This is a genomic window from Corynebacterium sp. AOP12-C2-36, from assembly GCF_052379185.1.
Lineage (GTDB): Bacteria > Actinomycetota > Actinomycetes > Mycobacteriales > Mycobacteriaceae > Corynebacterium.
On record NZ_JBQSYJ010000010.1, the window covers coordinates 1 to 57,465 of the forward strand.

Consider the following 57,465-nt stretch of genomic DNA (forward strand, 5'->3'; position numbering starts at 1 on the left):
ACGTACGCACACAGCATAGGCTGCCAACCGGAATGTGGAGTCCGGGGCCGAGGAACGAACTGGTGGGGATGAAGACGTCATGCTCTGCAGAGTAGCGGCCAGAGCAACTCCTGAGTCGAAAGCCTCCAAGATGCTCGCGCCCGTAGGTCGCAGACAGCGCAAGTGCCGGCGGGAAAGTAAGACACCGAGTGCTAAAAATTGCACGCCATATAACGGACAAAGTCACACAATTATCGACATGGTGGACAGCTGTGTAGGGAGGTCTAGGGATGGATGGACAGGGTACGGGTGCGGTCGTCGGGTATGCGAGGGTCTCGACCGAGGACCAGAGCCTCGATCGGCAGATCGAGGCTCTGGGTCAGGTCGACAGGCTCTTTGCAGAGAAGGGCTCGGGCAAGGACACCAACCGCTCGCAGTTGCAGGCGATGCTGGATTACGTGCGATACGGCGACACCATCCGGGTGAAGTCGCCGGACAGATTGGCCCGGTCGACGACAGACCTGCTGGCCTTCATCGAACGGATGGTGGCCTGGGGCGTCGCTGTGGAGTTCGTCGACAACCCGGCACTGAACACGAGCAGCCCGCAGGGACGGTTCATGCTGACCATCCTCGGTGCCGTGGCCGAACTCGAACGGGCCACCATCCGGGAACGTCAGGCTGAGGGCATCGCCATCGCCAAGCGAAAGGGCGTGTACGCGAAGGGGGTCAAGATGACACCGGACCAGATCAGCGAGGGCCGGGAGCGCATCGCGGCCGGGGTACCGAAGGCACAGGTCGCACGGGACCTCGGTGTGAGCAGGCAGACGCTGTACACGGCACTGGCGGGGACCGGTCCCTATGCGGTGACGTAGGTCGGCCCCGCCGGAGCGTCCAGCCACACTGTTGGGGGGATGTGCAGCGGCGCTCGACGGCGGGACCTAGCCGTCCCTGGGGGGAGGGACGACGGCTGAGGTGAGTATGCCACAGATCAGTGGGGCGCGGACTGGATTGGCGAGCGGAGGCTGGAGAAATCAGCGATCATTGTCAGATTTATAAACTTCATCAATCATCATTGGAGGCCCGGGTATGACATCATGGGCATAGAGGTTCCATTTTGCCCCGGAAGGAAGTTCATATCCGCCAAGTTCAAAACTTGACTTTACTGTTTGATCCATTTTTATTTCATCTTCCGTGAATGCTTTTAGCAGCTTATACACAGCCGATTCCACGTACAAATCAAGGGGGACCTCCGTAGCAAAGACTCCGTCCGAGTGAACTGCATACACTCTTTCTTCATAGCCTTCGACTTCAACTAACAATAGTTTTCCAGACTCAGCATCCGCGGGTTCCCCAATTTTGACCAAGCCTCGGTGTATATTCGTAGCATGGTCAGACCACGTCCGAAAAGCATGATATCTAACATAGACATCTTCGAGGCTTTTTTCGAGATGAGAGAACTCATCCCACACGCCACCGTCTACAAGTCCCTTTTCTCCAAGAATACTCAGCGCAGTAAATTTGAACCTATCTCGCACTACAAAAACACACTCGCAGATGTAGTCCATTAGGCCACTATAGGCATCAACACATGCTGACATCTCTTCTACCGACGGATAGTGAGCGCCATGCACAATACTATTTCGTAGCTTCGCAATTTTTTCGCTCCATGCCACAACCGGACCAGGAAGATCTTGCCCTTTGGAATAGCTCGTCAGGAGGGGTAGAAGACGATTTATAACCACGTCGGTTATACCACGGTTTCTCCATTTTTGCTTTTTACCCTTACGACCGGTGTCCACGAAATACCGTAACGTATCCTCTGGCCGATTATTATCCTCCCAAAGCAGGTGTAACAGCAACTCGTTCAAGAATGACTCGCAGGACGCAGCATAAAGAATTACTGATACTTGGTAGTTCCCTTGAGATATTTTGAAATATTCAGCTTCAACCTTTAGTCCGTTTGCTACGCTGAAAGGGCCAGGTATAGCCACCGAGGCGAGTGCCGCATCCATCCAACCGTCTAGCCGCTCAGCAGGTTCAGGAGCCGAACCAATATCTGGAATATTGTGGTTCAACATGAAGACACTCTCTGGCGAAACTCTGGGGAGGGAATCACCATTCAGTTCCCAAGGCTCGAAGAGACCTGAACAAACTAGGGATACAGGCGGCAACGCCTCCCTGCGAACCGAGGGGATCGGTTTCCCTGCCACCATCGAGAGCGCTTGGAGCCAAATATTGAGGCTTTCCAACGCATGGTCAAAGGCACCACTAATGTTGTCGTCTTGACTGTCTGGACGTTCTGTCATACTGACGTATTTCTTGCTAATTGCAATCTCCACTACCGAGACTACCAATTGGTCAGGAAAGGGAGTTTCCTCTTCTATTTCGTTGGCCGACCGGACTTTTCTTTTGTTTACCGCTTTCCCGACAGCCTCAATCCCCGGAAAAGGCGAGGTCAATACGTTTTCATGGCTGAATTTGAAAAAACAGCGTCTGGGCGTGGCTCATACTGGGTCCCCCCACTAACGCTGACTAGGCCGGTTGAATGCTTTATGGAACAATAGCCGTCGGGTACGGGCAGTGCAGTTTCAAGCGGGATAAAAAAGTGCCATGATGCGTGTTCCATGTCGTCATCATAGCCCGCTCGAACCGTACCGCCGAAGACTTACCGTGCGGTACAGGATGGTTGGCCATCAAGAGTCGGCGTGAGTCACCTGTTGAAACATGGTTCGCCCCGCTCACGGCCGTGAGATGGGTGAGCCCGGTGGCCAGGAACTGCTCGCGCACCACCGGATCCTGCATGCTCACGTCGCCGACGACCATGCCCGGCACCAGGTCACCGGTGCCACCCGGCAGCCCCTGCGCCGCCTGCGCCAACCCGGCGCGCAGGTGCGCGGTCACCCCGGCCAGACCGTCCGGCGCGGCGACGACCTGCGGGACGCCGGACGCCGACAGCCGCAGCGGCACCATCGCCGCGTCCTGCGTCCCCGACGCCACCGCCTGCAGCGCCAGCGTCGTCCCCGGCTGCCACGACAACACCGCCGGCTCCACGTCGCGGGCGTCGAGGAACACCGGCACCGTGCCCAGCTCCTCCACGCGCACATTCAGCAGGACGCTGCCGCCCGGCAGCCGCTTCGGCGCCGTCGCCAGCTCCACGTCCTGCGCCAGGCGCGTCGAAGTGCCACGCAACTCATGGCGGTCCACCCGCGCCACCAGCCAGGACGCCCGGCCCGACCACGCCGCGGCCACCGCCGCCACCAACGCACACGTGCGCACGACCACCCGTGGCCGGTCCTCCGCCACCGACGCCCCGGGGCGAAACGGCCCCAGACACACCACACCCGCCCCCGCCACACCGGCGGCGACGAGCAGACCTGCGGCGATCCACGGGGTGCGCACCACGATCGTCAGCGTCACCGCCAACCACACCGCCACCGTGAACGGCACCAGACGCAGATCCGGGCCCCGACGTGCACGCACCACGTCCGGGCTGACCGGATCACGGTCCCTGGCCGACCACGGCGTGCCCGACCCCGGGTGCGGAGTGAGGTCGGGGTTGACCGACCAGTCAGACCGTGACGCCGTCACGCAACGCCTCGAACTTCGCCGGCCCGATGCCCTTGACCTCCATCAACTGCTCCACCGCACCGAAGGACCCGTTCGCCTCCCTCCAGGCGACGATCGCCTCCGCCGTCGCCGGGCCCACCCCGGACAACGTGGCCAGCCCGGTCGCGTCCGCGGTGTTGATGTTCACCAGGCCGGCGCTGTCCGTGCCGCCTGGTTGGCCCTCTTGCTGTCGGTTCTGTTCTTGCTGTGCCTGTTGCGGTGACTGCTGCTGCGCGGGTTCGCCGCGCTCCCCCGGGTACAGCACCCGCGAGCCCTCCGGGTCCACCACGATCTGCATGCCGTCGACCACGGGTTCGGCGAGGTTGATCCCCTCCACACGACCGTCCCCCCCGGACCCCTCCCGAGCGGTCGATCACCTCACCTGCCCTGGTCCCGGCGTCGACGGTGACCAGACCCGGCCGGTGCACCAACCCCTGCACCGACACCACCACAGGCCCCACACCTGCGGCGTCGTCCCTGTCACCGTCCCCGTCCGCGCCAGTTCCCCCGGTGTCCCCCGCCGGCTCTACCCCGGCGACCCCCGACACCCCTGGCACTCCCGCCTCCTTGTCCTCCCCTGGTGACAGTCCTGCCACGACGTCCCCCCGGGCATCGTCGCCGGCGCCGCCACCGTCCCTGTCGTTGACCAGCATCACCCCTCCCACCACGACCACCAGAGCCGCGACCGTCGCCATCATGATCCGGGCGGACCTAGGACCGATCACGGTCCGACGCTCGAACCGGACATCCGCCAGCTCATGGCCCGGCACCGGCTGGGTCAGGGCCTCCACCCTGTCAGCCACCGCCTGCCGTGTGCCGCCTCGCCGGCGTGATGCCGGTGTCCTGTGCTCTGCGTCTCCGCCCATGGGTCACCATGTAAGTGCATGCCCGGACACCAGCTGCCCCGGTTCCTCCCATCGCCCCAGGACGCTGTGGACAACCCGGGGGCTGTGGATGAAATCCCCGCGCTGCCCGCCGGTCCGCCCCCCCCCTGCAGAGCGATCACCCTCCCAGGCAGCGATTCTGGCTGTTTTCCTACCTGGGAGGGCGACTATTTCACGTACGGACGAGGGGCAGTGCGGGACAAGTCCTGAGCTAGTCCTGAGCTAGTCCTGGACCAGGGAGACCCCGAGTGCCCCGGGGCCGGTGTGCACCGCCATCGCGTGGGAGATGTCCACCACCGAGATCACCACGCAGTCCGGCAGCTTCTCACGCAGGTTCGCGCGCAACTGCTCGGCAGCCTCCTCCGCCTCACGGTGGTGCACGGCCAGGTGCATCGGCACGCGGGGCAGGTCGACCAGCGGAACGAGGTCCTCGCCACGACGCCGGGACCGCGAACGCTCGGACTCAGCCTTCTCCGGCTTCTCTGCCTTGTCTGTCTTCTCGGCCTTGTCAGGCTTGTCGGCCTTCTCCTTGTCCGCCTTGTCTCGGCCACCGAAGCTGAAGATTCGGGGACGCTCCGAGGCATCGTCGGATTCGGGCTTCTCCGTGGATTCCCCGGTGCCGGCGTCCTCCACGACCTCGTCATTCCCGGCGGAGTCATCGTCGGACGGAGACACGGCTTCATCGGAATCATCGGAATCGCCAGCAGCATCAACACCGTCAACATCATCCGCGCTGTCGGCACCGTCCGTGTCCACCGTGGCGGTGACCTCGTCGGCCTCCGATGCAGCGACCGTCGCGGCAGGATCCCGGGACGCCGCTCCCTCCGAGCCCTCCGAGCCCTCCGAGCCTTCCGGGCCGTCCGACTCCGAATCCTCCAGCTCCTCCGCCGGCAGCAACCCCTCGGCCACGCCACGGTAGGCGTTGGCGGCGAGGGTCACCATGCGCTCCATCGCCTTCGAGCGGGTACGGGTCTTCGCCGCGAGCTCCAGGCGTCCACCGGCCAGGTGCATGATCGGCTTGATCGCCAACGCCGTGGACAACAGTCGCTGACCTGCGGTGAGACGTCCACCGCGGGCCAGGGTGTCCAGCCGGTTCACGAACAGCCACAACTGGCCGGTGTCGATGGCGTGCTGTGCGACCCCGCGGCACTCGTCCAGCGAACCACCGTCGTCGGCGCAGCGTGCCGCGGCGATCGCCGCCTGCCCGATGACCATGCCACCGGACATGGTGTCGATGACCTCAACCCGCCCGTCGAGCACGGCGGCGGCCTGCGACGCAGACGACCAGGTGCCGGACAGTTCCTTGGAGATGTGCAGGGCGACGACCCCGTCGTCCCCACCGCGTTCCAGCAGCCGGGCGTAACAGGCCGTGAGCTCCAGTGCCCCGAGTCCGGCCGTCGTCTCGTCCTCCCCCTCGCCCTCGGCGTGGAAGTCCAGGACGGTGATGCCGTACTCCGTGGCCAACGCCGGAGGCAGGCACGCCGACGAGTCGGTGACCACCAGTACGCTCATCGCCCGGTCACCTCACCTTCGTCCGCGTTCACCACGGCCACCGGCCTCGGCGCCGCAACGCCCACGTTCCACCCCTCCAGGAACCAGCGGGGCTCGCGCCACAGGGCCGGGTCGCCAAGATCCACGGTGGGACGCGCGACCAGCTGCGACCAGCGTGCGTTCCCCAGGCCACCGAACATCGGGTAGTGCTCCGTGGGGATGCCGAGCAGGCGGGAGGTCAACGCGGCGATGGTACCGCCGTGCGCGACGAGCATCACCGTCCCGGCGTCCCACGCGTCGTCGGCCATGAGTTCGTCGACGAGTTCGGAGGCACGGTCGGAGACCTCCAGGCGGGTCTCCCCGTTCGGCGGTGCCCACGTGGGGTTCAGCCGCCAGTGGGAACGCTGGCCGGGGAACACCGCGTCCACGTCCTCGTGGGCCTTGCCGGACCAGTCACCGAGGTCGGTCTCGCGCAGCCGCGCGTCGGTGGTGTAGCCCATGCCGAGGGCCTCGGCGAGCAGGGCGGCGGTGTCGCGGGCACGCTGCAGGTCCGAGCTGACCACCGTGCCGATCGGCCAGGTGCCCAGCTCCGCCGCGGCGGCCTCGGCCTCGGCGCGTCCTGCGGTGGTCAGCGGCGTGTCCAACTGACCCTGCATACGTCCGGCCAGGTTGAACTCGGTCTGCCCGTGGCGGATCAGGATCAGCCTGCGTTCGGGCAGACGTGTCCCCTGGACCTGGGAGGACACCCCCGGGGACACGGTCACCGGTTCCTAGAGCTCGTCCTCGTCGGGTGCCGGGCCCGCCAGCGGCAGGTCGGCGACGCTCTGCGCGGCGAAGGGGTCGTCGGCGTCGATCTCCTCGGCGCTGACGTCGCTGGCCCAGAAGCCACGGTCGGCCTGCTCCACACCCTCGACCTCCACGGTCGGGCAGTCGCGGTACAGGCGGTCGAGGGCGTAGTACTCGCGCTCCTCGCGGCGCTGGACGTGCACCACGATGGTGCTGTAGTCCAGCAGGACCCACCGGTTGTCGCGGTGGCCCTCGCGCAGGCGGGCCTTCACGCCGACCTCGGCGAGCTTCTCCTCCACCTCGTCGACGATGGAGTTGACCATGCGCTCGTTGTCGCCGGTGGCCAGCACGAAGCAGTCCGCCAGCGGCATTCGGGAGGTCACGTCGAGTACGACGACGTCCTCGGCGAGGCGCTCGGCGGCGGCGCGGGCGGCGATGCCCGCATGGTTGATGGCGTCGGAGCTAGCGGTCACGTGGTGCCGGATCCTTCATGGGGGTAGAGGTCAGATGTTTTCCGCCAGTGATTCTACAAGCCGGACGTCGGATCGCAGCATCAGGCACCCGGCGACCTGCCGCAGGGGCTCAGAACCAGCCGTCGGGGAAGCGGTCGCCGTCCTCCTCGGGGTTCCAGTCCACGTCCGGCTCCACGTCCGCGTCGGGATCTGCCGGGTCCCCCAGTTCCCCCAGGTCCTCCGGGTCCTCCGGGTCCGACACCGCCCACGGCAGCCCGCCGTGGCTGTCCTTGTTGCCGCGCCGGTACAGCGCGGTCTTGCCGATGTACTGCACCACCCCGTCGGGCACGAGGTACCAGACCGAGCGTCCGTCCTGCGCGCGCTCGCGGATGTCCGTCGAGGAGATGGCCATCGCCGGGATGTTCACCAGGCTCAACCGGTCGGAGTCGACCTGGCTGCGCAGCGCCTCCCCGGCGTCCGCCAGGTCGTAGCCGGGACGTGTCACGCCCACGCAGTGCGCGAGGTTGAACACGTCCTCCCAGTGACGCCAGGTCACGATGCGTTCCAGCGCGTCCGCCCCGGTGATGAAGTACAGCTCGGCGTCCGGGTAGCGGCGCTGGATGTCCTTGAGCGTGTCCACGGTGTACGTCGCCCCGGGCCGGTCGATGTCCACGCGCGACACCAGGAACTGCGGGTTCGCCGCCGTGGCGATGACGGTCATCAGGTACCGGTCCTCCGCGGCGGTGACGACCTTGTCGCGCTTCTGCCACGGGTGTCCGGTGGGCACGTAGATCACCACGTCCAACCCGAACCGGTCGGCGACCTCGCTGCCGGCGACGAGGTGCCCGTTGTGGATCGGGTCGAACGTGCCACCCATCACCCCGATACGCTCCGGCGGCTTGTCCGGGAAACGGTCGGGACGGTGTTCCGGACTATGTTCCGGACGCTGTTCCGGTCGGCGGTTCTGGCTCACGTCCGCCCATGCTACGGGTAACCCAGGTACGAAAGAAAGCACGACGAACGTATCTCACCGCGATATCATTTCCCCATGGCGACGAGACTGAACCCGTGGATCCCCAACCAGCACGGCGCATGGCCGATGGTGGTGGTCCCACCGGTCATCGCACTGTTCTGGTGCCTGAAGATCTGGGACACGCTCACCCCGGCCAACCTCGGCGACGGGCTGCACGGCACCGCCGGCATGGCCCTGACCTTCCTGGCGGTGACGGTGGCCTGGACCGTCGGCTACCTGGCGTTCTTCGCCATCGGACTGTTCATGCGCTCGCGCAACCCCACGATGCGCCGCCGCGCGCGCACGCCCGCGCTGGTCTACGGGACCCTCGCCGCTCTCGCCGGCCTCGCCGCACTGCTGCTGCAGCCGCACCTGCTGTGGTGGGTGTTCGTCTTCGGCCCGCTCGTCGCGATCGCCGTGTACGAGACATGGCGGGGGACGCCCCGGTCGTTGGCGTCCGGCGTGGCGACCACGGCCGCCTCGGCGTTCATCGTGCCCGTCGGCGCGACGGTCGCCCTCGGGGCGTCCTCCCCCGTCGGTGGCGGGGTGACGTGGACGTCCAACCTGTTCACGCCGGACGTCGTCGACGCGCTGCCGGCGGCGGTGTGGGTGAGTTTCCTGTGGCTGCTGCTGTACACCGTGGGCACCGTGCCCTACGTCAAGACCATGATCCGCAAGAAGGGCGACCGTGCCTGGCTGCTCGGATCACAGATCTACCACCTCGCCGCCCTGCTCGCCGTGGCGGCGACGCTGTTCGTCAACCACGTGCACTGGGCCGCCTGGCTGCTCGCGGTGGTCGTCTTCGCCGCAGCGCTGTGGCGCTCACGGGCGGTGCCAGCGTCCGCCGCAGCGGGGACGCCCTGGCCGCCGAAGAAGGTCGGCATGCGCGAGATGCCACTGCACCTGGGCGTCACCGTGGCCTGCATCATGGCCGCACTGCTGTACTCCGGCCCGCTGGTGCTCTTCATCCACTGACTTCTACCGGGCTGTTCATCGGGTGGCCGTGACGAGGCCGGCGAGGACGTCCGCCGCCTCACGCTCACCGGGGCCTGCCGCATCCGGGTCCACTACGGCGTCGCGGAAGTAGGTGTCGTGCGCACCGGCGCCCTCGTCGTCCTGCAACGCGGCGACGACCGCGCGCGGGCCCGTGTCGCACGCGAAGTCGTCCGGCAGACAGAAACTGTGCACCGGGACATCCGCCATCGCCCCGCCGCCGATGAGCTCCGGGGCGCGGTGGAACGGATTGCCCAGGTACACCGCGCCACGTAGCCGACCCTGCGCGGCGAGCACGTGCTGCACCGGGGCGAGCGCCGCGACACCCTGCGAATATCCCAGGCCCACGTACTCCGGCCGGCAGCCTGACTCGCGCTCGTACTCCTCGACCATCTCGATGCCGCCGGGCAGCCCGCGGGCCATGGAGTCGACGAACAGGCCCACACCCGAGACGATCGTCGCCGGGCCGGGGTCCTCGCCGGCCTCCCCGACGGGGAACCGTGCAGGGTAACGCTCGGCGTCGACCGCCAGCACGGTGCTCTCACCTGCAGCGAAGAGGCCCGGGTGGGTGGCGCTGGCGTAGGTGAGGAAGCGGTGGAGCGTCTCGCCCTCGTACCCGTTGGAGAACCCGTTGGACGCCTCGGGCGCGTACGTCTCCTCCTCCTCACTGCCGCGGGCGGCGAGGGTGACCACCGACGGGCACTGGGGTGTTGCCTGGGCCGTCGCCGGAGTGACGATGGCGGCGACCAGGGTGGCGGTCAGTACCATCACGGTGAGAGTCTCCCGAGAATGTTTCGTCATGCAAGGCATCCTACAGAGAGCCGCCCCTCAGGCCCGTCACACCAACCTCGCGGGGTTGTCCCGTCGCCGTTGTCCACGAGCCGCGACCCTCTTCACCACTCTCCCCTGCCCCCGCTGCAGAGCGATCACCCCTCCAGGCAGCATTTCACCCCGATTCCCTACCTGGGCGGGCGACTATTCCGCACCCGGGACCGAGGCGGCGGGGGCTGTCGGCGGAGACGGCCGGCGCGCGCGGGAGCACTGCACCGCGGGCGGCGACTCGGGCGTTCCCCTCCCCGCGCAGACAGCAACCCCGGAGGTCAGTCACACCAACCTCCGGGGTTGCGAACTCGCCGCTCCCCACGGGCCGTGCCGCTCTCCCCCACTCGGCCCGGCCCCCGCTTCAGAGCGATCACCCCTCCAGGCAGCATTTGACCCCGATTCCCTACCTGGGCGGGCGACTATTCCGCATGGAGGGGGCGCCGCCCGCGGGAAGTACAGCTAGCTAGGGCCGGACCTGGCCCTCGCCGTTGACGATCCACTTCGTGCTCGTCAGCTCCGGCAGGCCCATCGGCCCGCGGGCGTGGAGCTTCTGGGTGGAGATGCCGATCTCGGCGCCGAAGCCGTACATCTCACCGTCGGTCCAGGCGGTGGAGGTGTTGATCATCACCGCGGCGGCGTCCACGTTCTGCTCGAAGTACTTCGTGGCCTTGTAGTCCGTAGCGCTGATCGCCTCGGTGTGGCCCGTGGAGTAGCGGGTGATGTGGGCGACCGCGGCCTCGACCCCGTCCACGATCGCCGCGGCGATGTCGAAGGAGCCGTACTCGTCGGTCCAGTCCTTCTCCTCGGCCTGGACCACGTCGCCCACGCCCAGGGCGGAGAGCTCGGAGACCTCGCCGTGCACGGTGACCCCGGCGTCCTGCAGGGAGGTCAGAACGCGCTTCTTGTCCTCGTCGGGCAGGGCGGCGTCGAGCAGCACGACCTCGGTGGCGTTGCACACCGAGCAGCGGCGCGTCTTACCGTTGATAACCAGCTCGATGGCCTCGTCGACGTCGGCGGAGCCGTCCACGTAGAAGTGGCAGTTGCCGGTGCCGGTCTCGATGGCGGGCACGGTCGCACCGGTGACCACGGCGTTGATCAGGCCCGCGCCGCCACGCGGGATCACGATGTCGACCAGGCCACGGGCGGTGATCAGGTCCTGGACGGAGTCGTGGGTCTCGCAGGGAAGCAGCTGCACGGTCTCGCGCGGCAGGCCGTGCTCCTCGCACACGTCCTGGAGGATCTCCACGAGGCGGGCGTTGGAGTTCTGTGCGGACTTGGAGCCACGCAGCAGCGGCACGTTGCCGGACTTCACGGCCAGGCCGAAGGCGTCGACGGTGACGTTGGGGCGGGCCTCGTAGACCATGCCCATCACGCCGAGCGGCACGCGGACCTGGCGCATCTCCAGGCCGTTGGGACGACGCGAACCGCGCACCACGTCCCCCACCGGGTCGGCGAGGTCGGCGACCTGGCGCAGGCCGCCGGCGATGCCCTCCACGCGGGCGGCGTCCAGGCTGAGGCGGTCGATGAGGGACTCGGACATGCCGCGCTCCCGTCCGGCGTCGATGTCGCGGCCGTTGGCCTCGAGCACGGAGTCGGTCTCGGCGACGAGGCGGTCGGCGGCGGCGAGGAGCAGGTCGTTCTTCTGCGTGGTGGTCAGCGCGGGACGCTGGGAGACCTCGCGGGCCTTCTGCGCCTTGGCGAGAACCTCCTCGCGCTCGGCGGCGCGCACGGGAGTCAGCCCGGCGGTGTCGCCGGAGGTGGCGGTGGCGGTGGACGGGTTCTGGGCGGTGTTCGCGTCGGTCATGACACCCAAGGTTACGTGACCGGCACACAAAAATCACCCAGATTGTTCAACAATCTGGGTGACCGGCTCAGGCGGTGGGTCAGCTCGTCGCGCCGTAGACCCGCGACTGACGGTTCGAGTACGTCGCCATGTAGTCGGCGTGGATCACCGGACGCTGCGCGAACTCCGGCAGGTCCGCGGTCGACTTGCCGACCATGCCCTCCAGCGTCGCGGAGTCGTAGTTGACCTCGCCGCGGCCGATGAGGTCGCCGTCCGGGCCCACGATGTCCAGCACCTCGCCGGAGGTGAAGGCACCGTCCACCCGCGCGACGCCCACGGCGAGCAGGGAGCTGTGGCGTTCCATCGCCGCGGCCGCACCGGCGTCCAGGTGCAGCGTGCCGGCGGAGTCGGCGGCGTAGAGCACCCAGAACTTCCAGGCGGACAGGCGGTCCTCCCGCGGCCAGAAACACGTGCCGACCATGGCCTCGTCCAGCGCCGCGCCGATGTTCTCGGTGGACGTCAGCAGCACCGGGATGCCCGCGCGCGACGCCAGCCGGGCGGCGGACACCTTCGCCGCCATACCGCCGGTGCCGAGCCGTCCCCCGTCGCCGGCGACGACGCCGCGCAGGTCCTTGCTGGTACGCACCTCGGCGATGAAGCGGGCGTCCGGCTCGGCGGGGTTGCGGTCATAGAGGCCCGCGACGTCGGAGAGCAGCACCAGCGCATCGGCGTAGGTCAGGTGGGACACCAGGGACGCCAGACGGTCGTTGTCGCCGAAGCGCATCTCCGAGGTCGCCACCGTGTCGTTCTCGTTGACGATCGGCACGGCGCGCAGCTGGCGCAGCCGGTCGATGGTGCGCTGCGCGTTGCGCGCGCGGTCACGCCGCGCCGCGTCGGAGGCGGTGAGCAGCACCTGACCGACGGAGCGTCCGTACCGCGCGAAGCTGCGGGCCCACTCCTGGGCGAGAAGAACCTGGCCGGACGCCGCGGCGGCCTGCTTCGTCGCCAGGTCGGTGGGCTTCTGCGCCAGGCCCAGCGGGCCCATGCCGCAGGCGACGGCGCCGGACGACACGACGATCACGTCGGTGTCGCGGTCCATGCGCGCCTCCAGCGCGTCGGCGATGACGTCGATCCGGTCCGGGCTGACCAGGCCGGTCTCGTCGGTCAGGCTGGACGAACCGATCTTGACGACCACACGCTTGGCGGTGCGGATCGTCTCACGGACGTCGGAGTGGTGGCCGTAGGCCGGGGAATCCTCACTGACCTCGGCGTCCGGGAATTCCTTGGAGGTCGCCGGGATGACGGGACCGGGCTGATGCACAGCATCCGTCCCGAACTCCAGGGGCGCAGGGTACTCAAATACCGTGGGCTCTGCGGACATGTCAGAGGCATCAGTGGTGTCAGACATGTCTTTCATTATGGACCAGTGGCACCGTTCCTCGCCACGAGACGGGCGAAGGGGCCCCGCAACGGGAGGGAACTCGGACACGTCCGACGAAACTCCCACATCGCGGGGCCCCGCACCCTCCCCCGGAATCGGGTGTCCGGGTGGCTGGGCGTGGCCCGAAGAGGCTCAGGCTGAAGTCGGTCTGGGGATCAGCCCTGCCAGCGCTCGCGGTCCGGCTCCTCGCCGTCGCCGAAGTCGTACTCGTCGATCAGGCCGCGGCGGGCCTGGGAGGCACGCTTGCGCTCGTCGGAGGTGGAACGCCCCGTGCGGTCCAGGCGGCGGTCCGTGCCGCGCCCGGAGGGCAGCAGGTCCACGCCGGCGGAGGTCTGCGGTTCCCACTCGAAGGTGATCGCACCGATGGTCACCTCGTCACCGGCGGAGGCACCGGCCTTGTACAGCGCCTCCTCGACACCGGCCTTGGCCAGGCGGTCGGCGAGGTAACCCACGGCCTCGTCGTTCTCGAAGTCGGTCTGGATGATCCAGCGCTCCAGCTTCGAACCGGAGACGATGTAGGCGTCCTCGAACTCCGGGTCCTTGCTGACCTCGAAGTCGGCGAACTTGCCGCGGCCCTTGCCGCGCAGGTTCTTCGGGGTGACGACCTGCGGGGCGACCTCCTCGACGGGGTGGGCGCGCCGGTGCTCGGAGACGATCCCCATCAGCGCGTAGCGCAGCGGGTCCAGGCCCTCGTGGGTGGCGGTGGAGATCTCCAGGACCGGCCAGCCGAAGGCCTCCTCGAGCTCGGGGCGCATCATCTCGGCCATCTCGCGGGCGTCCGGCACGTCGATCTTGTTCAGGACGATCACCCGGGGGCGGTCGCTGAGGTCGCCGAGGCCGGCGTCCGCCGACAGCTCAGACTCGTAGTCCTTGAGCTCGGTCTCCAGGGCACGGATGTCGTCGACCGGGTTACGGTCGGACTCCAGCGCCGCGCAGTCCACCACGTGCACGAGCACGGCGGTGCGCTCGATATGGCGCAGGAAGTCCAGGCCCAGTCCCTTGCCCTGGCTCGCACCGGGAATCAGACCGGGCACGTCGGCGATGGTGAAGACCTCGTGGCCCACGTTGACCACGCCCAGGTTGGGCTGCAGCGTGGTGAAAGGGTAGTCGGCGATCTTCGGCTTGGCCGCACTCAGCACGCTGACCAGCGAGGACTTACCGGCCGACGGGAAGCCGACGAGGCCCACGTCCGCCATGGACTTGAGCTCCAGGGTGATCTCGCCGATCTCACCGGGCTCACCCAGCAGGGCGAAACCGGGCGCCTTACGTGCCTTGGACACCAGCGAGGCATTGCCCAGACCACCGTGGCCACCGGCGGCGGCGACGTAGCGCTGCCCCTTGGTGGTGAGGTCGGCGAGGACCTCGCCCTTCTCGTCGAGCACGACGGTGCCGGCGGGCACCTGGACCACGAGGTCCTTGCCGCGGGCGCCGTGTCGGTGGTCGCCGGAACCGGCGGCACCGCGCTCGGCCTTGATGTGCGGGTGGAAGTGGAAGTCGAGCAGGGTGTGGACCTGCGGGTCGACCTCCAGGACCACGTCCCCGCCGTGCCCGCCGTTGCCGCCGTCCGGGCCGCCGAGGGGGACGAACTTCTCGCGGCGCACCGAGGCGCAGCCGTTTCCGCCGTCGCCGGCCTGCAGATGCAGGACGACTCGGTCCACGAAGCGTGACATGATTGGACGCCCTCCAGTTCAGGCGGTTAAAAGGGGTGGTTGGAGAATCCCGACGATCCTACCACCCGCTCCGGACACGGGCCTCAGCACCGCAGGTCAGGCATCCCCGATCAGCTCCATCATGTCGTCCAGGACCCGGTCGGCGGCGACGACCGAGGCGTTGAGGAACCACGGGTCGACCTCCACCTCGAAGGCACGCCCCTCCTGCACCACGGGCAGCGCGGTCCACGAGTCGCTGGAGGTCACGTCCGCCGCACCCTGCGGGAAGCCGTAGAACAACCAGTCCGCGTCGAGGTCCGCGGCGTTCTCCAGGGAGATGTCGTGGCCCGGGGCGTCGTCGAAGGTCTGGTTCTCCGGGCGGGTCAGCCCGGAGTCGACGGCCACGATGCTCGCCAGCGCCCGCGCGCCCATCATGAGGTACTCGTCGCCCTTGCCGCGCACCAGCGACACCGTGCCGTCGCTGCCCCGGCGCTCCGCCCAGTCACGGGCTCGGGTCTCGTAGCTCTCCAGGAGTTCCTCGGCCTGGTCCGGGACACCGAGCGCGTCGCCGATCACCCCGAGGTCGGCCTTCCACTCCTCCGACCCGCCGTTGGACAGCACCACCTCGGCGAGCTGGCCGAGCTGGTCGAGCAGGGTGGGGTCGGCGCGCTTGTTGGACAGGATCAGGTCGGGGTCCAGTGCGGCGACGGCCTCCAGGTCCGGCGCCTGGCGCTCACCCACCGACTCCACGGTGTCCAGGTCGAACTGCGATCCGAAGCGGTCCTTGACGAAGTCGGGGATGCCGTCGGAGACCGTGCCGACGGAGCTGGCCAGGGCGATGCCGACGGGCGGGGCGCCGAGGGCGAGGCAGGTCTCGAACTGCCCGGTGTTCAGCGCGACGACGCGCAGCCCCTGATCCTCCGAACCGCCGGCCGCGCCGGAGGGTTGGGTGTCGCCGCTTCCGCCGTCTCCCCCGCTGCCGCAGGCCGCGAGCAGACCGGTGGCGCCGAGCCCGAGGGCCCCGGCGAAGAAGGCACGGCGGGTGATCCCCGCCGCTGATGCTGTGAGGTTCGGTGAGTTCATCAGAACTAAAGATAGCCTCACCATTGGTCACGGCGCAATGCGCAGAACAAAACCCCGGGACATCAGGGATGTCCCGGGGCTCTACCGCCGCGGACGGCGGTGACCGGAGGTTTAGGCCTCGACGGTCTCGTTCTCGACGATGTTCACCAGACGACGGTTACGGCGGGTGCTGAACTGCACGGCGCCGCCCTTCAGGGCGAACAGGGTGTCGTCGCCGCCGCGTCCGACGTTCTCACCGGGGTGGAACGAGGTACCGCGCTGACGGATCAGGATCTCGCCGGCCTTGACCTGCTGACCACCGAAACGCTTGACACCGAGACGCTTGGACTCGGAATCGCGACCGTTGCTGGAGCTGGAAGCACCCTTCTTGTGTGCCATGGTCTTTTCCCTCCTCGGAAAAGCTCGTACCGCCGCGCGGGACGCAGCGGTCGCTGGGTTTACTTGATGCCGGTGACCTTGAGGACGGTCAGCTGCTGACGGTGGCCGTAACGACGCTTGTAACCGGTCTTGTTCCGGTAGTGCATGCCGTTGATCTTCTTACCCTTGGTCTGGTCGACGATCTCGGCAGCAACGGTCTTGTCGGCGAGGTTGTCACCGGAAGTGACGTCAGCGCCATCGACGAGGAGAACCGGGGTGAGGGCCACGGACGAACCGGGCTCTCCCTCGATCTTCTCGACCTTGACGAGGTCACCTTCGGCAACCTTGTACTGCTTTCCGCCGGTCTTGACGATCGCGTACATGGAAGGGCTACCCCTTTGTTTCTCTACTCGGCTCAGGCCGCCCCTCCACCGAGCATCCCCGCACGGGGCGGGACACGGCCTGAAAAGGCAATCTGACTGGACTTCATTGCTTATTTCACTGCGTCCGACCCGATCGATTCTGCGCCGGACGTGCGGCGCAACCGTAGCTCCCCGGTTGTAACCGGGGTGCCGACGGACACGATCGACCAATGGTCGAACAGCGACTATGCAAGGCTACCGCCCTACCCCGGGAAAACAAAATCTCCACCGCTTCCACAGGGTGCGGGCCGGACGGGGAACGACACGCCGGTGATTCACCGGGCGCTACGCACCACCCGGCGTCGGCCCCTGCGGTCCGAACGCACCTGCGGGGCCGCTGAGCGCGCGGGCTCGGGTGAGGACGACTCGGCGACGTCCTGTACTGCCTCAGCGGGCTCGGCGGGACGTCCGGCGTCGGACGCCTCGGCACCGTAGTCCTGCGGCCGCGGGGCGACGTCGGAGCGGGAGTTGCCGCGGACGCGTCGGCGACGACGCGGCGAGCGCTCGAACGCCTCCTTCGCCGACTCGTAGTCGCCGGCAGTCTCTGCGGCAGCCTCGGCGACCTGCTCGACAGCAGGCTCGGCAGGCTCAACAACCGGCTCGGCCGGGGCCACGCGGCGCACCACGCGGCGACCGCGACGGTCCTTGCGACGCGACGTTGCCACCGGCGCCGGAGCGTCCTGCGTCGGCTCGTCCTGCGCCGGAACGTCCTGCGCGGGTTCGTCCTGAACGATGCCGCGCAGGAGCTGCTCCGTGGCGTCGTCGGCGGACTCGCTGAACTCCTCGTCAGACACGTAGTCCGAGCCGCTGGGCTCGTCCGGGTCCTCCTCGCCGGCGCGGCTCAGCGCGTAGGCGACGATGTCCTGCACGGACTCGGGACCCGAATCCGGGGCCGACCCCTTGCGCCGTCGGCGACCGCCCTGCGCGTGGGTGCCGTGCACGGTCTTGGCGACCTCGGCGGTGGCGTCAGCGGTGGCGTCGGCGGTGGCGTGCTGGTCCTCCTGCGCGGGCGCAGGGGCGTCCTCGATGGCGCTGTCCTCGTAGCGCTTGCGGATCTCCTGCTCGTGACGGGCCTGCTTGAGCCCCTCGCGGCCACCATGGTCGCGGCGCTCCTGGCGGTCGTCGACCTCCTCGTGCTCCACCGGGTCGTCGTGCAGGATGATGCCGCGGCCGTGGCAGGTTTCGCACTGCGTGGAGTAGGTCTCCACCAGGCCGACGCCCAGGCGCTTACGCGTCATCTGCACCAGGCCCAGGCTGGTGACCTCGGAGACCTTGTGCTTCGTGCGGTCGGCGGCGAGGTACTCGTGCAGCCGGCGCAGCAGCAGGTCACGGTTCTCCTCGAGCACCATGTCCACGAAGTCGACCACGATCATCCCGCCGATGTCGCGCAGGCGCATCTGGCGCACGATCTCCTCGGCGGCCTCCAGGTTGTTCTTGGTGACCGTCTCCTCGAGGTTGCCGCCGGAGCCGACGAAGCTGCCCGTGTTGACGTCGATGACCGTCATCGCCTCGGTCTTGTCGATGATCAGGTAGCCACCCGACGGCAGCCAGATCTTCTGGCTCAGCGCGTTGGACAGCTGCGCGTCGAGCTCGTAGGCGGCGAAGACGTCGTCGCCGCCGTGCTCCTCGGGGTTCCAGCGCACCACGCGCGACTCCAGGTCCGGGGCCATGCGGTGCACGTAGTCGCGCACCCGCTGCCAGGACCGGTTGCCGTCGACGACGAGTTCGTTGAAGTCCTCGTTGAACATGTCGCGAACCACCTTGACCAGTAGGTTCGGCTCCTCGTACATGGTCACCGGGGAGGCGCCCTTCTTGGCGCGCTCCTTCTCCTCACGCTCGGTGATGTCCACCCAGCGGCGGTGCAGACGGTCGACGTCCTCGGCGATCTTCTCCTCGCTGACACCCTCGGCGGCGGTGCGGATGATCGTGCCGCCGTCCTCGGGCACCACGCGCTGCAGGATCGACTTGAGACGCTTGCGCTCGGCCTCCGGCAGCTTGCGGGAGATGCCCTGCGTGCGTCCGCCGGGGACGTACACGAGGTAGCGTCCGGCGAAGCTGACGCGGTTGGTCAGCCGGGCGCCCTTGTGCCCGAGCGGCTCCTTGATGACCTGCACGAGCACCTGGTCTCCCTGCTTCAGCGCCGATTCGATGCGCCGCGAACGGCCGCGGACGTGCCCGGAGCGCCAGTCGACCTCGCTGGCGTAGAGCACGGCGTTGCGGCCCGTTCCGATGTCGACGAAGGCGGCCTCCATGCTGGACAGCACGTTCTGCACGCGCCCCAGGTAGATGTTGCCGATGGTGGACTGCTGGTCGTCGCTGGTGACGAAGTGCTCCACGAGCAAGCCGTCCTCCGCGACGCCGACCTGGGTGGTCCAGCCGTTGCCGTCGTGACGGTGGGCGTCGCGCACGACCATGGAGCGGAAGATGTTCTCGCGGCGCGCGAGGAACTCCGCGCGGGTGACCGCCCGGTGCTTCTCGTTGCCCTGCTCCTGACGCCACCGGCGCTTCGACTCCAGCCGCGTGGAACCCTTGAGCTTCACCGGCTCGTCGACGACCGGGGTCTGCTCGGGGGCCTTCTCCTGGGACTTCTCCTGCTGCGAGTCCTGCTGCGTGTCCTGCGCGGACTGTTGCTTCTGCTGCTTCGGCTGGTCCTGCTTGGGCTGCTCGTTCTGGTCCTGCTGGTCGGCGCGGCCCCGGCCGCGACCACGGCTGCCGCGACGACGACGGGAGGACGCCGACCCCTCGCCCTGCTCGTCGGACGCCGGAGCGTTGCTGCCGGCGTTGTTGCCGCTGTTGTTGACGCTGTTTTCTTCCTCGCGTTCGCGACGCAGTGCCTCCGCACCGGCCGCCGCGCTGCGCGAACCGACACGTCGGACGATCCGACGACGCACCACCGGACGCGGCGCCTCTGCCTCCGGCTGTGCTTCCGCCGCGGCCTCCTGCACCGGTTCCTTCACCTGCTCCGGCTGGGGCTCGGGCTGGGGCTGCTGCTTCTTTTCGGCCTGCTTCTTCGGGGCCTGCTTCGGAGCCCGCTTCTTCGGCGCCTGCGCCTTCGGGGCGGCCGCCTGCTCCTGCTTCTGCTCGGTCGCGGCGGTGTCTGCCGTGTCCGTGCCATCCGTGGTGTCCCTGGTGTCCATGGCGGCGTCCTGTCCGGCCGGACGGCTCACGCGCCGACGCCGGCGACGGCGCGACGCCGACCCCGTGTTCTTCGTCTCGGGCGTCTCGGATGCCTCCGGCGCTGCCGCGGTCGACTGCTGTGCCGGCTTCGCCTCGGGCTCGACAGCCGCGAGGGGCTCAACTGCCTCGACGGGCTCAGCAGGTGCGACGGGGGCCGCGGCCTTGCGCGTCACCTTGCCGGAACGTGCCCGACGACGCGTCGGTGCCGCCTGCTCCTTCGGCGGCTGCGCCGATTCGACTGCGGGCTCTACTACGGGTTCTGCCGCGGGCTCTGCCGCGGCAGCGGCCTCAGCGGCAGGCTTCGTCTTCGTCGCCGTCGTCCGCGGCGCCCGCTTCTTCGCGGGAGCCTTCTTGGCCGGGGTCTTCTTCGCGGGGGCCTTCTTCGCGGGAGCCTTCTCCGCCTTCTCAGCCTTCCCGGCCTTGCCGATCTCGCCGAGCACCCGCTCCGCCTCGGCACTGGTCACCGTCGACGCGGCCCGCTTGTTCTCCACACCATGCTCCCCCAGCACGGTGATCATCTGCGCGCTCGGGATCCCCAGGGCCTTGGCCAGTGCGTGGACACGGACCTTCTCCCCCAGGTCGGCGACCTTCACGTCTGCCGCAGCTGCGGCAAGTTCCTGGCCTGTCTTCGCCATGCTTTCTCCTCTTGACCTGCCACGTACGGAACGTCGTTCGCGACCGCCCACCACGTCCCGACGCTCTCGTCGAGGTGGTGCGGTCGCGGCGTCCCCGTCAAGGACGTCCCGGTGGACGGCCCGGGAACTGGTCCCCGGGAAAAGAGCGGGCGCGTGTGATCGGTCCGATCAGGTCGCAGCCACACTGTCGCGTCGTCCACCCGAGTCGTACGGGGTCGTGCCGCCGTGGCATTCATATTCGATGTTGTCTGCACGGTTGTCGTGCCTAGAAATCTGTCCGACATTCGGAGCACACCGTCTTCCCGGGTGCTGCACGTGTCTCCGCACATTGTTGCACACTGCGGCCGCCGGACGGGGCCCCGCCACACCGCCCCCCGTGCTGCGAGCTGTGCAACACGTTACGGTGGCTTATATGAGCCCCGAATTTCGCACTCTCCAACAGATTCAGGACTCCGTCACCCCCGCCCTCCCCGGGCGCGTGGTGGCGGCCGTGCTGTTCGCCACCTTCGTCGGCGCCTCGTCCTCCCCCATCGCAGGACCGTGGACCCTCTCACTCGCCGCGGTGGTGCTGCTCATCGGCGCAATGTACCTGGGCATGTCGCTGCGGGCGAAGGGACTGCGAAGCAACGAGTACGCCCCGATGCGTGCCGACGACCGTTCCCCGGCGGAGGTCGGCGGCACCATGGAGGAGCCTCAGAGCCCGAACAAGACGCTGCGCACGTTCCTGTCCTTCGCCGTCCCCGGGATCTACGTGCTGATGTGGATCGGTCAGCTGATCGACTCCGCCACCGTCGGGTGGATCTACGCCGCGGTGGTGACGGTGGTGAGCCTGGTGGTCTTCTGGCGCGCATTCGTGATCGAAGGTGCCCGGCCGGAGGGCTACGTCGCACTGTCGACGGTCTTCGCCACCGAGCCGGACTGGTCCCCGTCGGACGACACCGACGCGGTCGCCTCCACCCTCTACGCCGCCCAGGCGGTCCCCGGGGGACGCCAGGTGCGTCGCGACGTCCTCGCCGACCTCTCCGCCCCGCTCCTGTCGGACGCCTCACCGGACGCCTCACGCGACGAGACGCTGGACGCCGCGCTGCGCTCGCTCACCGCACGCGGCCTGGCCGTCGTCCTGCGTGAGCGCAAGGACGCCACCACGGTCGTGCGGTGGGTGACGTTGACCGAGGACGGACGCGACGCCCTCGCGCGCGGACCGGTGGGCACTGCCCCTGTCAGCTGAGTCATGCCCCAGGTCGGGAAATCGGTGTTCTCCTACCTGGGGCATGACCCAGCTGACATGACACAGGCACGGGCACGAAAAACTCCCCGCCACGACCTCGTAGGAGTCGCGGCGGGGAGCCGTGGAGCGGCGGATCAGAGGTTCGGGAACCAGATGCCGATCTCGCGCTCGGCGGACTCCGGGGAGTCGGAGCCGTGGACGACGTTCTCGGCGACGGCCGTGGCGAAGTCGCCGCGGATGGAGCCGGGGGTGGCCTTGGCGACCGGGTCGGTGCCGCCGGCCAGCTGACGCCAGGCGTCGATGGCGCGCTCGCCCTCGACGATGCCCGCGATCATCGGGGCGGAGGTGACGAAGTCGACCAGCTCGCCGAAGAACGGCTTGTCGGCGTGCTCGGCGTAGTGCTTCTCTGCGGTCTCGCGGTCGGCGACACGCAGGTCCAGGGCGGAGAGGGTGAGGCCCTTGCGCTCGATACGGGCGATGATCTCGCCGACGAAGCCGCGGGCGACACCGTCCGGCTTGATGAGGATGAGAGTGCGTTCAGTCATGGGCATCAGCCTACCGAACACGGGTGAACACAAGTTAAAGCGGCAAGCCCAGGCGTCGCCGGCGATTGCGCAGCACCTGGTTGACCACGGTGACGACCACGAGGAAGCCGGTGAGCGGCACGACCGCACTCAGCCCGGCGTGGAAGAAACTCAGCGCACCGACGATCGCCCCGGCCGACAGGCACAGTGCCATGAGCAGCGGGTACACCCACGCCGAGATGCGTCCGCCGAAGAAGGAGTCCACGAACCGTTGTCCGGCCTTCACCAATGTCCCGGTCACGTAGGTCAACGCGATGCTGACCTCCCCGTCGCGTTCGAAGACGGAGTTCAGCGCACCGATGCCCACCGACAGCAGCATCACCGCCCACACCTCGGCGTCGAGGGCCAGCAGCGCGCAGGACGCCACGAAGATCGTCGAGACGGTGGCGAGCACCGCCTCGCGCGAGCGGTAGCGTCCCCACCGGCGGGTGACCAGGCGGTGGACCAGGGCACCGAGCATGACCCCGGCCATGAACAGCACGATGCAGCGTCCCGCCAGGCGCATGAGTTCGGCGTCGTCCTCCACGAAGGAGACGGCCAGGCGGGTGCTGTTGCCGGACATGAACGACAGGAACACCCCGCCGTAGAACATGAAGCCGATGGAGTCGGCGTAGCCGGCGACGGCCGACAGGCACATGGCGAGGACCCGTTCCCCGGGTCGATATGTATTCATCGAAAGGTCATGCTACCCGCGAGGTTGGCCATGTCGGCCCCGCCGTTTCCCTGATAGATTCGACACAGGAAGAACACGGGAACGAGATGACACTGGTGACAAGGAGAGACAATGACTGAACTCACGGACAAGAAAGGGAACCCCGTCACCGTCCGTCTGAGGTCGAAGGGCAACGCCTACGGGCTCTACCTCGCCGACGGCACCCGCGCCGGCGCAGCCTACTTCGTGGACCGCGACACCGAGCACGGTGCGCCGGACGGGCCGGAGCGGATCTTCCACCACACCATCGTCTCCGACGACTACGCCGGCCGTGGGCTGGGAAGCCTGCTGGTCCGCGAGGCCCTGGCCGACACCCGTGATCAGGGACTCACGGTGGTGCCGTCCTGCCAGTTCGTGGCCTCCTGGATCAAGCGCAACGGGTACGACGGCCCGCTCGACGCCCCCACCACCGAGATCGACGAGTACGTCCTGGAGCACGCCGGCGAGGTGTGACCCGCCGCCGCACGTGCGGAGGACCGAATCAGTCGCGGTCCTCGGCGACGTAGTAGTGCTGGGCAGGCAGCAGGCCCTTGTCCATGCGGCTCTTCACGTTCGCCCGCAGGTGGTAGGTGTACCACCAGGCGAGGATGAACAGGATCGCCACGAAGAGCATCGTGGGGTGCACGACCACCCCGATCAGGGCGAAGACCTGCAGGGTGATGTTCATCTTGTCCGCCCAGGGGCGGAACTGCAGGAAGGACGCCACGACCATCGCCAGGCCGAGCACGGCGACGTAGGTCATGTTGAACACGGTGGCGTGCGCCCCGTCGTCGACCACGCCGACCACGGCGAGGACGAGCAGCACGGTGATGGCCTCCATCAGCATGATGCCGGCCATCATCCCCTTCAGCCCCTTGAACGGGTCGACCTGCATCTCGTGTGCGGGCCCCAGGGGGGTGGTGTTCTCACTCACTGCATCCTCATCTCGCCTGTGCCGGTGTGGCTCTTCTGGGACCACTTTGCCGTAGCCGGGGTCCAGGAGTCCAACGCGTTCGCCAGTCCGCAAGGGTCGGTGAGGTGGATCAGGTTGTCGCGGTGTTCGGCGGAGAAGAACCCGCGCTCCACCATCTGGTCGACCATCGCCAGCAGCGGGGCCCAGTAGTCGTCCACGTCGACCAGGGCGACGGGCTTGTGGTGGATGCCCAGCACCTGGCCGGTCCACACCTCGAAGAATTCCTCGAGCGTGCCGATCCCACCGGGCAGGGTGACCATGGCGTCGGCGGTGGACGCCATGCGTTCCTTGCGCTCGTTCATGGTGTCCACGATCTCCAGGCTGGTCAGCCCGGTGTGGCCGGTCTCGCCGTCGTAGAGGTGGCGGGTGATGACACCGTGGACCGCCATGCCGGCGGCCAGGGCGGCGTCGGCGGCCACGCCCATCAGGCCGACCGATCCCCCGCCGTAGACCAGGGAGTGCCCGGCCTCGGCCAGCTGACGGACCACGGCGACCGTGGCCTCGCGGTAGGCCGGGCTGTCGCCGGTGGCCGAGCCGAGGTACAGCGCCACGCGTTTCGGCGCGACGAGGGTGCCGGTCACGGTGCCGCTCATGCCGGGTCCTTGCCGAACAGGGTGCGGGCCTCGCCGGCGGTGACGACCGACCCGGTGACCAGTACGCCGGCGCCGGAGACCTGACTGTCGCCGAAGCCACCGTCGTCCTCGGCGAGCTGGACGGCCAGTTCCACGGCGCCGGGCAGGTTCACCGCCACGTGCACGCGCTCCTCGCCGAAGGCGTCGCGGGCGTACTCGGCGAGGTCCTCGACGTCGACGGCGCGCGGGGAGGTGTTCTGGGTGACGACGATCTCGTCGAGCACCGGCTCCAGGGCGGCCAGGATGCCGCGGGCGTCCTTGTCTCCGAGCACGGAGACCACGCCGACGAGGCGTCGGAAGGAGAAGTCACGGTCCACGGCCTGCGCCAGCGCCTTGGCGCCGTGCGGGTTGTGGGTGGCGTCGATGAACACGTTGGGCGTCGAGCGCACGCGCTCCAGGCGACCCGGCGAGCTGACCTGGGCGAAACCACGCCGGACGGTGTCCTCGTCGAGCATGCGTCCGGCACCGGCGCCGAAGAACGCCTCCACCGCGGCCAGTGCGGTGGCGGCGTTGCGTGCCTGGTGGGCGCCGGAGAGCGGCAGGAAGATGTCGGTGTAGACCCCGCCGAGTCCCTTGAGCGACAGGTTCTGACCGCCGACGGCGACGGCGGACTCCACCACGGCGAACTCCTCGCCCGCGCGGGCGACCGAGGAGTCGGCCTCCACTGCCTGGCGCAGCAGCACCTCGAGGGCCTCGGGTTCCTGCTCGGCGATGACGGCGACGTTGTCCGGCGGGGTGAGCAGGTCGTCGGCGTCCCAGCGCTGCTTGATGATGCCGGCCTTCTCCCCGGCGATCTCGGCCAGCGTGTCGCCGAGGTAGTCGGTGTGGTCCAGCCCGATCGGGGTGACCACGGCGACGTCGGCGTCGATGACGTTGGTGGCGTCCCAGCGTCCGCCGAGGCCGACCTCGACGACGGCGACGTCCACCGGGGCGTCGGCGAAGGCGGCGTAGGCCATGGCCACGAGGATCTCGAACTTGCTCATCCGCGGACCGCCCTCGGCCTCGGACTCGCGGTCGACCATCTCCACGAAGGGCTGGATCTCACGCCAGGTGGCCACGTAGTCCGCCGGGTGCAGCGGCGTGCCGTCGATCGCGATGCGCTCGGTGGCCAGCTGCAGGTGCGGGCTGGTGGTCCGTCCGGTGCGGCGGTGGAAGGCGCGCAGCAGCGACTCGACCATGCGGGTGACCGAGGTCTTGCCGTTGGTCCCGGCGACGTGGATGGCCTGATAGTTACGCTGCGGGCTGCCGAGCAGGTCCATGAGCCGGCGGACGCGGTCGAGGGTGGGGTCGATCTTGGTCTCGGGCCACCGCTCGTTGAGCTCGGCCTCGACCTCGGCGAGGGCGGCGAGGTCGCCGGCGGTCACCGGGCGGGCCAGTTTCGCGGCGTCGTCGTCGGTGTTGGCGGGTTCGGACAGGTCGATCGGCAGGTCGAGGCCGGTGGCGTTGAGCTGGGCCTCGCCGAAGTCGTTGTTCTCGTCGTGCTTGTCAGTCACTGTTGCGGGGTCACTTCCCTGCCAGGTCGGTCAGCCGGGCGTTGATGCGCTCGACCTCGTCGGCGGCGATGCCGCGACGCTCACGGATCTCGGCGACGACCTTCTCCGGCGCCTTGGCCAGGAAGTTGTCGTTGCCGAGCTTCTTGTCTGCGCGCTCGAGCTCCTTGTTGGCCTCGGCCAGGTCCTTCTCCAGGCGCTTGCGCTCGGCGGCGACGTCCACGGTGCCGGACGTGTCCAGCTCCACGGTGATCGTCGCACCCGACAGGCGCAGCTCCACCGACGCCGTCGGCGTGAAGTCCTCGGCCGGGGCGGTGAGTCGGACGATGGAACGCACGGCGTCCTCGAGCCCGGCGAGGTCGGCGGCCGCGGCGTCGAAACGTCCCGGCACCTTCTGGGTGGGCTTGACACCCTGGTCGGCGCGGAAGCGGCGGACCTCGGTGACGAGCTTCTCCACGTCGTCCAGACGACGCACGGCGTCGACGTCCGTCTGCGCCCCACCGTTGGTGTTGGCGGCGGTGGGCCAGTCGGTGACCACGAGGCTGTCGGCGTAGCCGTCGACGCCGTCGGTGAGCACGGTCCACAGGGTCTCGGTGACGAAGGGCATCGAGGGGTGCAGGAGGCGGAAGACGGTGTCGAGCACCCGGCCGAGCACAAGCTGGGTGTTTTCGCCGCGGGTGCGCTCGGCCTCGGTGGCGGCGTCCCAGTCGCGCGGGATCTGCACCTTGGCGATCTCCAGGTACCAGTCGCAGAACTCGCCCCAGGTGAAGCGGTAGAGCGCCTCGTTGGCCACGGCGAACTCGTAGCGGTCCAGGTGGGTGTCGACGAGCACGCGCAGTTCCTCGAGCTTGTCGAGGATCCAGCGGTCCGGGTCGGTGAGCTGTTCGCGGGACGGGAAGGCGTCCTGCCCGTCCACCGGGAGCACGCGGGCACCGTTCATCAGGGCGAACTTCGTGGCGTTGAACAGCTTCGTGGCGAAGTTACGCGAGGACTGCGCGGAGTCCTCACCGATCGGCAGGTCGGTTCCCGGGTTGGCGCCGCGGGCCAGCGTGAAGCGCAGCGCGTCCGCACCGTAGTCGCGGACCCAGTCCATCGGGTCGATGCCGTTGCCCAGCGACTTGGACATCTTGCGGCCGTGCTCGTCGCGGACGAGTCCGTGCAGGAAGACGTCGGTGAAGGGCACCTGGGGGCGTCCGGCACGCTGGTCGGCGGTGGTGCCGGGCTCACCGTTGTCGAGGACGGAGCCCTCGACGGTATCGGCGAAGGTGGCGAACATCATCATGCGCGCGACCCAGAAGAACAGGATGTCGTAGCCGGTGACCAGCACGGACGTCGGGTAGAACTTCGCCAGCTCGTCGGTGGCGTCCGGCCAGCCCATCGTGGAGAACGGCCACAGCGCGGAGCTGAACCACGTGTCCAGCACGTCCTCCTCGCGGTACCAGCCCTCGCCGGTGGGGGCCTCGTCATCCGGGCCGCAGCACACGATCTCGCCGTCGGGTCCGTACCAGATCGGGATGCGGTGGCCCCACCACAGCTGCCGGGAGATGCACCAGTCGTGCATGTCGTCGACCCAGTCGAACCAGCGCGGTTCCTGGGAGGCCGGGTGGATGACCGTGTCGCCCTCGCGGACGGCGTCGCCGGACATCTTCGCCAGCTCCTCGACCTTCACCCACCACTGCTCCGACAGGCGTGGCTCGATGGCCTCGCCGGAACGCTCGGAGTGCCCCACGGAGTGCACGTAGGGGCTGATGCGCTTGACCACGCGCCCCTGCTCCTCCAGTGCCAGGCGGATCTGCTCGCGCGCCTCGAAGCGGTCCATCCCGTCGAAGCGGGTGCCGGTGTTGGCGATGTGGCCGGTCTGGTCGATGACCTCGGGCATGTCGAGGTCGTGGCGGCGGCCCATCTCGAAGTCGTTCGGGTCGTGCGCCGGGGTGATCTTCACCGCGCCGGTACCGAACTCGGGGTCGACGTAGTCGTCGGCGATGACGACCATGCCGTGGCCCTCGATGAACGGGTGCGGCAGGCGGGAACCGACGAGGTCGCGGTAGCGCTCGTCGTCCGGGTGGACGGCCACGGCGACGTCGCCGAGCATCGTCTCCACACGGGTGGTGGCGACGTCCACGTGCGCGCCCTCGCCGGAGGCGTCGCCGTAGCGCAGGGTGACCAGCTCACCCTCGTCGTCGGAGTAGACGACCTCGATGTCGGAGATGGCGGTGCGCAGCACCGGCGACCAGTTGACCATGCGCTTGGCGCGGTAGATCAGGCCGCGGTCGAAGAGCTCCTTGAAGATGGTCTGCACGGCACGCGACAGCCCGTCGTCCAGGGTGAAGCGCTCGCGCTCCCAGTCGACGGAGTCGCCGATCGCGCGCATCTGCGACTGGATCACGCCACCGTACTGTTCCTTCCACTCCCAGACCTTGTCCACGAACTCCTCGCGCCCGTAGTCGAACCGGTCCTTGCCCTCGGTCTCCTTGAGCATGCCCTCGACCTTGGTCTGCGTGGCGATGCCGGCGTGGTCGGAGCCCGGCAGCCAGAGGACCTCGTGGCCCTGCATGCGCTTACGCCGGGCCATGGAGTCCATGAGGGTGTGGTCGAGGGCGTGACCCATGTGCAGCTGACCGGTGACGTTCGGCGGCGGCAGCACGATGGAGAACGGCGGGCGGTCGCTGGTGGCGTCCGCGTGGAAGTAACCCGAGTCGACCCACCCCTGGTAGAGGTCGTTCTCGACGTCCGCGGGGGTCCACTGCTTCGGGAGCCGGTCGGCCCGGGAGGAGGTGTCGGGGTTGCTGCTGGCTGCGCTGGAGCTGGTCTGATCAGTCACGGTAGGACAGTCTAGTGCAGGGCCCGGACATGAACGTGACCGGCTGGTGGGCGTTCCGAGGACCCAGGACGGCTCAGGAAGAGACAGGACGTCGCGCAGCCACTGGTCGACCTCCTCCATCGTCGCCGTGTCCACAACCCCCGCATCGCCGGTGATGCGGTCCCTGGAGATTGTTCGTGTCCGTTCAGCGAGGGCATACGTTGTCCGGTCCAGATCCGGCGCGGTCCCACGAAGCTGCACGCGCAGAAGGACGTGGCCTCCGGGGATTGTCCTCCCGGGGGCCACGTCCTGTGGTTGCCTGCGCGTTTCGCCGGTGGCGGCTACCGCGGCGGGCTGTGCGTCGGCCGAGTGCGGCCTACGCTCCGTCCCAGCTGGTGGGGTTGTCGTCCAGCGGGATCTCGAGGGTCATCAGGAACCGGGCGGTCATCATGTAGTGACCGACCAGCAGCGTGATGATCGCGGCGGACTGCTCGTCCAGGGCCTCGACCACGGCCTCGAAGGTCGGGCCGGCCTTGGGGTTGGCGACCAGGTCGTCGGTGAGCTCCATCGCCTTCTGCTTGGCATCGCTCAGGGAGCTGAAGTCACCGGACTGGATCGCCTTGATCTCGTCCTCGGTGACACCCACGGAGCGGGCCTTGTCGGCGTGCTGCATCCACTCGTAGTCGCTGTGCGAGATCACACCGACGCGCAGGGTGACCATCTCACGGATCTGCGGGTCCAGCGGGGAGTTCGGGAACGAGTTGCCGTAGTCCAGGTAGGCGTCGGTGATCCCGGTGGTGGTGCGCATCAGACCGGCGACGAGGTTCGAGGGGAACCGGTTGTAGACCCGCTTCTCCTCCTCGGTGCCGGTGGACGGGTCGAACAGAGGAATTCGTGACATGACGTGACCTTTCCGATCTAGTGGTTGTCGAAGCCGGTGTCTGCTGCGAAGGTACGTGCGGCCTTCACTGCGTCGGCGAGCTTCATGTTCATCGGGTCGCCGTGACCCGGCAGGATGACGTCGGCGTCGACGCCCTCCAGGAGGTCCAGGGCCTCGAGGGCCTCGGAGCGGGAGTGGTTGAAGAACCACGGGCACGGCTGGGGGCCCTGCTTGGTCGAGCAGGCGTGGCCGGTGACCAGGGCGTCGCCCGTGGCGATCACGCCGACGGAAGGCACCAGGAAGGCACTGTGGCCGGAGGTGTGGCCGTGGGTGGCCACCGGGACCGGACGCCCGGGGATGTCCATGGGACCGTCGCCGACGGGCTGGACGTCGGTGATCTTGATGTCCTGCTCGGCGCCGACCTTCTGCACCCGCTCCCACCATTCCATGGTCTGGGGCATCGGGCCCTGCTCGACCTCGTCGGTGCCGGCCTGCTCGAGGTACTCGCGTGCGGCGTGGTGGACCTCGACCGGGTCGGAGTACACCGGGGTGCCGAAGCGGCGGTGGAACGCGTCCACCGCACCGAGGTGGTCGACGTGGGCGTGGGTCAGCAGGATCGCGCGGACGTCTTCGGGCTTGTGCCCGATCGACCGCAGCGCCTCCTCGATGGCCTCGACGTCGCCGGGCCACCCACCGTCGATCATGGTGAGGTCGCTGCCCTCACGCAGAATTCCGACGTTGACGTCCGTGCCTGACAGGCAGAAGACGTCCTTGGCGATTTCACTCATGGTCTGGAACCTTTCTCTCTTACTGTGCGAAGCCTTGTACGCCTCAGGAAGCGACGTAGAGCGTCCCACGGAGTTGAATGCGTTGCGAGTAACATTTATGTAATCCCGCACCGCCCGAAAAGCCACGGTACCGAGGCTCATCTCGGTACCTGTTCCAAGCCTAACAGCGAATGAAGGGCAGCGTCGCCTGCCTATTTCTACTGCTATAGCAATCGAAGTGCTGATTATGCCATTAGCGATCTATTTATATCCCGTCAATGTCATTTAGAGACAGCCTCAATGCTTCCATTTCACCGCGCGGGTCACCAGATCCAGCAGCTGGCCGGATGACACTGGTTTCAGGTCGGTGGCCTCGAGGCTGACGTTCACGTTCTTCGGCCTCACCGCCACCGTCGAATGCGTGTGCCCGTGCACCGTGCAGTCGAACCCGTCACGGCTGGTCGCCCCGCCACGCGCCGCCCACCGCGTCAACGCCGGGGTGAGATGGGCGTCCTCCACCTTCCCGGGAGCCGGGATGTGGGTCAGCAGCACCAGCCAGCGGCCCACCTTGACCTGCAGCTCCAGGGAGATGACGTCGAAGACCTGCCGGTACGCCGGCGTCCACTCGACCACCGAGTCGATCCCGAACACGGGATGCACCCTGCCGTGGTTGCCCGGCACCAGGACCATCGTGAAGTCCTTCTCCGCCTTGAGCTGTGCCAACGTCCTCAGCGCCCCGGCGTCGTCACGCACCGAGATGTCGCCGAGGCAGATAAGTGTCGCCCCGTCCGGCACCTCGCGCAGGTTGTCCAGGATCGCCCGGTCATGGGCGGCGACATCGGGGAACCCGCGCAGCGCCGAGACTTTGGCGTGGCCCAGATGCAGGTCCGACACCAACCAGAAACCGTCTGCGCGGGAATCCTCTGTAGCCCCCATGACACCCGAAGCTACCCGGGTACGGGGCCGGCGGCTCGCCTGGGTGACAGTCCCCCACCACCGCGCGTACAACGGGGACATGAGCAACTTCAGTGTGAACAACCCGTCCACCGGACAGACCGAAGACACGTTCACGAGGATCGAGGACGCCGACCGCGACGCCATCCTCGACCGCTCGACCGCCGCCTACAGGCAGTGGCGGACCACCACCGTCGACGAGCGTGCCGCCGTGCTGAACCGCGCCGCCGACCTCTACGAAGAGAAGAAGGACGAACTCGCGTCCTACATCGGGCGTGAGATGGGCAAGCTCGACGGCTGGGCGAAGGCCGAACTCGACATCGTCATCGACATCTACCGCTACTACGCCGAGCACGCCCACGAGCTTCTCGCCGACAAGCAGCTGCCCGCCCAGGGCGCGCGCCACACCTACGTACGCAAGGACCCGATCGGCCCGTTGCTCGGCATCATGCCGTGGAACTTCCCCTACTACCAGGTCGCCCGCTGGGCGGCACCGAACCTCCTGCTCGGCAACTCGCTGGTGCTAAAGCACGCGTCGATCTGCCCACTGTCCTCGCAGGCCTGCCAGGACATCCTGGAGGACGCCGGCCTGCCGCAGGACGTCTTCCAGAACGTCTACGCCTCCGGCTCGCAGATGGACGCCTTCGTCGCCGACCCGCGCATCGCCGCAGTCTCCCTCACCGGTTCCGAGGGCGCCGGCGCAGCGGTCGCCAGGACCGCCGGCGAGAACTACAAGAAGTCCCTGCTCGAGCTCGGCGGCAACGACCCGTTCATCGTCCTCGACGACGACAACCTCGACACCGTCCTCGACCAGTACGTGGGCATCCGCATGTACAACACCGGCCAGGCCTGCAACGCCCCCAAGCGCCTCATCGTGATGGACGGCTTCTACGACCGCGTGGTCGAGGGCCTGGAGAAGCGCATCGGTGCCCTGACCGTCGGCGCGTGGGACGACCCGGAGGCCGACGTCGGACCGCTGTCCTCCATCGACGCCCGCGACGAGATCGTCCAGCGCCTCGCCGACGCCAAGGCCAACGGGGACGCCACCGTCCGCGTCGGCGGCGACGCGATCGACCGGCCCGGCGCATTCATGGAGCCGACGCTGCTCACCGACGTCGACCCGTCGGCGGACGTGGGCTGCAACGAGGTCTTCGGCCCCGTCGCCATCGTCTACAAGGCCGCCGACGTGGACGAGGCCGTGGAGATCGCCAACAACTCCGACTACGGGCTCTCCGGCTCCGTGTGGGGTTCCGACCTGGCGCTCGCCGAGGACGCCGCCGCCCGCCTGGAGGTCGGCATGTCCTTCGTCAACGAGGCCTCCGTCACCGCGGCGGGCCTGCCCTTCGGTGGTGTGGGACGCTCCGGCTACGGCCGTGAGCTCGCCGAGTGGGGCGTCGGCGAGTTCGTCAACGAGCACCTCGTGCGCGTCTCGCCTCTGACATAGGCCTCTGACATAGGCCTCTGGGCCGGGGAAGAAGACCGTTGCCGGCCCCACCTCCGGGGTGTGAAGATGATTGCCTACCCTTCCCCCACCCTGGAGGCAGCAATGACGACCACGTTGTTCCGTAATGCGGCGGTGCTCAACGTCCACCTCGGCGAGATCCGGCCCGACCAGTCCGTGATCGTCGAGGACGGCCTCATCCGTGAGGTCGGCCCGAGCAACGAGGTCCGGGTCACCGACCCCGACCGCGTGATCGACGTGAAGGGCAGGACGCTGATGCCCGGGCTGGTCGACGGCCACGTGCACGTCTACTTCCAGTCCTTCGACACCCGGAGCTGCTGCGATGGCGGCCGTCCTACCTCGTCGCGAAGGCGGCCCGCAGTCTCAGCGACATGCTGCAGCGCGGGTTCACCACGGTGCGCGACACCGGTGGTGCGGACTTCGCCCTGGCACAGGCGGTCGACGAGGGGGTGCTCGACGGGCCCCGTCTGATCTTCGGGGGCCTGGCCCTCACCCAGACCGGCGGGCACGGCGACGGGCGCAGCCGCAACGAGGTCAACCCCACCGGCTGCTCCCGCTGCCCCACCATCGCCCTGGTCGCCGACGGGGTCGACGAGGTGCGTAAGGGAACCCGCGAGATCCTGCGCACCGGTGCACACCACGTGAAGCTGATGCTCTCCGGCGGGGTGACCTCACCGACCGACAGCATCTCGTCCACCCAGTACAGCGACGAGGAGATCGCCGTCGCCGTCGCCGAGGCGTCCTCCCAGGGCGCGTACGTCACCGGGCACACCTACCTCGCCGGCGCGATCAGCAATGCGCTGCGCATCGGGCTCAAGTGCATCGAGCACGGCAACCTCATCGACGAGACCACGGTGAAGGACTTCATCCGGTACGACGCCTTCCTCGTACCCACCCTGGTCACGTACAACACCATGGACCGGCTGGGGCCTTCCATGGGGCTCTCCGCGGAGAGCCACGCCAAGAACTCGCAGGTCCTGGAGTCCGGCCTCTCCGCCCTCGAGATGGCCCACGCCGAGGGGGTCAAGCTCGTCTACGGCTCCGACCTCATCGGCGGGCAGCAGGTCCACCAGCTGGAGGAGTTCGCGATCCGGCGGGAGGTGCAGCCCGCCATCGACGTGATCCGCGCGGCCACGACCACCGCGGCGGAGCTCGTCGGGTTGGAGGGCCGGATCGGCGTGGTCGGGCCGGAGGCCTACGCCGACCTGATCATCGTCGACGGTGACCCGCTCAAGGACATCTCGGTGCTCACCGACCCGGACAGGTACCTGTCGATGGTCATGAAGGGTGGCGTGGTCTACCGCGACCGGCTGTAGGAGCACCGAGGGCGCCGACAACCCCGGTCGTTGGGCGTCCACGCAGCACCGCATATGCTTTATCCGGTAATTACCGACGCGGGCCCCGCCGCCGGGCCCGCGACCGACGTTTCCCGGAAAGCCGCCACATGAGCTCCAGCACCCGTGCCGACGCGCCCCCAGCGTCCACCCGCCACCCTGTCGACCAGGTACCGCCCAAGGGCAAACTCGCGATCCTGTCCACCCAGCACGTCCTGGCGTTCTACGCCGGTGCCGTGGTCGTGCCGCTGCTCATCGCCAGCGGCCTGGGGCTCGACGCCGAGACCACCATCCACCTCATCAACGCCGACCTGTTCACCTGTGGCATCGCCACGTTGATCCAGTCGGTGGGGTTCTGGAAGGTCGGTGTGCGCCTGCCGATCATCCAGGGTGTGACCACCACCGCCATCTCCCCGATCATCGCCATCGGACTGGCCACCACCGGTGGTGAGGGCGGCACGGAGGCACTGCCGGCGATCTACGGGTCGATCATCGTCGCCGGCCTGTTCACCTTCCTCGCCGCACCGTACTTCGCGAAGTTCATCCGGTTCTTCCCGCCGGTGGTCATCGGCACGGTGCTGACCACGATGGGCATCACCCTGCTGGGTGTCGCCGCCAACGACATCACCAACTTCGCCGAGGGCACCCCGGACGCCAGCGACATGGCCTACGCCGGTCTGACCCTGGCGGTGATCCTGCTGGCCCAGCGCTTCTTCAAGGGCTTCCTGGGCACCCTGTCCATCCTCATGGGCCTGGTGGTGGGCACCGTCGTGGCCGTGGCCCTGGGCGACGCGGGCTTCAACGACGTCGGTTCGTCCGACTGGGTCGGTTTCACGACCCCGTTCTACTTCGGCGCCCCGGAGTTCGTGCTCACCGGCATAATCTCCATGTGCATCGTCATGCTGATCACCATGGTGGAGACCACCGGCGACGTCTTCGCCGCCGGTGAGATCGTGGGCAAGCGCATCAAGAAGGAGCACATCTCCGCCGCGCTGCGTGCCGACGGCCTGTCCACCACCCTCGGCGGTGTGCTGAACTCCTTCCCCTACACCTGCTTCGCGCAGAACGTGGGCCTGGTGCGTATGACGCGGGTGCGCTCGCGCTGGGTCGTCGCCGGCGCCGGTGTGATCATGATCGTCATCGGTCTGATCCCCAAGGCCGGCGCGGTGGTCAACGCGATCCCCGGCCCCGTGCTCGGCGCGGCGAGCCTCGCCCTGTTCGCCAACGTGGCCCTGGTCGGCATCCAGACCCTGGGCAAGGTGGACCTGGCGGACAACCGCAACGCCGCGGTGATGACCATCTCCATCGGTCTGGGCATGCTCGTGGCCTTCAAGCCGGACATCGCCCAACTGTTCCCCGACTGGGCGCAGGTGTTCTTCGCCTCGGGCGTGACCACCGGCTCCATCGCCGCGATCCTGTTGAACCTGCTGTTCTTCCACGTCGGACGTCGCACCTCGCCGGACGTCACCCGCGACGCCAGCGGGCGCGCGGTCACCCTGGAGGACGTCAACGCCATGGACCGCGACACCTTCGTGGAGACCTTCGCCCCACTGTTCAACAACACCCTGTGGCCGTTGGAGAACGCCCACGCCGCGGCCCCCTTCGACACCGTCCAGGACCTGCGCGACGCCGTGCAGGAGGCGGTGCTCACCGCCGACCGCGACGACCAGCGCGCCCTCATCCGCGACTACCCCTCCATGGCCGAGCTGCTGCTCGACCCCGAGGCGTCGAAGCGGATCTCCGGCTTCGCCGGTTCGGTGGCGATGGAGGACCTGGACAACATGGACGACGTCGACCGTGAACAGCTCGTGGAACTCTCCGAGAGCTACCGTGAGCGCTTCGGCATGCCCTTCGTCACCTGCCTGGGGCGCCTCGACTCGCGCACCCAGATCATCAGCGAGGGCATCCGCCGCCTGGAGAACTCCCCCGCCCAGGAGCACGTGCAGCTGCTCGGCGAGGTCGTGGAGATCGCCAACGACCGCTTCAACTACATGATCGCCGACGCCAACCCCGTCGCCGCGGCGTGGGAGAGCAAGTTCGACCACCTGGAGTAGGACGCGCGGCGATCAGCTGTCGCGCAGCGCCTCGATCAACTCGTCCTTCGTCATCGACGAGCGTCCGTGGACGTCGAGTTCCTGCGCCCGCTCGTAGAGCTCGTCCCGGGTCCACTCGTCGTAGCTGGGCGACCCCCGCCCCTGTGCCCGATCTCGGAGCGGGACGTGTTCGCCGCGGCGTTGGCGATACGGGCGGACTTCTCCTTCGACTCCCCCTCCCCGCGCAGCCGTTCGTAGAGTTCCGGGTCCTTGATCGACGGGTTCCTGTTCTCAGCCATGCGCGCCCGGGGTAGTCCCCAGCGCCGACCTCAGGTGCGTGGTGGCCTCCGCCATCGCCGCCCGCGCCCCGGACCACACCGCCACGGAGTTGACGAAGGGGTGCACCAGCCCGCGGTGGCGCCGCAGCGTGACCTCCACCCCGGCGTCCTCCAGCCTGCCCGCGTAGGCCTCTCCCTCGTCACGCAGGGGATCGAACCCGGCCACCGCCACGTACGCCGGGGCGAGTCCGGTGAGGTCGGGTTCCAGCATCGGTGACACCAGCGGGTCGCGCGGGTCGATCGCCTCAGTCAGGTCACCGTTACGCCCCAGGTAGTGGTGCTCGTACCACTCCATCTGCGCGGCGGTGAGGTACAGCCCCTCCTCCCCGAACTCCGCGTAGCTGGCCGAGCGCTGCGACAGGTCCGTCACCGGGACGAAGAGCTGCTGCAGTGCAGGCTGGGCGCGCCCCTGCGCGCGCAGCCACAGGCAGCAGGACGCCGCGAGGTTCCCGCCCGCGGAGTCGCCCGCGACGACGAGGCGTCCTGCGTCCACGGTGGTGTCCGCGACGCGGGCACCGTCCTGCAGGGCGGCGAAGACGGCCGTGGTGTCCTCCAGCGCCGCCGGGAAGGGGTGCTCGGGGGCCAGGCGGTAGTCCACCGCCACCACCGTGACACCGCCGTCGGCGCAGAGGCTGCGGCAGGCGGCGTCGTGGCTGTCGAGGGACCCGGTGACCCAGCCCCCGCCGTGCAGGTACACCAGCGTCGGACGCGGCGAGGCGTCCGCCGGCCGGTGCAGGTAGACGCGTACCGGCACGCCGGCCACCTGCTCCTCACGGACCTCGGCGACGCTCGGACTGCCGCCGGCGATGAAGGCCTCGCGCTCCACGATGCGCCGTGAGTGCACCGGCGGCACGTCCACGATGTCCAGCCCGCTGACCACGCGCAACGCCAGCAGCGTCGCGGTGACGTCCGGGTCCAGGACGTCGCCGTCGCCGTTACGGCGCAACCCCGCCCGCCGCCACGCCGCCCGTGGCACGAGGCCGGCCACCGTACCCAGCAGCCGGGCGCCCAGGCCGACCACCTTGTCGACCGCCCCCGGACGGTAGCGCCCGTTACCCGGATTCAGGTCCGGTGCGTTGTGATCCACATCATTTCCATGAAGCATCTACCTACTGTGTCACAGCATGCCCGCGTCGCGCACCGTGTCGCGCTCCTCCGCCAGCTCGGAGGCACTGTCGGCGATGCGCCGGCGCTGCCGGTCGTCGAGGTCCAGGCCCTGGACGATCTGCCAGACGCCGTCGACCGCGCGGCAGGGGAAGCTGGCGAACAGACCCTCGGCGACCCCGTAGGAACCGTCCGAGCGCAGCGCCACGGACGTCCAGTCACCCTCCGGGGTGCCGTTGAACCAGTCGTGCATGTGGTCCACCGCCGAGGACGCCGCGGACGCCGCCGAGGACGACCCGCGCACGTCGATGATCTCCGCGCCGCGCTGGGCCACCCGCGGGATGAACTCCGAGTCCACCCACTCCGGGTCCAGCGTGCCGGCGACCGGCTCCCCGTCGAGCAGCAGCTCGGCGACGTCCGGGAACTGCGTGTTCGAGTGGTTCCCCCACACGGTCATGCGCGACAGCCGGCCCGGGGTGACACCCAGCTTCCCTGCCACCTGCGCCAGCGCCCGGTTGTGGTCCAGACGCGTCATCGCCGTGACCTGCCCGGCCTCCAGGCCCGCGTGGGCGTCCAGGATCGTGGCATTCGTGTTCGCCGGGTTACCGACGACCAGCACACGCACCCCCGGTGCGGCGTTGGCCGCGATGGCCTTGCCCTGCGGGCCGAAGATCTTGCCGTTGCCGGTGAGCAGGTCCGAACGCTCCTCCCCCTTGCCGCGCGGCTTCGCGCCGACGAGGAACACCGCCTCCGCACCGGCGAAACCCTCGTCCGGGTCGTCGGTGACGGTGATGTCGGCGATGAGGGGGAAGGCCGAGTCGAGCAGCTCCATGGCAACCCCCTCCGCAGCGCGTTTCGCCGCCGGGATCTCCAGCAGACGCAGCTTCACCGGGCGGTCACCGAAGACGTCCCCGGAAGCGACGCGGAACAACAGGGAGTAGGCGATCTGCCCGGCGGCCCCGGTGACGGTGACGGTGATGGGTTGTGTCGGCATGGTGTGCGACCTCGTTCCTTTTCGCGATTGCAGTGGTGTTCGGTGCCCCACCAATGTAGACGTGAGCAACTGTCCCCCTGTTCCGGTGCCCCCTCATAGGTGGGGGCATAAACGTTATGTGCGTCCCTGGCGTGGGTTCCGCTTAGCATGGGAGTACACGGCGACACCCGGTTGCCGCGCCCACGGGAGGATCCCCGACCCCAGCACACGTCCCCGCCGCACCAGTCGCTGCACCAGACGCCGCACCAGACCAGGCCAGGAGCGCCCCATTGATCACTGACCCCGCCGACCTGCCAGGCAGCCACCGGCGATACGACTGCTCCCCGCAGGAGTACCAGCTGGTCCTGGACACCGCGATCCCCGAACTCGTGCGCTCCGGGCTCTCCGCCGACACCCGCGACATCGCCGTCGGTGCGGGTGTACCCGCCACACACCCCCTACTCAGGGACACCCGCGTGCTCTACGACGAGGCCGTGCGCTACGCCTTCCGCCGGCTCTGGCCCCGCCCCGAGGACCTGGACGTGGAACGCCTCGTGCCCGCCGAGGCCGTGCGCTCCCTGGTGCGCACCGCCTACCGGCGCCACCGCGCCGACCCGGACGCCGTGCGCCTGATCATCTCCGAGAACGTCCTGTCCCGCGGGCACCTCGAAGGACGCAACGACGTGCTCGAGACCTCCCCCGTGGTGCTGCAGATCGACCGGGTGCTGATGCGCGGGCAGGACTACGGCGCCTTCCGTCCCGGCATCTCCGCCGAGGACGTGTACGTGCTGATCACGTCCCTGTGCTGCTTCCCCGCCTCCCAGGGCGGGTTGTTCCAGCTGCTCTACGGCACGGACATGGACCACGCCGCCACCGTGGAGGGCCTGGAGAAGTTGGCCTGCGACACCGTGCTGGCCTTCCTGACCACCTCGATGCCCACCACCCAGGGCAGCTCGTACACCCACGCGGCCCCCACCACGCGGACCCCGTCGTCGGTGTCGGCGTCGTTGTACACCGCCGGCGACGGTGGCTCCGTGGAAGAGGTCGTGACCTACCGCGCCGAGGACCTGCCGGAGTACACCGCCCCGCGGGAGTCCCAGGTCTCCTCCTACCCGTCCTTCGACTCCTTCGGTGGGGAGCTGGGTGGTGAGCTCGGTGGTGAGCTCGGTGGGGACAGCTCAGAGGGGCACGGCATCGACACCGACATCCCCGAGGACCCCGACGAGGACCACATCGCCGACCTCTACGACGAGTAGCTCCGGCACCCGATGTCATCTGTGTCATGCCCCAGGCCAGGAAACACCGAAAATCTTGCCTGGGGCATGGCTCAGCTGACATCGCCGGGATCCCGGACCCCCGAACAACCCGGAACCCCGCGCTATTGGTGGTCGACACCCCGATGACCACCAACCGCGCGGGGTTATAGAACGCCGGTCCCGCACTGCAGACCGCGGCGCCCCGGTCAGGCGCTGCGGCGGTCGCGCTCGGCGACCTCCTCGTGGGTGAGCAGCTCGGGCTCGGCCTCGCCGGTCACGCACCCGCCGGAGATGATCACCTCACCGGTGTCCGGGTCGTCCGGGATGGCGTACATCATCGGCAGCAGCAGGTGCTCCACGATCGAGCGCAGGCCACGGGCACCGGTCTCGCGCTCCAGCGCCTTCTTCGCGATCTCGCGCAGGGCGTCGTCCTCGAAGGTGAGCTGCACCCCGTCCATCTCGAAGAGGCGCTGGTACTGGCGCACCAGGGAGTTCTTCGGCTCGGTGAGGATGCGCACCAGGGCGTCCTCGTCGAGGTGGCCGACGTGGGTGATCACCGGCAGGCGGCCGATCAGCTCGGGGATCAGGCCGAACTTGACCATGTCCTCCGGCTCCACGAAGCGGAACGGATCCGGGTCCTCGTCGGACTTGCCGCGGATCTCGGAACCGAAGCCCACGCCCTTGCGTCCACGACGCTCGGCGACGACCTTCTCCAGGCCGGCGAACGCGCCCGAGACGATGAACAGCACGTTCTTCGTGTCGAACTGGATGAGCTCCTGGTTGGGGTGCTTGCGCCCGCCCTGCGGCGGCACGTTGGCGACCGTGCCCTCCAGGATCTTCAGCAGCGCCTGCTGCACACCCTCGCCGGAGACGTCGCGGGTGATCGAGGGGCTCTCGGACTTACGCGAGATCTTGTCGACCTCGTCGACGTAGATGATGCCCTGCTGTGCCTTGGACACGTCGAAGTCCGCCGACTGCAGCAGCTTGAGCAGGATGTTCTCGACGTCCTCACCGACGTAGCCGGCCTCGGTGAGGCTGGTGGCGTCGGCGATGGCGAAGGGCACGTCCAGCATGCGGGCCAGCGACTGGGCCAGGTAGGTCTTGCCCGAGCCGGTGGGCCCGAGCATGAGGATGTTGGACTTGGTCAGTTCCACGGCGTCGTCGCTGCGGCGTGCACCGGCGTTGGCCGTCTCGGCGCGGATACGCTTGTAGTGGTTGTAGACCGCGACGGCGAGGGTGCGCTTGGCCTCGTCCTGCCCGATGACGTACTCGTCGAGGAACGTGGTGATCGCCGCGGGGTGCGGCAGGTCGGCGTCCTCCCCGGCGGGTGTCACGCCGGCGGCGAGCTCCTCCTCGATGATCTCGTTGCAGAGCTCAATGCACTCGTCGCAGATGTACACACCTGACCCTGCGATGAGTTTGCGGACCTGCTTCTGGCTCTTTCCGCAGAACGAACACTTGAGCAGTTCGGCGCTTTCCTGCATCGATGGCATGTGAGACGAACTCTCCTGTGAAACTTGGTGATCCGTTGGTAACGCGTCCGGCCCATCATACCCCCGCGCCCGCAGCGGTGGCGGACGTTCCGGCACAGTGTCGTCGACAGCGGGCGCGTCGGGGTGTAGAGGAGCCGTGGGACCGTGGGGGTAGACTGCCACCGAAGCGACTGCCGCCACCGGGCGGCCAGCCCAACCCAGTTATACCCAGCCCGCCCCCAGCGACCAGGAAGATCCCTTTGTCCCCGTCCATCACCTCCCTGACCGACCACGCCTGTCTGGTGGTCCACGGACCCGACCAGCCCGGCCTGGTCTCCGTGATCGCCGCACTGATAACCCGGAACAAGGGCAATATCATCTCGCTGGACCAGCACTCCTCCGACCCGGAGGACGGCGGGTTCTTCCAGCGCATCGTCTTCCACCGTCAGAACCTCGTCACCGCCATGGACGACATCAGGGCCGACCTGACGGAGACCCTCGAGCCCTACGACATGGCGTGGTCGCTGTCCGACCGCTCTCAGCCCAAGCGCATGGCGATCCTGGCGTCCAAGGACGACCACTGCCTGCTGGACCTGCTGTGGCGCCAGCGCCGCGGGGACCTGCCGGTCTCCATCCCCATGGTGATCTCCAACCACACCGATACCGTCGAGGACGTCCGATCCTTCGGGGTACCGTTCTTCCACGTCCCCTCGCAGGCGGGGCCGGACAAGTCAGAGTCCGAGGCGGAGATCCTGCGTCTGCTGAAGGGCAACGTGGACTTCATCGTCCTGGCCCGCTACATGCAGATCATCTCCAGTGACTTCCTGGAGCAGGTCGGTGTGCCGGTGATCAACATCCACCACTCCTTCCTGCCGGCGTTCATCGGCGCGGCCCCCTACCGCAAAGCCAAAGAGCGCGGGGTGAAGCTCGTCGGCGCCACGGCCCACTACGTGACCGAGAACCTGGACGAGGGCCCGATCATCGAGCAGGACGTGGTGCGCGTCAACCACCGGGACAACGTCGCCGACCTGAAGCGGCTGGGCGCGGAGGTCGAGCGCTCCGTCCTGTCCCGCGCCGTGCTCTGGCACGCCCAGGACAAGGTGATCCGGAACGGGAACACCACGATCGTGTTCTAGTCCCCTCCCCCGCGCAGGACGCCAGGTCACCGCACGGCGAACGGTGCGGCGGTGATCTCGCGCAGTTCCTCCACGCTCACACCGTCGGCGCACTCCACCAGGGTCAGGCCCGCCTCGGCGTCGACCTCGAAGACCGCGTGGGAGGACACGATCAGGTCCACGCACTTCGCCCCGGTCAGCGGCAGGGAGCACTGCTCCACGATCTTCGGCGTGCCCGTCTTGGTCACGTGGTCGGTCATCACGATGATCTTCTGCGCCCCGTGGACCAGGTCCATCGCCCCGCCCATGCCGCGCACGAGCTTGCCCGGCACCATCCAGTTGGCCAGGTCGCCGTAGCGCGAGATCTCCATCGCGCCGAGCACGGCGACGTCCACCGAGCGCGAGCGGATCATGCCGAAGGACTCCGAGGAGCTGAAGAAGCTCGCCCCGGGGTTCACGGTGATGGTCTCCTTGCCGGCGTTGATCAGCTCGGCGTCGACCTCGTCGTCGGTGGGGTACGGCCCCACGCCCAGCACCCCGTTCTCGGAGTGCAGGATCACGTCGATGCCCTCCGGCAGGAAGCCGGGGACCAGCGTCGGCATGCCGATGCCGAGGTTCACGTACTGGCCGTCGGCGAGTTCACGGGCCACGCGTGCGGCCATCTGTTCACGATTCCAGACCATGCTCTCTAGGCCTCCGTCTTGTCGTCGGTCGTCTCGTTGGTCGTCTCGTCGGGTCGGGTCGTGCGGTTCTCGATGCCGGTCTCCTGCGGGCCGACGTGCACCACGCGGTCCACGTAGATGCCGGGCAGGTGGACCTCGCCGGGGTCCAGTTCGTCGACGAGGTGCTCGACCTGGGCGATGGCCACGCGGGCGCACTTGGCGGCCTCGGGGTTGAAGTTCTGGGCGGTCTCGCGGAACACCAGGTTGCCCTTGCGGTCGGCCTTGTGGGCGTGGACCAGGGCGACGTCGGCGTGGATGGCGGTCTCCAGGATGTAGTCCTCACCGTCGAAGGTGCGGGTCTCCTTCGGCTCGGAGAACTCCGCGACGCTGCCGTCCGGGTTGTAGCGCACCGGCAGTCCGCCGGTCGCCAGCTCGGTGCCCACGCCGGCCTTGGTGTAGAACGCCGGCACACCGGCGCCGCCGGCACGCATACGCTCGGCGAGGGTGCCCTGCGGGGTGAACTCCACCGACAGGTCGCCGTTGAGGTACTGCTGGGCGTAGATCCGGTTGGAGCCGATGTAGGAGCCCACCGTGCGGGCGACCCGACGATCCTCCAGCAACGTGCCGAGGCCGAAGCCGTCGGTGCCGCAGTTGTTGGAGATGATCGTGAGGTCGCCGACGCCCAGGTTGCGCACGGCCTCGATCAGCACGGAAGGGATGCCGACCAGGCCGAATCCGCCGACGGCGAGGGAGCTTCCGTCGGTGAGGTCGGCCACCGCCTCGTCTGCTGTGGTGAATGTTTTGTCAAGCATATGGAAAACTGTACACTGGTGTTCGCGCAATGGACAATTGTTCGCTAAATGAACGGATGACGGGAGAAGTTCGGTGACACAGACACAGCACACGACCGAGAAACAGGACGGCGGCCAGGTCCAGTCCTTCGTCCGCGGACTGGCGGTGATCCGCTGCTTCGACGGCGACCACCCCACCCTCACCCTGGCCCAGGTCGCCGAGCGTACGGGCCTGGCCCGCGCCACCGCCCGCCGTTTCCTGCACACCCTGGTCTCCATGGACTACGCCAGCACCGACGGCACGGAGTTCCGCCTGACCTCCCGGGTCCTGGAACTCGGGCACAGCTACCTGTCCTCGCTGTCGCTGCCGGACATCGCCCAGCCCCGCCTGGAGGACCTCTCCCGGCGCATCGGTGAGTCCAGTTCCATGTCGGTGCTCGAGGGCTCCGACGTGGTCTACGTCAGCCGCGTGCCGGTACGCCGGATCATGGCGGTGTCGATCACCATCGGCACCCGCTTCCCCGCCACGGCGACCTCGATGGGACGGGTCCTGCTGGCCGACCTGCCCGCCCACGAGCTCGACGCGATCCTCGACGCCGGCGACCTCCCCGCCCCCACCCCGCGCACCTGCACCTCCCCGGACCAGCTGCGCGCCGAACTGCAGAGCGTGCGCGAACAGGGTTTCGCCCTCGTCGACCAGGAGCTGGAGGTCGGCCTGCGGTCCGTCGCCGCCCCGGTACGTACGCCGGACGGACGGACCGTCGCCGCGGTCAACGTGTCGACCCGCACCGAGGTCCACGACCTCGACGACCTGCACTCCCGCATCATCCCGGAGCTCGTCGCCACCGCCGCCACCATCAGCGACGACCTCGCCGCGCAGCACCCCTGAGATCCCTGACACCCTTGAACCACCACGGAGGAAACCAATGACAAACAACCCCGAGCCCACCGACCCCGCCGACCCCACCGATGTCGTCCTGTGCTCCCCGCTGCGTACCCCGGTCGGCGCCTACGGCGGTGCCTTCACGGACGTGCCCGTCCAGGACCTGGCGTCCACCGTCGTCGCCGCCATCGTCGAGCGCACCGGCCTGTCGCCCGAGCACATCGACGACCTCATCCTCGGCCAGGCCTCGCCGGACAGTGCCGCACCGGCGTTGGGGCGCGTCGTCGCGTTGGACGCCGGCCTCGGTGAGTCCGTCCCCGGCATGCAGCTCGACCGGCGCTGCGGCTCCGGCCTGCAGGCCGTGGTCACCGCCGCCGCCCACGTCGCCACCGGTGCCGCCGAGCTGGTCATCGCCGGTGGTGCCGAGTCGATGAGCCGCACGGGCTACTCGGTGGACGGTTCGATCCGCTGGGGTGTCAAGGGCGGTGACCTGGTGCTGCACGACCGTCTCGCCGAGGGCCGGGCGTCCGCCGGCGGACGCGACCACCCGATCCCCGGCGGCATGATCGAGACCGCCGAGAACCTGCGTCGCGAGTACGGCATCACCCGCCAGGCGCAGGACGCGCTGGCCACCGAGTCCCACGCCCGTGCCGTCGCCGCCGTGCAGGACGGCACCTTCGCCGAGGAGATCGTCCCGGTCACCGTCCCGGGCAGGCGCCGTCGCGACCCGGACACCGTCGTCGACACCGACGAGCACCCGCGCCCGGGCACCACCGAGGAGAAGCTCGCCGGGCTGCGTCCGGTGATGGGACGCCAGGACGACGAGGCCACCGTCACCGCCGGCAACGCCTCGGGCCAGAACGACGGGGCGGCGGCGATGATCGTCACCACCCGCGCCCGCGCCGAGGAGCTGGGCCTGCAGCCGCTCGCCCGGCTGGCCGGCTGGGCCGTCGCCGGTGTCGCCCCGGAGACCATGGGCATCGGGCCGGTGCCCGCCACCGCCCGGGTGCTCGAGCGCCTGGGGCTGACACTGGACGACCTCGACGTGATCGAGCTCAACGAGGCCTTCGCCTCCCAGGCCCTGTCGGTGCTGCGGCAGTGGGGTGTCGACGCCGACGATCCTCGGCTCAACCCGCACGGTTCGGGCATCTCGCTGGGCCACCCGGTCGGTGCGACCGGCGCGCGGATGCTGGTGACCCTGTGCCACGAGCTTCGTCGCAGGCAGACTGGGGACACGCCCCTGCGTGGCCTGGCCACGATGTGCATCGGCGGCGGCCAGGGGCTCGCCGCCGTCCTCGAGAGCGAAGGATAACGACCGTGAACACACCACTCACCCTGCACGCCGTCGACTACGGGCCGGACGACGCGGCCGCCAGGAACGCAGCGACCGGTACCGTCGTACTGCTCGGCTCCCTCGGTTCGACCACCGAGATGTGGCTGCCGCAGCTCGACGCACTCGGCCACGACCGCCGCGTGATCGCCCTGGACCACCGCGGCCACGGCCGCTCCCCCCTGACCCCGCAGGACGCCCCGGCACCGGGCGTGGAGGACCTCGCCGCCGACGTGCTGCACACCCTCGACGGCCTGGGTGTGGAGAGCTTCACCCTGGTCGGGCTGTCGCTCGGCGGCGCGGTGGCGCAGTACCTCGCCGCCACCAGCGGGCGGGTCGACAAGGCCGTGTTCATCTGCACCGCGGCGAAGTTCGGCGAGCCCTCCGGCTGGGTCGAGCGCGCAGAGACCGCCCGCGGGCAGGGTGTGCGGGCGCTGGCTGACACGGTGATCACCCGCTGGTTCTCCCCGGAGTTCCGCGCGGCCAACCCGGCGACCACGGACCACTACCGTGACATGGTCGCCGACACCGACGACGAGGGTTACGCGGCGTGCTGCGGGGCCCTGTCCGGGTGGGACTTCACCGACCGGCTGTCGGAGATCACCGTGCCCACGCTGGTCATCGCCGGCGAACACGACCCGTCCACCGCCCCGGAGACGGTGAAGGTCATCGCCGACCGCATCGACGGGGCGTCCTACGTGGTGCTCTCCCCGGCGGCACACCTGCCGAACCTCGAGCAGCCGCAGACCGTCAACGGCCTGGTCACCGGCTTCCTGGCGGGCTGACCGGCATGGGGGACGCCGCGCGCCCGGTGGGTCTGGCCCCGTTGTCGGCTCTGGACGTCGCACCCGACCGGCTCGTGCGTCTCGCCGCCGCGGCCGGCTTCGACTTCGTGGGCCTGCGCGTACTCGCCGTCACACCCGAGGAACCGCACCACGACCTGTCCCCCGGCTCGCCCCTGCTGGCCCGGACGATGGAGGCGCTGGACGCCACCGGGTTGTACGTCCTCGACGCCGAGTTCCTGCGCCTGGACGCCACCACCGGCCCCGACGACTGGCTCCCCGCCCTGGAGGCCGCCCGGGCCCTCGGCGCGACCCGCTTCACCGTCGCCGCCGGGGACGAGGACCGCGCGCGGTTGACCGACACGCTGGGGCGGCTGACGCAGGACGCCGCGTCCTACGGCGTGGTGCCCGCCCTCGAGCCGATCTCCTACCGCGCGGTGCGCTCACTGACCGAGGCCGGACGCATCGCGCGCGCCGCCGGGGCACGCGTGCTGCCCGACATGCTGCACCTGGCACGCGTCGGCACCGAGCCTGAGGAGCTGGCACAGGTCGGCGACCTGGTCGACATGGTGCAGCTGTGCGACTGCCCGGCAGCCGCCCCCACCGACACCGCCGGGCTGACTGAGGAGGCCCGGGCCGCCCGTCTGGCCCCCGGCGACGGCGAGCAGGACCTGGCGCGCCACCTGGCCGTCCTGCCGGACGACCTCCCGGTCAGCGTGGAGGTCCCCCACCTCACCGAGCTGGCGCGCCGCGGCGCGCCCGGCTGGATCCACCATCTGCACGACACGACCAGAAGGATGCTCGACACATGACAGACGTGATCATCGTCGGTTCCGGGGCCGGCGGGCTGTCCGCCGCCGTCACCGCCGCCCACCACGGACTGAAGGTGACCGTGGTGGAGAAGGCCGACGTGCTCGGCGGGGCCACCACCTGGTCCGGCGGCTGGGCCTGGACGCCCGGCAGCAGCTTCGCCCGGCGCGACGGGGTGCACGAGGACGCAGAAGAGTTCCGCACCTACCTGCGCGCCGTGCTCGGCGAGCGCTACCGAGGCGATGTCGCCGAGAACATCGACGCCTTCCTGGACGCCGCCCCGGACATGGTGGACTTCTTCCACGACAACACCCGGTTGCAGTTCACCCCGGGCTCGGCGATCAAGGACATCTACGGTGACCTGCCGGGTGCCGGCACCGGGCACCGCTCGGTGGGGCCCGCACCGTTCAACGCCCGGCGAATCCGCCCCGAGGTGCGCGCGAAGCTGCGCCACCAGCTCTACGAGACGTCGTTTCTGGGCATGGGCATCATGGCCGGGCCGGACCTGAGGAAGTTCCTGTCGGCCTCGCGCGGGGACGTGAGCGGCTGGTTCCACGCCGCGCGCCGCGTACTGGTGCACGCCTGGGACATGGTGGTGCACCGGCGCAACATGCAGATGGTCAACGGCGCCGCCCTCGTCGGCCGGTTGGCCGCCTCCGCCGATGACCTGGGCGTCACGATGCTCACCGGGACGACGGCCCACGAGCTGCTGACCGACGGCGCCGGGCGCGTCACCGGCGTGCGCGTGCAGGGGCCGGACGGCACGGCCGAGCTGGCGGCGTCCTGCGGTGTGGTGCTGGCCACCGGCGGGTTCCCGGCGGACGTGGAGCTGCGCAGTGACCTCTTCCCGCGCACGCCCACCGGGCGGGAGCACCACACGTTGGCACCGGAGGAGGCCAGCGGCGACGGGCTGCGCCTGGCGCTTTCGGTCGGCGCGGCGTCCTGCACGGACCTGGCCGCCCCGGCGGCGTGGTGCCCGGTGTCGCAGGTGCCGTACCTCAACGGGAAGGTGGGTACGTTCCCGCACATCATGGACCGGGCGAAGCCGGGGTCGATCGGCGTGGTGTCGACCGGCAGGCGCTTCGTCAACGAGGCCGACGGCTACCACGACTACGTGACGGCGATGCTGGACGCCGCCCCGGCCGGTGAGCCGGTGTGTTCCTGGCAGGTCGCGGACTCCACGTTCCGTACGCCGGTACCCGATGGGTATGGCCAAGCCCTTCCCCGTGCCGCTGCTGCCCTACGTGCGCAACGGTTACCTGGTCAAGGGGCGCACGCTGCGGGAAGTGGCGGAGAAGTGCGGCATCGACCCGGACGGCTTGGAGGCCACCGTCGCCCGGTTCAACGACGACGCCCGGCGCGGCGAGGACACGGAGTTCCACCGCGGCGCCACGGAGTTCAACCGTTACGGCGGGGATCCGGCGGTGGGGCCGAACCCGTCGCTGGCTCCGGTGGAGAAGGGACCGTTCTACGCGGTGAAGGTGCTTCCGGGCAGCTTCGGCACCTTCGCCGGCGTCAGTGCCGACGGCAGGGCCCGGGTGCTGGGTGAGGACGGTGCGGCGATCCCGGGCCTCTACACGGCGGGCAACGACCGGGCGTCCATCATGGGCGGGTTCTACCCGGCCGGTGGCATCAACCTGGGGCCGGCGCTGACCTTCGGCTACGTGGCCGGTCGGGAGCTGGCCGGGGTGTAGGCTGCGCGGCATGGTGCAGGGACCGGGAGAGGGACCGTCTCGAGAACAAGTCGAGTTCGCCACCTTGAGGGGGCTCGACGGGTACCGTGCGGCGTTCCCGTCGGTGTTCGCCGGGATGGAGGGCGGGGACGACAGAGTCGCCCGGCGGGTGGTGCAGGCGGCGCACTCCAGTGTGTTGGAGGGGTGGGAACCCACCGACGAGGAGATGGGCGCGCTGGCCGCCGACGTGCGGCGTCCGGAACCGTCCCGGATGGGCGCACGCGAGATCGAGGCGATGGTCGCCGAGCTCGCGCCGTCCGACGGGGAGAGCCGGGATACCCGGACTCAGAAGACGCAGCAGACTCAGCGGACGCAACAGCTGCCGCAGTCGCCCGCCGCCAACCCGGCGGCCGCGTGGCGGCGGTACTTCTACCCCGGCACCGGCGTCCTGCGTAACCGCCTGGGGATCCGCGCGGCGCAGCCACTGTCCGTCGCCGAGCACCGGATGACCTCACGCCTCGGCGCGGACCTCGCCGACCTGGCGGTCGAAGGTGAGCTGCACGGGGAGACCACCAGCGAGAAGCTCGCGTGGATCCACGCGGAGCTCTTCGGCGGGATCTACGACTTCGCCGGCACCTTCCGGGACGTGAACATGACCAAGGGCGGGCAGAGTTTCGGCGACCACGCGAGCATGGGCATGTACCTGCGTCAGGTCGACGGGCTGATTCGCCGCGTCGACTGGGACGGTGCCGGTTTCGCGCAGACCGTGGACGGACTCGCCGAGGTGCACACCGACCTGAACTTCGCCCATCCCGCCCGGGAGGGCAACGGCCGCACGGGACGGTTGTTCATGACCGACCTGGCCGCACGCCACGGTGTGGTGCTGGACTTCTCCGCGGTGGACCGGGAGTCCTGGATCGCCGCGTCCGCGGCGACGTTCGGGGACGCCCAGGGACTACGTATGGACACCGGCCCCATGGAGGAGGTCTACCGGCGTATCGCCCGGCCTCGTTCTCCCCGGTCGTGACGTTTTCGCCGTGATAGGCCCGCGGCGAACCACGGGAGGTCACCATGCTGTCGGAACCCACGAAGGGGCACATCTACTTCGCCGAGTACGACGTGATGAAGTCCGTATCTGCGAGCCTGGGCGTCGCGTACTCCAACCGGTACGACGCGGCGGCCACCGAGGCTGAGCGGCAGTGGTGGGAATCCCGGCGCCAGGCTCTCCGCACGTATGTCGCGGCAGCCGTCGACACCGACCGGGAGGACCTGCTGACCCGCTGCCGGATGATGCGCGCCGAGTTCGACCGCATCGGCGGGCTCGGATCCCCGGGCGGGGAGTGAGCGGCGCGGCGGCGAGACTCGCCCAACTACACTGACCGGCGTGACCACCACCGACCGCCTCCACCACACACAGGTCAGGGAGATCCTGTCGCTGCAGCAGAGCGTGCCCGCCCACGGCGGACTCCTCGTCCGTGTTCACGACCGCTGCGCCGGTGGCGCCGGGCTGCTGCGTCAACTGGCCACCGGGTCCCCGGGGTGGCGGACCGTGCAGCAGCGGCTGCTGCCCGACGGCGGCGAACTCGATCAGGCCACGCTCGACCAGCACGCGATCGACGCCACGGCCGACACCCTCCTGCTCGTCGAGGACCTGGACCGCGCCGCGGCGTCCACCGTGCGCCGGCTCGTCGCCGAGACCCAACGACGTGACCGCCCGGCCCGCCTGATGGTGGTGGGAACCGCCACTGCCACCGACTTCACCGCCGACATCGACGTGATCCTGCCTCCCCTCTCCGTCGCCGAGGTCGCCACGTACTGCGAGACCACGACCGGACGCATGCCCGCACCACACACGGTCGAGCAGATGCACGCGATGACCGGAGGACGTATCGACCTGCTCGCCGAGTTGCTCGGGGTGTTCCCCTGCGTCCCGGACACCTGGGCCGCCTCCCTCGACCGTGTCCTCGACCGGGCCCTCGACCAGGCCCTCGACCAGGACTCCCCTGGGCTCACCGACCTCCTTCAGGCCGTCGTCGTCAGCGGTGCACCGGACGCCTCCCCTGTCCCCGTCGCACTGATCGTCGCCATGGGCGCATCCCTCGACGCCGCCGGGCAGGACGTATTCCGCACCGTCCTGCGCACCGTGCAGTGCGATACCGCAGGGACGCACGTGCAGTTCCGCGACCCTCGTCACCGCGCGGCCGTCCTCGATCGCACACCGCCGGCGACCCTGGCGCAGCTGCACCGGCGGGCCGCCGAGGCCTGCACCGACACCGACCGCCGGCTGCACCACCGGTTGCACGCCGCACTGGCCGCCGGAGACACACAGGACGTCGGGCACACCCGGGACCTGCTGCGGGAGGCCGCCGAACAGCACCACCGGAACCAGGACTGGGCCGGCGAGGCCACCGCCCTGCGCAGCGTGCATGTGGATCCCGCCGCCACCGCCATGGCACTGACGAGGGCGGGGAACCTCGATGCGGCACGGTTGTGGTCACGCGCCGGCGACACCGCGGCGTCCTGCCGCTCGACGCTGGCGATGCACGACGGCGACCGGCGCCGCGCCCACGGCGCGCTCGACGGCACAGGCGGTCCCGACGCTGCGCGCCAACGCGCCGTGCTCGCCCTGGCCGACTGGAACCCGGGCGCCATGCTCGGGCACGCCACCACCGCCGGCGACGACCTGCTCACCGGCATCACCCGGCGCATCACCGGCGACACGCACGCCGGCCCCCTGCACCCCCTGGTCGACGGCTGGCTCGCCCTCGTCGACGACGACCCGCTGACCGCCCGCGACCTGCTCACCACGCACGACACGAACACCACACCCGGCTCCGAACCGTCCGTCCCGTTGCCTGCCGTCTGGCGCGACGCATGGCTGGCGCGCACCCACTACGTCCTCGGCGACTTCGACGCCGCCCGCCGCGTCGTCGACCGCGGCCTGGCCACCGGTGAGGCCCACGGCAGCGTCCTGCTGGAACCGGTGCTGCTGTGGACGGGCACCCAGGTCGCCGCCTTCCAGGGCGACTCCCTCGGCGCCGGACGCTACACCGCGCGTCTGCCGGACGACCCGGACTCCTTCCTCATCCAACGCCTGCCGGCGGCGATGAGCCGCATGATCACCACCGCCAACAGCAGCGACCTCGTCGCCGCGCTGCGCATGGGCGAGTCGCTGGCGCGCATCGGCACGGAGACCGACACCCAGCAGCCCGGTTTCTGGCCGTGGGAGGACGTCTACGCGCAGTGCCTCGTGCGCGCCGGACGCATCCGCGCCGCAGACGCGGTGGTCACCGAGGCCGAACAACGCGCAGAGCACCGGGCCGCCGCCCGCGGGACGACCCCACTGCCGTCACTGGCGGCGAAGCTGCGCGTGCCGCGCGGCAGCATCCTGCTGCGCCGCGGCGAGGTCGAGGCCGGGCTGCGCTGCTTCGACGAGGCCGTGGACATCATCGCCGACACCCCGATGCGCGCCTACCACTCGCGCATCCTGCTGGAGTACGGCCTGGTGCTGCGCCGCCTCGGTCGGCGTCGACGTGCCGACGAGGTCTTCTCCCGCGCCGAGGAGGTCTTCGCCTCCATGGGCGCGGCGGCGATGGTGGAACGCTGCCGGCGCGAACGCCGCGCGGCGGGGATCAGCGGAAGCAGCACAGACGTCGTAGCGTCCGACGCCTCCGAGGAGACGACCCCGCTGCTCTCCACCCAGGAGGAGCAGATCGCGGTGATGGCCGCCGACGGCTCCACCAACCGCGACATCGCCCGGGAGCTGACCCTGTCGGCGAAGACGGTCGAGCACCACCTCACCCGCGCCTACCGCAAGCTCGGGGTCGCCGGGCGCCGGGAGCTCTCCGGGGCGCTGCAGCGTCGATGAGCGGCGCTAAGCCGCCCTACCCCAGCGAGTGGAAGGTGGCGCGCATCCGGTCGGCGTCGGCGGCCAGCCCGGTGAAGTGCTCGAAGGCGTCGACCGCCTGGTAGACGGCCATGTGCGTGCCGTCGAGGGTGCGGCAGCCCGCGGCCGCCGCCTCCTGCAGCAGCTGGGTGGACACCGGCATGTACACCACGTCGCTGACCCAGTGCCCCGGGGTCAGGCAGGACGTGTCGAAGGACGTCCCGGGGTGGCTGAGCATCCCCAACGGCGTGGCGTTGACCACCCCGTCCGCCGCGGCGACGGCGTCCTCCACGCCGTCGGGGCCACCGCCGGTGGCCACGGACGTCCCGGTGGCGGTGTTGAGCTTGTCGGCGAGCTCGGCGGCACGTTCGGCGTCGACGTCGCGAATCTGCAGCTCCTGCACCCCGGCCTCGGCCAGGGCGAAGGCGATGGCGTTGCCCACTCCCCCTGCGCCGACCTGCACCACGGCACGCTTGGCCACGTCCGGCAGCTGTTCGGACAGGCCCCGGGCGTAGCCGGTGACGTCGGTGTTGTGCCCGGTGGTGCGCCCGTCGCGGATGGCGACGGTGTTCACCGAACCCAGGCGGGCGGCGACCGGGTCGACGTCGTCGAGGAGGTCCAGGGCCTCACGCTTGAACGGGTGGGTGATGTTCAGGCCGTCGAAGCCCATGTCGATCGCGCTGGACAGCAGCTGCTCCAGCGGACGCGACTCCAGGCGGTCGGTGAGCACGTCGAGGCGGCGGTACACCGTGGGGTGGCCCTGGGCCAGGCCCTCGGCCTCGTGCAGCGGCGGGGTGCGCGACAGCGACAGGTCCGAGCCGATCAGGCCGAACAGGAAACTACGGGCGGGGGTGGTGCTCATGGTGGATATCCTTCTCTCGGTGGGTGTTCTGGGTGGGTGTTGGTCTCAGCTGGGGATGCCGCGGGCTGCGTCGCGCAGCACCCGGTACTGCGCGGCCAGACGCACCGGGGTGTTGTCCACCCCGTGGCCGGCGTAGTCGCCGCGGCGTTCGACGAGCTCGAAGAACATCGTGCCCAGGGTGCCGGTGTAGAACCGCAGGTACTCGCCGTGGTCGTCGCGGTCGTAGAGCACGTTGCACTCGCGCAGCTCGGCCACGGTGTCCTCGTCCAGGTTGAACCGGGCGACGAGGTCGTCGTAGTAGTTGTCCGGCACCGGCAGCATCTCCAGGCCGCGCCGGCGCGCCCGGCGCGCCCGGCGCGCCAGCCCGATGATCCCGTCCACCTCCAGGGTGACGTGCTCCGGGTAGGACGCCGCGAGGAAGTCGCCCTGCTCACTGCCCTCGGGTGCGACGTTGAGGGTCAGCGAGAAGTCGCCGTGCGGCGCGGACATCACACGGGAGTGCACGTAGCCCGCCGGGCTGGGCACCGCGTCCGGGGTGTGGGCCTGCAGCCCCAGCACCGAGGTGAAGTACAGCGCCGCCTCGTCGTGCCGGTGCCAGCGTTGCGCCAGGCCGACGTGGTCGACACCGGTGACCCGCGGGCGGGCGTCGGTGACCGCGGCGATGCCGGCCACGTCCTCGCCGATCAGGCCGAACTCCTCGGCCCACACCGGCATGGCGTCGGCGGCCTGGGCAGGGGTCTCGCAGAAGAAGATGCCGGTGCCGTCGGGGGTGTACACCCCGTGGATGTCCGCCTCGTCCTCGCGGCGTTGCCGCACGATCGGCTGCGCCGACAGCGCCACGGCGCGCGCCGCGGAGCGTCCTGCGCCGACGACGTCCACCCCGAAGCTGTCGATCACCGTGTCGCTGCCGGTGGGCCCCAGGTCGCGCACCACGATGCGTGCCTCGCCCTGGACCCACACCTGGAACTCCTCCTTGCTGCGGTGGTAGCCGCCGAGCACGAAACCCAGCTGGTGCAGCAGCTTGGTGATCTCGCCCAGACGACCGGTGTGCAGCTCCACGAAGCTGTAGGCGTCCGGGACCGTGGCCTCCGGCAACGGGGTCAGGCCGACCGGGTAGCTCGCGTCGAGTTCGCGGTGCACCTGGTCCTCCAGCCAGCGCAGCGAACGCAGCCCGTCCACCGCGGTGCGTGCCACGTCGGCCTGGCGGAAGGAGTCGTTGAAGATCTCCAGCGACACCGGACCGTCGTAACCGGCGACGGTGAGCAGCCGCAGGAACTCCACCAGGTCGAAGTCGCCCTCCCCGGGGAACACGCGGTGGTGACGCGACCAGGACAGCAGGTCCATGTCGCGTGCCGGGGCGTCCGCCAACTGCACGAAGAAGATCTTGCCGTCGGTGATGTCCGGGATGCCGGACGGGTCGTCGCCGCGCGAGAGGATGTGGAAACTGTCCAGGCAGGTGCCCACGTTGGGGTGGTCGGCCAGGTCCACGATGCGCTGGGCGTGCCGGTAGGTGTTGACGTACTTCCCCCAGGCCAGGGCCTCGTAGGCCAGGCGGATGCCGTAGCCGGCGGCGAGCTCGCCGGCGCGGCGCAGCTGCCCGGCGCAGACCTCGTCGTCGTCGACGGTGGCCGAGCCGACGTTCGAGCAGATCAGGATCATCTCGATGCCCAGGCGCCGCATGATGGCGAACTTCGCTTCCAGGCGCCGCAGGTTGTCGACGAACTGCTCCTCCCCGACCCCGTCAAGGTCACGGAAGGGCTGGTAGAGGTCGAAGCTTAAGCCGAGTTCCTCGCCGCGGGCCCGGTTCTGCTCCGGGGAGTGCGGGGAGACGACCAGGTCCTGCTCGAAGATCTCCACGCCGTCGTAGCCGGCGTCGGCGGCGGCGCGCAGCTTCTCGGCGAGGGTGCCCGACAGGCACACGGTGGCGATGGACGTTCTCATCGGTTCTCCTTCTCTTCCTGCACGGTTGTCTTGTCGTCGTCGATCTCGCTGAGGCTCATGAACGCCGTCTCCCGGGTGGTCGCGATCGCACACGACACCAGCACCGCCACCACCGTGGAGAACACCGCGACCCCGAGGTAGTTGTCACCCTGGCTGCCGGCGACCAGGGACGCCAGCACCGGGGCGAAACCACCGGAGAGCGCGAACCCGATCTGCGTGCCCAGGGCCACGCCGGTGACACGCACCGAGGTCGGGAACATCTCGGCGTACAACGCCGGCCAGGTGGCGTTCGCCATGGAGTAGAACAGGCCGAACATCACCGCGCCGAGCACGAAGATCAGCGGCCAGTTCCCGGCGTTGACGGCCATCAGGTAGGGGTACATCACCACCGCGGCGCCCAGGGCACCGGTGATGAAGACCTTCTTTCGTCCGAAACGGTCGGCGGCCGAACCCGCCAGCGGGATGGACACCAGCGCGCACAGGTTGCCGGTCACGGTGACCCACAGCATCGTGGAGCGGTCCAGCCCCACGATCGAGGTGGCGAAGGACAACGACCACACGGTGAACACGATGTTGATCGTGTTGATCATCGAGGCGACCGCCACCCGCACCACCGCGGCACGGTGGTGCGCGAGCACCAGACGCAGCGGGTTGTGGCGGGTGGACTCGTCCTCCTGCCCGGTCTCCTTCCCGTCCTCGGCGGCCTTCTCCTGGAACGCCGGCGGCTCCTCGAGTCGGCGACGGATCACCCAGGCGATCAGCACCACGAACGCCGAGAGCCAGAACGGCACGCGCCAACCCCAGCTCATCAGGGCGTCCTCGGACAGGAAGACGGTGAAGGGGATGAACACTGCGGTGGCCAGCAACGTACCGAACTGGGTGCCGTGCAACGTCCAGGCGGTCGTCCAGGAGCGGTGCCGTTCCTCGGCGTGCTCCAGCGACACCGCGATGGCACTGCCCTGCTCGCCGGCGGCGGAGATGCCCTGCACGATGCGGCACAGCGCCAGCAGCAGCGGGGCCAGCAGCCCGACCTGCCCGTAGGTCGGCAGACAGCCGACGACGAACGTGGACGCACCGATCATGAACAGCGACAGCATCAGCACGAACTTGCGTCCGAAGCGGTCGGCCAGCGGCCCCATGACCAGCGCGCCCAGCGGGCGGACCACGTAGGCGATGCCGACGGTCGC

49 protein-coding genes and 2 pseudogenes (1 of these 51 only partly in view) are annotated in these 57,465 nt (G+C 69.0%); 18 read left to right on the forward strand and 33 right to left on the reverse strand.

Going from position 1 to position 57,465, the window contains the following annotated elements; genetic code table 11:
• Window positions 1-269: 269 nt before the first annotated feature.
• Complete coding sequence (locus ACT3UN_RS09860; RefSeq protein ID WP_444656964.1) at window positions 270-851, forward strand: recombinase family protein; 582 nt, start codon at window positions 270-272, stop codon at window positions 849-851.
• A gap of 159 nt (window positions 852-1,010) precedes the next feature.
• Here the strand turns inward: ACT3UN_RS09860 and ACT3UN_RS09865 are convergent, their stop codons facing one another.
• The 7 genes from ACT3UN_RS09865 to nadD form a co-directional block, all read right to left on the reverse strand.
• The gene (locus tag ACT3UN_RS09865; protein WP_444656965.1) at window positions 1,011-2,438 is read right to left on the reverse strand and encodes a hypothetical protein; all 1,428 of its coding nucleotides are present in this window, start codon (window positions 2,436-2,438) and stop codon (window positions 1,011-1,013) included.
• Between the two features lie 91 nt (window positions 2,439-2,529).
• Window positions 2,530-3,567, reverse strand: a complete 1,038-nt coding sequence (locus ACT3UN_RS09870) for a hypothetical protein (protein WP_444656966.1) — start codon at window positions 3,565-3,567, stop codon at window positions 2,530-2,532.
• Window positions 3,548-3,922, reverse strand: coding sequence for a ComEA family DNA-binding protein (locus ACT3UN_RS09875; protein ID WP_444656967.1), 375 nt, complete (start codon window positions 3,920-3,922; stop codon window positions 3,548-3,550). Before ACT3UN_RS09875 ends, ACT3UN_RS09870 begins: the two co-directional genes overlap by 20 nt.
• A gap of 769 nt (window positions 3,923-4,691) precedes the next feature.
• Window positions 4,692-5,981, reverse strand: a complete 1,290-nt coding sequence (locus ACT3UN_RS09880) for a DegV family protein (RefSeq protein ID WP_441582098.1) — start codon at window positions 5,979-5,981, stop codon at window positions 4,692-4,694.
• The gene (locus ACT3UN_RS09885; RefSeq protein ID WP_301441719.1) at window positions 5,978-6,724 is read right to left on the reverse strand and encodes a histidine phosphatase family protein; all 747 of its coding nucleotides are present in this window, start codon (window positions 6,722-6,724) and stop codon (window positions 5,978-5,980) included. Before ACT3UN_RS09885 ends, ACT3UN_RS09880 begins: the two co-directional genes overlap by 4 nt.
• A 6-nt stretch (window positions 6,725-6,730) precedes the next feature.
• Window positions 6,731-7,219, reverse strand: a complete 489-nt coding sequence (gene rsfS / locus ACT3UN_RS09890) for a ribosome silencing factor (RefSeq protein WP_301441720.1) — start codon at window positions 7,217-7,219, stop codon at window positions 6,731-6,733.
• Between the two features lie 109 nt (window positions 7,220-7,328).
• Window positions 7,329-8,075 carry a nicotinate-nucleotide adenylyltransferase gene (nadD, locus tag ACT3UN_RS09895; RefSeq protein WP_444657031.1) on the reverse strand — a complete coding sequence of 249 codons (747 nt, stop codon included), beginning with the start codon at window positions 8,073-8,075 and terminating at the stop codon, window positions 7,329-7,331.
• Window positions 8,076-8,246: 171 nt separating this feature from the next.
• On the opposite strand from nadD, the gene ACT3UN_RS09900 reads away from it, so the two are divergent.
• Window positions 8,247-9,185, forward strand: coding sequence for a YwiC-like family protein (locus ACT3UN_RS09900; protein WP_301441721.1), 939 nt, complete (start codon window positions 8,247-8,249; stop codon window positions 9,183-9,185).
• Between the two features lie 15 nt (window positions 9,186-9,200).
• Here the strand turns inward: ACT3UN_RS09900 and ACT3UN_RS09905 are convergent, their stop codons facing one another.
• From ACT3UN_RS09905 to ACT3UN_RS09940, 8 genes are all read right to left on the reverse strand, one after another.
• A complete protein-coding gene (locus ACT3UN_RS09905) occupies window positions 9,201-10,004 on the reverse strand; it encodes a hypothetical protein (protein ID WP_301441722.1) in 804 nt (267 codons plus the stop codon).
• A gap of 484 nt (window positions 10,005-10,488) precedes the next feature.
• A complete protein-coding gene (locus ACT3UN_RS09910; RefSeq protein WP_301441723.1) occupies window positions 10,489-11,829 on the reverse strand; it encodes a glutamate-5-semialdehyde dehydrogenase in 1,341 nt (446 codons plus the stop codon).
• Between the two features lie 79 nt (window positions 11,830-11,908).
• Window positions 11,909-13,216, reverse strand: coding sequence for a glutamate 5-kinase (gene proB, locus ACT3UN_RS09915; RefSeq protein WP_441579617.1), 1,308 nt, complete (start codon window positions 13,214-13,216; stop codon window positions 11,909-11,911).
• Between the two features lie 188 nt (window positions 13,217-13,404).
• Window positions 13,405-14,919: a GTPase ObgE gene (gene obgE / locus ACT3UN_RS09920; protein WP_441579616.1), complete on the reverse strand. Its 1,515-nt coding sequence runs from the start codon at window positions 14,917-14,919 to the stop codon at window positions 13,405-13,407.
• A 96-nt stretch (window positions 14,920-15,015) separates the two neighbouring features.
• Window positions 15,016-15,981, reverse strand: a complete 966-nt coding sequence (locus ACT3UN_RS09925) for an ABC transporter substrate-binding protein (RefSeq protein WP_301441725.1) — start codon at window positions 15,979-15,981, stop codon at window positions 15,016-15,018.
• Window positions 15,982-16,092: 111 nt separating this feature from the next.
• Complete coding sequence (gene rpmA / locus ACT3UN_RS09930) at window positions 16,093-16,359, reverse strand: 50S ribosomal protein L27 (RefSeq protein WP_038549531.1); 267 nt, start codon at window positions 16,357-16,359, stop codon at window positions 16,093-16,095.
• Window positions 16,360-16,418: 59 nt separating this feature from the next.
• Window positions 16,419-16,721: a 50S ribosomal protein L21 gene (rplU, locus tag ACT3UN_RS09935; RefSeq protein WP_301441726.1), complete on the reverse strand. Its 303-nt coding sequence runs from the start codon at window positions 16,719-16,721 to the stop codon at window positions 16,419-16,421.
• A gap of 314 nt (window positions 16,722-17,035) precedes the next feature.
• Window positions 17,036-20,572, reverse strand: a complete 3,537-nt coding sequence (locus ACT3UN_RS09940; protein WP_301441727.1) for a translation initiation factor IF-2 N-terminal domain-containing protein — start codon at window positions 20,570-20,572, stop codon at window positions 17,036-17,038.
• A gap of 412 nt (window positions 20,573-20,984) precedes the next feature.
• Here ACT3UN_RS09940 and ACT3UN_RS09945 point away from each other — a divergent pair, with 412 nt between their 5' ends.
• On the forward strand, window positions 20,985-21,800 hold the full coding sequence (locus ACT3UN_RS09945) for a hypothetical protein (RefSeq protein ID WP_301441728.1): 816 nt from the start codon (window positions 20,985-20,987) through the stop codon (window positions 21,798-21,800).
• A gap of 134 nt (window positions 21,801-21,934) precedes the next feature.
• On the opposite strand, the gene ndk is transcribed toward ACT3UN_RS09945, so the two are convergent.
• The gene (ndk, locus tag ACT3UN_RS09950; protein WP_444656968.1) at window positions 21,935-22,345 is read right to left on the reverse strand and encodes a nucleoside-diphosphate kinase; all 411 of its coding nucleotides are present in this window, start codon (window positions 22,343-22,345) and stop codon (window positions 21,935-21,937) included.
• 34 nt (window positions 22,346-22,379) lie between these two features.
• A complete protein-coding gene (locus ACT3UN_RS09955) occupies window positions 22,380-23,057 on the reverse strand; it encodes a YoaK family protein (RefSeq protein ID WP_444656969.1) in 678 nt (225 codons plus the stop codon).
• Window positions 23,058-23,168: 111 nt separating this feature from the next.
• Here ACT3UN_RS09955 and ACT3UN_RS09960 point away from each other — a divergent pair, with 111 nt between their 5' ends.
• Complete coding sequence (locus tag ACT3UN_RS09960; protein ID WP_301441731.1) at window positions 23,169-23,549, forward strand: GNAT family N-acetyltransferase; 381 nt, start codon at window positions 23,169-23,171, stop codon at window positions 23,547-23,549.
• A gap of 28 nt (window positions 23,550-23,577) precedes the next feature.
• Here the strand turns inward: ACT3UN_RS09960 and ACT3UN_RS09965 are convergent, their stop codons facing one another.
• The 7 genes from ACT3UN_RS09965 to ACT3UN_RS09995 form a co-directional block, all read right to left on the reverse strand.
• Entirely contained in the window at window positions 23,578-24,009 is a 432-nt protein-coding gene (locus ACT3UN_RS09965) for a DUF4233 domain-containing protein (RefSeq protein ID WP_441578880.1), read from the reverse strand.
• Entirely contained in the window at window positions 24,006-24,641 is a 636-nt protein-coding gene (locus ACT3UN_RS09970) for an LOG family protein (RefSeq protein ID WP_301441732.1), read from the reverse strand. The genes ACT3UN_RS09965 and ACT3UN_RS09970 overlap by 4 nt, the downstream gene beginning before the upstream one ends.
• Entirely contained in the window at window positions 24,638-26,173 is a 1,536-nt protein-coding gene (folC, locus tag ACT3UN_RS09975) for a bifunctional tetrahydrofolate synthase/dihydrofolate synthase (protein WP_441578879.1), read from the reverse strand. Before folC ends, ACT3UN_RS09970 begins: the two co-directional genes overlap by 4 nt.
• A gap of 10 nt (window positions 26,174-26,183) precedes the next feature.
• Window positions 26,184-28,991 carry a valine--tRNA ligase gene (locus tag ACT3UN_RS09980; protein WP_301441734.1) on the reverse strand — a complete coding sequence of 936 codons (2,808 nt, stop codon included), beginning with the start codon at window positions 28,989-28,991 and terminating at the stop codon, window positions 26,184-26,186.
• Between the two features lie 355 nt (window positions 28,992-29,346).
• Entirely contained in the window at window positions 29,347-29,871 is a 525-nt protein-coding gene (locus ACT3UN_RS09985; RefSeq protein WP_301441735.1) for a carboxymuconolactone decarboxylase family protein, read from the reverse strand.
• Between the two features lie 17 nt (window positions 29,872-29,888).
• Window positions 29,889-30,638, reverse strand: coding sequence for an MBL fold metallo-hydrolase (locus ACT3UN_RS09990; RefSeq protein WP_301441736.1), 750 nt, complete (start codon window positions 30,636-30,638; stop codon window positions 29,889-29,891).
• Between the two features lie 276 nt (window positions 30,639-30,914).
• Window positions 30,915-31,553: a metallophosphoesterase gene (locus ACT3UN_RS09995; RefSeq protein WP_444656970.1), complete on the reverse strand. Its 639-nt coding sequence runs from the start codon at window positions 31,551-31,553 to the stop codon at window positions 30,915-30,917.
• 79 nt (window positions 31,554-31,632) lie between these two features.
• On the opposite strand from ACT3UN_RS09995, the gene ACT3UN_RS10000 reads away from it, so the two are divergent.
• The 4 genes from ACT3UN_RS10000 to ACT3UN_RS10015 all read left to right on the forward strand — a co-directional run bounded on the left by ACT3UN_RS10000 (window position 31,633) and on the right by ACT3UN_RS10015 (window position 36,421).
• Window positions 31,633-33,015, forward strand: a complete 1,383-nt coding sequence (locus ACT3UN_RS10000; RefSeq protein ID WP_301441738.1) for an NAD-dependent succinate-semialdehyde dehydrogenase — start codon at window positions 31,633-31,635, stop codon at window positions 33,013-33,015.
• 66 nt (window positions 33,016-33,081) lie between these two features.
• The gene (locus ACT3UN_RS10005; protein WP_444656971.1) at window positions 33,082-33,504 is read left to right on the forward strand and encodes an amidohydrolase family protein; all 423 of its coding nucleotides are present in this window, start codon (window positions 33,082-33,084) and stop codon (window positions 33,502-33,504) included.
• Window positions 33,405-34,349, forward strand: coding sequence for a metal-dependent hydrolase family protein (locus ACT3UN_RS10010; RefSeq protein WP_444656972.1), 945 nt, complete (start codon window positions 33,405-33,407; stop codon window positions 34,347-34,349). The genes ACT3UN_RS10005 and ACT3UN_RS10010 overlap by 100 nt, the downstream gene beginning before the upstream one ends.
• A gap of 128 nt (window positions 34,350-34,477) precedes the next feature.
• Window positions 34,478-36,421, forward strand: coding sequence for a solute carrier family 23 protein (locus ACT3UN_RS10015; RefSeq protein WP_444656973.1), 1,944 nt, complete (start codon window positions 34,478-34,480; stop codon window positions 36,419-36,421).
• Window positions 36,422-36,433: 12 nt separating this feature from the next.
• Here the strand turns inward: ACT3UN_RS10015 and ACT3UN_RS10020 are convergent.
• The 3 genes and pseudogenes from ACT3UN_RS10020 to ACT3UN_RS10030 all read right to left on the reverse strand — a co-directional run bounded on the left by ACT3UN_RS10020 (window position 36,434) and on the right by ACT3UN_RS10030 (window position 38,836).
• A pseudogene (locus ACT3UN_RS10020) lies at window positions 36,434-36,699 on the reverse strand (DUF7218 family protein).
• Entirely contained in the window at window positions 36,692-37,825 is a 1,134-nt protein-coding gene (locus tag ACT3UN_RS10025; RefSeq protein WP_444656974.1) for an alpha/beta hydrolase, read from the reverse strand. The pseudogene ACT3UN_RS10020 and the gene ACT3UN_RS10025 overlap by 8 nt, the downstream one beginning before the upstream one ends.
• 30 nt (window positions 37,826-37,855) lie before the next feature.
• Complete coding sequence (locus ACT3UN_RS10030) at window positions 37,856-38,836, reverse strand: malate dehydrogenase (protein WP_301441743.1); 981 nt, start codon at window positions 38,834-38,836, stop codon at window positions 37,856-37,858.
• Between the two features lie 269 nt (window positions 38,837-39,105).
• On the opposite strand from ACT3UN_RS10030, the gene ACT3UN_RS10035 reads away from it, so the two are divergent.
• Window positions 39,106-40,071, forward strand: coding sequence for a TetR family transcriptional regulator (locus tag ACT3UN_RS10035; protein WP_444656975.1), 966 nt, complete (start codon window positions 39,106-39,108; stop codon window positions 40,069-40,071).
• A 206-nt stretch (window positions 40,072-40,277) separates the two neighbouring features.
• On the opposite strand, the gene clpX is transcribed toward ACT3UN_RS10035, so the two are convergent.
• Window positions 40,278-41,555: an ATP-dependent Clp protease ATP-binding subunit ClpX gene (gene clpX, locus ACT3UN_RS10040; protein WP_441578886.1), complete on the reverse strand. Its 1,278-nt coding sequence runs from the start codon at window positions 41,553-41,555 to the stop codon at window positions 40,278-40,280.
• A gap of 212 nt (window positions 41,556-41,767) precedes the next feature.
• On the opposite strand from clpX, the gene purU reads away from it, so the two are divergent.
• Entirely contained in the window at window positions 41,768-42,679 is a 912-nt protein-coding gene (gene purU, locus ACT3UN_RS10045; protein ID WP_444657032.1) for a formyltetrahydrofolate deformylase, read from the forward strand.
• Window positions 42,680-42,705: 26 nt separating this feature from the next.
• Here purU and ACT3UN_RS10050 read toward each other — a convergent pair whose 3' ends face one another.
• Window positions 42,706-43,341, reverse strand: a complete 636-nt coding sequence (locus tag ACT3UN_RS10050; protein ID WP_301443976.1) for a 3-oxoacid CoA-transferase subunit B — start codon at window positions 43,339-43,341, stop codon at window positions 42,706-42,708.
• A gap of 5 nt (window positions 43,342-43,346) precedes the next feature.
• Window positions 43,347-44,132, reverse strand: a complete 786-nt coding sequence (locus ACT3UN_RS10055; protein ID WP_301443977.1) for a CoA transferase subunit A — start codon at window positions 44,130-44,132, stop codon at window positions 43,347-43,349.
• A gap of 73 nt (window positions 44,133-44,205) precedes the next feature.
• On the opposite strand from ACT3UN_RS10055, the gene ACT3UN_RS10060 reads away from it, so the two are divergent.
• The 8 genes and pseudogenes from ACT3UN_RS10060 to ACT3UN_RS10095 all read left to right on the forward strand — a co-directional run bounded on the left by ACT3UN_RS10060 (window position 44,206) and on the right by ACT3UN_RS10095 (window position 53,457).
• A complete protein-coding gene (locus ACT3UN_RS10060; RefSeq protein ID WP_441578874.1) occupies window positions 44,206-45,000 on the forward strand; it encodes an IclR family transcriptional regulator domain-containing protein in 795 nt (264 codons plus the stop codon).
• Window positions 45,001-45,037: 37 nt separating this feature from the next.
• Window positions 45,038-46,306: an acetyl-CoA C-acetyltransferase gene (locus tag ACT3UN_RS10065; protein WP_441578873.1), complete on the forward strand. Its 1,269-nt coding sequence runs from the start codon at window positions 45,038-45,040 to the stop codon at window positions 46,304-46,306.
• A gap of 5 nt (window positions 46,307-46,311) precedes the next feature.
• Entirely contained in the window at window positions 46,312-47,109 is a 798-nt protein-coding gene (gene pcaD, locus ACT3UN_RS10070) for a 3-oxoadipate enol-lactonase (RefSeq protein WP_441578872.1), read from the forward strand.
• A 5-nt stretch (window positions 47,110-47,114) separates the two neighbouring features.
• On the forward strand, window positions 47,115-47,918 hold the full coding sequence (locus ACT3UN_RS10075) for a sugar phosphate isomerase/epimerase family protein (RefSeq protein WP_441578871.1): 804 nt from the start codon (window positions 47,115-47,117) through the stop codon (window positions 47,916-47,918).
• Window positions 47,915-49,610: pseudogene (locus tag ACT3UN_RS10080) on the forward strand (FAD-dependent oxidoreductase). Before ACT3UN_RS10075 ends, ACT3UN_RS10080 begins: the two are co-directional and overlap by 4 nt.
• Window positions 49,611-49,620: 10 nt before the next feature.
• Complete coding sequence (locus ACT3UN_RS10085; protein ID WP_444656976.1) at window positions 49,621-50,616, forward strand: Fic/DOC family protein; 996 nt, start codon at window positions 49,621-49,623, stop codon at window positions 50,614-50,616.
• 44 nt (window positions 50,617-50,660) lie between these two features.
• Window positions 50,661-50,933, forward strand: a complete 273-nt coding sequence (locus ACT3UN_RS10090) for a hypothetical protein (RefSeq protein ID WP_301442115.1) — start codon at window positions 50,661-50,663, stop codon at window positions 50,931-50,933.
• A gap of 40 nt (window positions 50,934-50,973) precedes the next feature.
• Window positions 50,974-53,457, forward strand: coding sequence for a LuxR C-terminal-related transcriptional regulator (locus tag ACT3UN_RS10095; RefSeq protein WP_444656977.1), 2,484 nt, complete (start codon window positions 50,974-50,976; stop codon window positions 53,455-53,457).
• Between the two features lie 16 nt (window positions 53,458-53,473).
• On the opposite strand, the gene ACT3UN_RS10100 is transcribed toward ACT3UN_RS10095, so the two are convergent.
• The 3 genes in view from ACT3UN_RS10100 to ACT3UN_RS10110 are tightly spaced (at most 45 nt apart) and all read right to left on the reverse strand, a layout consistent with a single transcriptional unit that may run on beyond the window.
• Entirely contained in the window at window positions 53,474-54,337 is an 864-nt protein-coding gene (locus ACT3UN_RS10100; RefSeq protein ID WP_301442113.1) for a shikimate dehydrogenase, read from the reverse strand.
• 45 nt (window positions 54,338-54,382) lie between these two features.
• Complete coding sequence (locus ACT3UN_RS10105) at window positions 54,383-56,278, reverse strand: TIM barrel protein (RefSeq protein ID WP_444656978.1); 1,896 nt, start codon at window positions 56,276-56,278, stop codon at window positions 54,383-54,385.
• Window positions 56,275-57,465 carry the 3' portion of an MFS transporter gene (locus ACT3UN_RS10110; RefSeq protein ID WP_441578884.1) on the reverse strand. It continues 132 nt past the right edge of the window, so the window shows 1,191 of its 1,323 coding nt (coding positions 133-1,323); its start codon lies beyond the right edge, outside the window; it ends in the stop codon at window positions 56,275-56,277. The genes ACT3UN_RS10105 and ACT3UN_RS10110 overlap by 4 nt, the downstream gene beginning before the upstream one ends.

Excerpts from the sequence above, each read along its gene's own strand:
- ACT3UN_RS10030 (WP_301441743.1), bottom strand. The coding sequence starts at position 38,836 with ATGCCGACACAACCCATCACCGTCACCGTCACCGGGGCCGCCGGGCAG.
- ACT3UN_RS09910 (WP_301441723.1), bottom strand. The coding sequence starts at position 11,829 with ATGACCGACGCGAACACCGCCCAGAACCCGTCCACCGCCACCGCCACC.
- ACT3UN_RS09945 (WP_301441728.1), top strand. The coding sequence starts at position 20,985 with ATGAGCCCCGAATTTCGCACTCTCCAACAGATTCAGGACTCCGTCACC.
- ACT3UN_RS09970 (WP_301441732.1), bottom strand. The coding sequence starts at position 24,641 with ATGAGCGGCACCGTGACCGGCACCCTCGTCGCGCCGAAACGCGTGGCG.
- rpmA (WP_038549531.1), bottom strand. The coding sequence starts at position 16,359 with ATGGCACACAAGAAGGGTGCTTCCAGCTCCAGCAACGGTCGCGATTCC.
- ACT3UN_RS09995 (WP_444656970.1), bottom strand. The coding sequence starts at position 31,553 with ATGGGGGCTACAGAGGATTCCCGCGCAGACGGTTTCTGGTTGGTGTCG.
- ACT3UN_RS09955 (WP_444656969.1), bottom strand. The coding sequence starts at position 23,057 with ATGAATACATATCGACCCGGGGAACGGGTCCTCGCCATGTGCCTGTCG.
- ACT3UN_RS09860 (WP_444656964.1), top strand. The coding sequence starts at position 270 with ATGGATGGACAGGGTACGGGTGCGGTCGTCGGGTATGCGAGGGTCTCG.
- proB (WP_441579617.1), bottom strand. The coding sequence starts at position 13,216 with ATGTCTGACACCACTGATGCCTCTGACATGTCCGCAGAGCCCACGGTA.
- ACT3UN_RS10055 (WP_301443977.1), bottom strand. The coding sequence starts at position 44,132 with ATGCTTGACAAAACATTCACCACAGCAGACGAGGCGGTGGCCGACCTC.
- ACT3UN_RS10090 (WP_301442115.1), top strand. The coding sequence starts at position 50,661 with ATGCTGTCGGAACCCACGAAGGGGCACATCTACTTCGCCGAGTACGAC.
- ACT3UN_RS09990 (WP_301441736.1), bottom strand. The coding sequence starts at position 30,638 with ATGAGTGAAATCGCCAAGGACGTCTTCTGCCTGTCAGGCACGGACGTC.
- ACT3UN_RS09900 (WP_301441721.1), top strand. The coding sequence starts at position 8,247 with ATGGCGACGAGACTGAACCCGTGGATCCCCAACCAGCACGGCGCATGG.
- ACT3UN_RS10105 (WP_444656978.1), bottom strand. The coding sequence starts at position 56,278 with ATGAGAACGTCCATCGCCACCGTGTGCCTGTCGGGCACCCTCGCCGAG.
- ACT3UN_RS10000 (WP_301441738.1), top strand. The coding sequence starts at position 31,633 with ATGAGCAACTTCAGTGTGAACAACCCGTCCACCGGACAGACCGAAGAC.
- ACT3UN_RS10075 (WP_441578871.1), top strand. The coding sequence starts at position 47,115 with ATGGGGGACGCCGCGCGCCCGGTGGGTCTGGCCCCGTTGTCGGCTCTG.
- clpX (WP_441578886.1), bottom strand. The coding sequence starts at position 41,555 with ATGCAGGAAAGCGCCGAACTGCTCAAGTGTTCGTTCTGCGGAAAGAGC.
- ACT3UN_RS09905 (WP_301441722.1), bottom strand. The coding sequence starts at position 10,004 with ATGACGAAACATTCTCGGGAGACTCTCACCGTGATGGTACTGACCGCC.
- ACT3UN_RS09940 (WP_301441727.1), bottom strand. The coding sequence starts at position 20,572 with ATGGCGAAGACAGGCCAGGAACTTGCCGCAGCTGCGGCAGACGTGAAG.
- ACT3UN_RS10100 (WP_301442113.1), bottom strand. The coding sequence starts at position 54,337 with ATGAGCACCACCCCCGCCCGTAGTTTCCTGTTCGGCCTGATCGGCTCG.
- ACT3UN_RS10065 (WP_441578873.1), top strand. The coding sequence starts at position 45,038 with ATGACAAACAACCCCGAGCCCACCGACCCCGCCGACCCCACCGATGTC.
- ACT3UN_RS10005 (WP_444656971.1), top strand. The coding sequence starts at position 33,082 with ATGATTGCCTACCCTTCCCCCACCCTGGAGGCAGCAATGACGACCACG.
- ACT3UN_RS10015 (WP_444656973.1), top strand. The coding sequence starts at position 34,478 with ATGAGCTCCAGCACCCGTGCCGACGCGCCCCCAGCGTCCACCCGCCAC.
- obgE (WP_441579616.1), bottom strand. The coding sequence starts at position 14,919 with ATGTCACGCTTCGTGGACCGAGTCGTCCTGCATCTGCAGGCCGGCGAC.
- nadD (WP_444657031.1), bottom strand. The coding sequence starts at position 8,075 with ATGGGTGGCACGTTCGACCCGATCCACAACGGGCACCTCGTCGCCGGC.
- ACT3UN_RS09985 (WP_301441735.1), bottom strand. The coding sequence starts at position 29,871 with ATGTCACGAATTCCTCTGTTCGACCCGTCCACCGGCACCGAGGAGGAG.
- ACT3UN_RS09880 (WP_441582098.1), bottom strand. The coding sequence starts at position 5,981 with ATGAGCGTACTGGTGGTCACCGACTCGTCGGCGTGCCTGCCTCCGGCG.
- ACT3UN_RS10010 (WP_444656972.1), top strand. The coding sequence starts at position 33,405 with ATGCTGCAGCGCGGGTTCACCACGGTGCGCGACACCGGTGGTGCGGAC.
- ACT3UN_RS09925 (WP_301441725.1), bottom strand. The coding sequence starts at position 15,981 with ATGAACTCACCGAACCTCACAGCATCAGCGGCGGGGATCACCCGCCGT.
- ACT3UN_RS09960 (WP_301441731.1), top strand. The coding sequence starts at position 23,169 with ATGACTGAACTCACGGACAAGAAAGGGAACCCCGTCACCGTCCGTCTG.
- ACT3UN_RS10050 (WP_301443976.1), bottom strand. The coding sequence starts at position 43,341 with ATGGTCTGGAATCGTGAACAGATGGCCGCACGCGTGGCCCGTGAACTC.
- rplU (WP_301441726.1), bottom strand. The coding sequence starts at position 16,721 with ATGTACGCGATCGTCAAGACCGGCGGAAAGCAGTACAAGGTTGCCGAA.
- ndk (WP_444656968.1), bottom strand. The coding sequence starts at position 22,345 with ATGACTGAACGCACTCTCATCCTCATCAAGCCGGACGGTGTCGCCCGC.
- ACT3UN_RS10085 (WP_444656976.1), top strand. The coding sequence starts at position 49,621 with ATGGTGCAGGGACCGGGAGAGGGACCGTCTCGAGAACAAGTCGAGTTC.